The organism is Arthrobacter gengyunqii, from assembly GCF_023022985.1.
In the GTDB taxonomy this organism is placed as follows: Bacteria; Actinomycetota; Actinomycetes; order Actinomycetales; family Micrococcaceae; genus Arthrobacter_B; species Arthrobacter_B gengyunqii.
Window position 1 is genome coordinate 3,355,947 of sequence record NZ_CP095461.1, and the last position, 55,642, is coordinate 3,411,588.

The window sequence follows — 55,642 nt, forward strand, 5'->3', positions numbered from 1 at the left end:
GGACCGCTGGCTGAGGCTGCGGCATCGTTCCCGGAAGGATCCGTTCTCGCCATTGCGGGCAAATCAGACGACGCCGAGCATCGAGCCGAGGTCCTGGACGCAGTGGCAGCAGAGTTCGGCCGCCTGGATATCTTGGTAAACAATGCCGGCATCAATCCCGTTTATGGTCCGCTGATGGATCTGGAACCGGAGGCGGCCCGCAAGATCATCGAGGTCAACCTTTACGGCACACTCGGCTGGGTGCAGGCGGCGTACCACCACGAGAAGCTTGATTTCGCCGGACGGGGCGGCTCCGTGATCAACCTGTCCTCGGTCAGCGCCCAAACACCGTCTCCGGGCATCAGCTTCTACGGAATCAGCAAGGCTGCCATCGAACAGCTCACCCGCTCCCTGGCTGTGGAACTTGGCCCGGCCATCCGCGTCAACGCGCTGGCTCCCGCCGTCGTCAAGACGCAGTTTGCCCGCGCACTCTACGAGGGACGCGAAGAGCAGGTGGCCGCCGCGTATCCCCTCGGCCGGCTGGGCGCTCCTGAAGACGTCGCAGCCGCGGCCGCTTTCCTGGCCTCCGATGACGCTGCCTGGATCACCGGACAGATCCTCAATCTCGACGGCGGCCTGCTGGCTGCCGGCGGCAACGCATAAGTCACCAAAGGACGAACCAGATGAACACCCTTCCCCCCAACATCGAGGACCTGCGGCTGCGCACCCGGGACTTCATCCGTTCCGTTGTCATCCCGGCCGAGCCAGCCCCGGGCGAACGACTGTCGGAGGCTGAACGGAACCGGCTGCAGGCAGCAGCCAAGAGTGCCGGGGTGTTCGCACCGCATGTCGCGCCGGAATACGGCGGGCAGGGTGTTCCACTGCAGTTCTGGTCCCCCATTTTCCAGGAGGCGGGCTACTCACTGATCGGCCCCACGGTGCTCAACTGCCAGGCACCGGATGAGGGCAACATGCACATGCTTGAACTCATCGGCACCCCTGCGCAGAAGGAGCAGTATCTGCGTCCCCTCGTCTCCGGTGCTGCGCGTTCCTGCTTTGGAATGACCGAGCCGCATCCGGGCGCCGGATCGGATCCGGCCGCGCTGCGGACTTCTGCGGAGAAGGTCGACGGCGGCTGGGTCATCAACGGACACAAGCGGTTCACCAGCGGCGCCAACAACGCAGCGTTCTGCATTGCCATGGTGCGCACGCCGGCACTCGAGCCCACGGCCGACGGCACATTCCCAGCCGCTCCCGAGGGGGCCACCATGCTGCTGGTCGACATGGACACCCCGGGCGTGCGGATCGGTGAACAAATCTCCACCATGGACCGGGCCATCGGCGGAGGACACCCGCATCTGCACTTTGAAGATGTTTTTGTTCCGGACAGCGCCGTACTGGGCACCCCGGGACAAGGGTTCCGGTATGCCCAGGTCCGGCTGGGTCCGGCCCGGCTGACGCACTGCATGCGCTGGCTCGGACTGGCCCGGCGGGCCATGGACATTGCCCTGGACAGGACCAACACCCGCGAGATTTTCGGCTCCGCCATGCACGAACTCGGCATTGCCCAGGACATGCTGGCGCTGAACGTGATGGACCTGGAAACGTCCGATGCGATCATCACTAAAACGGCCGCGCTGCTGCAGGCTGACGCGAAAGCCGGCTCGGCGCTCTCATCGGTGGCCAAGGCACACACCTCCGAAGCCGTCTACCGGGTCATCGACCGCTCGCTGCAGCTATGCGGAGGCGACGGCGTTTCCGACCGGCTCCCGCTGGCGTCCTACCTCAACGAGGTGCGGGCCTTCCGCATCTATGACGGATCCAATGAAACACACAAGTGGGCCATCGCCCGCCGCGCCTCCGCTGCCCGACGGCGCGAGGTGGAAGCGGGGGCGCCGTTCCAGGCTTCCGTGGACCCTGCCGCATCCTACAGTTCCGCGGAGGGCTAGGAAATGTCAATCAGCACAGTTTCCATGCATTCCGTTCCGGACGGCAGCGAGGTGGTGTCCACCTCGGCCGAGGCCGCCGTGCTCCCTTCCCCGCCGCTTTTGATCCTGGACGCGGTCACCGAGTTCCTGGACACCCACAACCTCGGGTCCGGCCCGGTGTCATGGGCGCAGATCGGTGACGGGCAGTCCAACATCACCTACCGACTGGAGCGCGGCGGCGAGGTGTTTGTGCTCCGCCGCGGCCCGCGCCCGCCCCTGCCCCGGTCAACGCATGACATGGTCCGCGAAGCACGCATCCAGCAGCTTCTGCAGGACCGCGGCATTCCGGTCCCCGCTGTCCTCGCCGTGTGTGAGGACGAGTCGGTTCTGGGCGTGCCGTTCTACGTGATGACCTTCTTGGACGGGATGGTCATCACCAACGTCATCCCGGCTGCCCTGAGCTCAGCAGAACAGCGGCTGGCAACCAGCAACGCCGTCGTCGATACCCTGGTCAAGCTCCACGCGGTGGATGTGGCAACCGGTGATCTGGCGTCCTTCGGGCGTGCCGACGGCTACCTGCGCCGGCAGGTGGAACGTTTTTCCGCACTGTGGGACATCAACACCACCCGTTCCCTGCCGGACGTCGTCCTGCTGGGGAACTGGCTGGCCGACAATTTGCCCACCAGCCAGCAGGCTTCGGTGCTGCACGGGGATTACCGCCCCGGCAACCTGATGTTCCACCCCGGCGCTCCGGCACGGGTCACCGCCGTCCTGGACTGGGAGATGGCAGCGGTGGGCGATCCGCTCGCCGATCTCGGCTACCTCACCGCAACCTACGCCGAACCGGACAGCCCGCCCAGCCCGCTGGAGCTGACCTCCGTCACGCGCAATCCGGGCTACCTGACGCGGGGGCAGCTGATCTCCCGTTACCAGGACCAAACCAGCCTGTCCCTGGACGCCCTCCCTTGGTACCAAGCGCTGGCGCTATGGAAAGCCTCTATCTTCTGCGAAGCGATCTACACCAGATGGCTCAAGGGAGAGCGGCCCAATGACACCCTGTTTGCGCCGTCGCTCGACGCCGGCGTTCCGCAGCTGCTGGACCAGGCACGCGTGTTTGCGGGCCTGTCCCCCGCCCCGCGGTAGGAAAGTGCCGGCTACGGCACGATGACGGCGCGGCCCAGGATCTGGTTGTTCCTGAGTTTTTCGTAGGCCTTGGGAGCGTCTTCCAGGGAGAACACTTCGGTGTGCACATTGATGCCGCTGGACCGCGCCAGATCGAAGACTTCAATGAGTTCCGGCCGGGTGCCCCAATACGGCGAGCGGATGGACGCCTCCCAGGCCCCTGCCATGAGGCCCACCGGGAGCACCCCTGCGCCCACTCCTACCAGCACCTGGTCCCCCTGCGGCCGGATCATGGCCTGGCCCAAATCCATGGTGGCCTGGTTGGCGACAAAGTCGAACACCACGTTGGCGCCTTCGCCGTGGGTCAGGTCCCGCACCAGCGCCACCGTTCCCTGCTCGGACGGGAAGGTGTAGTGGGCTCCCACCTCCGAGGCGAGGTTCAGCTTGTCCTCACTGATGTCCAGGGCAACCACCGTGGCCGGGGTCATCGCGCGCAGCAACTGGACAGCCACGTGCCCCAAACCGCCCACGCCAATGACCACACAGGTGGCACCGGCATGAAGTTTGTCCAGTGACCCTTTGATCGCGTGATACGGCGTCAGCCCGGCATCCGTCAGCGAAACGTTCTTCACCGGATCAAGGTCGCCGAGCGGAACCAGATGCCGCGGACTGTCCACGATCATGTATTCCGCCATGGCTCCGGGAGCGCCCAGTCCCGGCGGAGCAATGCCGTAGCCAGCGGCGTTGGTGCAGTAATTCTCGCTGCCTTTGGAACACTCGTAGCACTGGCCGCAGCCCCATGGTCCGTAGACGGCCACCGATGTTCCGAGTTCCAGGTGCTCCACGCCGTCGCCCAGCTTGTCCACTATGCCGGCACCTTCATGGCCCAGCGTCTGCGGCCGTCCGTAGACATACTGGTCATCGGGCAGGCTCATGATGAACTCATCTGAATGGCAGACACCCGCAGCGGTCACCTTGATCCGGACCTGGCCCGGACCGGGCTCGGGAGTGTCGATTTCGACGACCTCGGGTGGAGAGCCGATGGTGCGGTATTGAAGGGCTTTCACGTCTTGCTCCTTGTCCCCGCACGACGGCGGATGGCTGCCGGTGCGGAACGGTGAGTGGATGTGTCCCCCATAGTGGCATTCCTCCCCCTGCCAAAACACCCCGCCGCCCCGTGACGGCGGGGACGGGACGGAACTTCCGCCCGGGTCAGCCGAAGAGGGCGGAGGCGCGGGACAGAGTCTGGAAGACTCCGTAGGCCAACGGCACGCCCACGAGCAGCCAGCTCACGGCGATGCGGATACCTGTCTTACTCATTTGTAATCCTCTTCCAGTTCCGTGGCGTCCGATTTGTCTTTGACTCCGGATTTCTGGTGCTTGGCCGGTTCATGGTGCTTGGAGTCGACCGGGCGCACCATGAGGTTGGCAATGAAGCCGATCACCAGCAGGGCCACCATGGTCAGCAGTGCGGGCTGGTAGGCCGCGGCGTTCAGTTCCCCCGGTGTCCCCTGGGCATCCAGGAAGGAGTTCACGATCAGTGGGCCCGCGATGCCTGCGGCGGACCAGGCCGTCAGCAGCCGCCCGTGGATGGCACCCACCTGGAAGGTCCCGAACAGGTCCCGCAGGTAGGCCGGAACCGTGGCAAAGCCACCGCCGTAGAAGGAAAGGATCACAAAGGCCAGGAGGACGTACAGGATGGTTGACGTGTTCCCGAACAAGGCGAGCATCAGGTACAGCACGGCTCCTGCGCCCAGATAGACCATGTAGATGCGTTTCCGCCCAATCACGTCGGATGTGGCGGACCAGACAAAGCGCCCGCCCATGTTGCCGATGGACAGCAGGCCCACAAAGCCACCGGCGACCGCCGCGCTCACCAGGGAAACGCCGTCGGGCTGGCGGAAGAAGTCCTGGATCATCGGCGCAGCCTGTTCCAGGATGCCGATTCCGGCGGTGACGTTGCAGAAAAGGACAATCCAGACCAGCCAGAATTGCCGCGTCTTGATGGCGTTCGCCGCTGACACGTGGGCAGTGGTGACCAGGGCCTTGGACGCCACGGTTTTCGGGTCGAACCCTTCCGGCACCCACCCGTCCGCAGGCACCCGGATGGTGAATGCCCCGTAGAGCATATAGACGAGATAGATCGCGGCCAGGGTCAGGAAAAGCTTGCCGACGGCGTCGCCAGCGTCCGCTCCGGGAGTTCCGAAGTCGGGATCATAGAAAGTCAGCAGTGCAGAGGAGAGCGGGCTGGCGATGAGGGCTCCGCCGCCGAATCCCATGATGGCCATCCCGGTGGCCAGGCCCGGACGGTCGGGGAACCATTTGATCAGGGTGGAGACCGGAGAAATGTAGCCGATGCCCAGGCCGATGCCGCCGATGAAGCCGTAACCGAGGTAAAGCAGCCAGAGCTGGTTGGTGAAGATGCCGAGCGCGCCCACCAGGAAGCCTCCGACCCAGAAGACGGCCGAGACGAACATGGCCTTGCGCGGCCCGTTCCGGTCGACCCAGGTCCCCATGACTGCGGCGGACAGGCCCAGCATCACAATCGCGACCGAGAAGATGATGCCGATCTGGGTCAGGCTGGCGTCGAAATGCTCCACGAGCGCGTTCTTGTAGACACTCGTGGCATACACCTGGCCGATGCACAGATGGACGGCCAGCGCCGCGGGAGGTATGAGCCACCGGTTGAATCCCGGCGGGGCGATGGTGTGTTCACGGTCGAGCCAGCTCATCCATAACTCCCTTGTAATGCTGAAGCACGTGCATAACTGTGTGCCAGCCAGCATTCCCCATGTCGATCCAAGGGAGCAGGCGACACGCCGCGGATACTTATCCGACCGGGCCAAGAACCGCAACCTACTCGTCAGTAAGTTTTTTCCCCAAATCCCTTGCTTTGTTACCGGACAGTAAGTTAGATGTAACAGACATCACACTTGTGTCGGGGGAATTCGTCATCAGAGCAGAGGCGCTTTCGGTCCGGCACGACCGAAAGCGGGAGCCCACAGGCACCCCTCGCTGCCCTCCGGTTATCGGACCGGCTTATGACACGAAGGAATTTCAATGACGAGTTCTCCGTCCGGACGGGTCAGTCCCCGGCCGCACACACTTCTGACAGCTCTTCTGGCCTTGTTCCTCATCCTCCTTCTGGCCTTCTTTGTGCTGTTCTCCAGCAAGGTTGCAGCGGGGGCAACCCAGCTCAGTGAAGGTGCCGTGCGCGCCTCCACCGGTGCCGGAGATTTGAAAGAGGGAGCAGCAAAAGCCCAGACAGGTGCTGACAAGGTTGCCGCCGGCAGCGAGAAGGTCGACGCCGGTGCCAACACCCTGGCGAAGGGCATCGCCAACGCGAAGACCGGGGCTACGTCGTTGAAGGACGGCGCCGTATCCCTCGACGAAGGCGCGGTGAAGCTTCAGACCGGTGCTATTTCCGCTGCTGAAGGCGCGTTGAAGATCGCCACCGGAGCAGGCACGGCCAATGCCGGGGCGGGACAGCTCGCCAACGGCGGCATCCAGCTCCGCGACGGCGCAGTTCGTGCCTCCGACGGCGCGCAGCAGCTTGCCGCCGGCTCGGGGGAACTGAACAAGGGTGCGTTGACCGCTGCTGACGGTGCCGGCTCGATTAACGCCGGTGCGGCAAAGCTCAACGACGGCGGAATCGCGCTTCGCAACGGCGCCGGACAGATTGTGGGCGGAGCCAAGGCGCTGAACGACGGCGGTAACAAGCTCCGCGACGGCGCCGAGGCAGCCAATACGGGAGCGGGACAGCTGGCCACCGGCGCAAAGGATCTCAATGCGGGGGCTCTTGCAGCCAAGGACGGTGCCGACCAGCTGACCGCGGGGGCCGGAAATGCCAAAGACGGAGCCGACAAGGTCTCCGCCGGTGCTGGCGCCATCGCGGACGGCGCATCGGGACTCAACAAAGGCAGCGTCGAGCTGGAAATCGGGGCAGAGGAAGTGAACACCGGAGCCCAGGAACTGGCTGCCGGAACCACGACCTTGAACACCGGGGCAAAGACGGCCAAGGACGGCGCCGCTGGTCTGGCCGAGGGTGCCGTCCAGGTCAATGCAGGTGTTTCCAAGCTGGCCAAGGGTGCAGGTGATCTCCGGGTTGGCGCAGTGACCCTTTATGAAGGAACCGGAGCTGCAGTTCAGGGCACCAAGGATCTCGTGGCTGGCGCCGATCGGGTAAATGCCGGAGCTTCTGCTCTCGGGGACGGGGTCGACAGCGCCGCAGCAGGTTCAACCGAGCTGGCAGCGGGCGCCCGGAACCTCTCCAACGGCATCAATGCCCTGGTCAACGGCGGACCTCTGCTGCGGGATGGCGCTGCGGAACTCGCAGCCGGGATTCCCCTGGTCAATGACGGTGCAGCCCGCCTGACATCCACCGCAGACACAGTGGCAGGCGGCGCGTCCAGCGCGTCCGCTGCGGCAGCAAAGATGGTGGCCCAGCTGCAGCAGCTGCAGCAGGATGCACCGTCGCTGACCGAGGCTCAGCTGGCTGACCGCCTGGCTGCCGTCACGGCACAGGCGCAGGGAACCAAAGCCGGCGTCGACGGCATCGCCGCAGGTGCCACCGACTTCAGCAATGCCTACAACACCCAGCTCAAGGACGGGCTGGAGCAGGTTCGTGCCGGCGCCGTGGATGCGGGTGCAGGCGCAGCGGCCGTGGCTGCCGGAGTCCCCGGCGTACGGGACGGCGGAATGCAGGTTGCCGCCGGAGCTGAGGCGCTCAACAGCGGCATTATCAACATCAAGGCCGGTTTCGACGGCCAGGGCACGGCAGAGGAGCCGGGCCTGCGCAAGGGCGCCAAGGGCGTGGCAGACGGTGCCGCAGCTCTTGCCTCCGGTTCCCTGCAGCTGCAGGGCGGGGCTCAGCAGGTTGTCGACGGAGTCGGTGCCCTTGAAACCGGCATCGCGGAACTGGCCGCAGGAACCGGCGCTTTGGAGGCAGGATCCGCAGATCTGGCTGACGGCAACGCCCAACTGGCCGCCGGTGCCGAACAGCTGGACACCGGCGCCAAGAGCCTCGCCGCCGGAACACCCTCACTGTTCGCCGGTGCAGGAAAACTCGCAGCAGGTGCAGAAGAGCTGAACGCCGGCGCAACTAACCTCAACAAGGGAGCATCAGACCTCTCCACCGGACTTGCCACGCTGCGCAGCGGAGCAGGAAGCCTGGCCGCCGGCAACGGGACCATCGCTGACGGGGCGGGCAAGTTGAACGCCGGCGCAACCGCTCTGGCCACGGGCACAAAGGCTCTGGAGACAGGCGCCGCCCAGCTGGCCACCGGCGCGGGAGTGCTCACCACGGGCGCTGAAACGCTTTACGCCGGAACCGGGGAACTCTCCACCGGTCTGGGTACGCTTCGTGCAGGCGCCGACACTCTGGCAGCAGGCAACGGTGCTATTGCAGAGGGCGCCAACAAGCTCAATGCCGGTGCATCCGAGCTGGCCGCCAAGACACCGGAACTGGTTGCCGGTGCAGACAAGCTCGCCACCGGCGCGCAGACACTCTCCACCGGTCTGGGCACCCTTGAGACCGGCGCAGTCACGCTCTCGGAAGGAAACGACAAACTGGCCACCGGGGCAACCACCCTGGCGGAAGGCACGAGCAAGCTGGTCTCCGGCAGCGGCTCGCTCGCAGACGGCACCGTCAAGCTTGATGAGGGCGGCAAGACGCTCACCGCCGGAACGGGTGACCTGAAGACCGGCGCCGCCGAGCTGGCCGAAGGCAACACCAAGCTGGCGGAGGGCACCACAACCCTCGCCGACGGCAACGGGGAAATCTCCGAAGGTGCTGACACGATGCGGGCCAGCACCACGGCCATGACTCCCGGTCAAATCGTTACTTCCCCGATGGTCCTGGCAGTGCTCATCCCGCTGCTTCTGCTCCTGATTCCGGCGATCATGCTGGTTGCCGGCCGCTCACGCGAGTCACAGCACTAGAAGCACAAGCACTTCCCTCCGAAAGGGCGGAGCCGCATAAGCGGCTCCGCCCTTTCTTTTTGCACAACCCCTGCAGCGGGCGCAGCGGGTCAACCGTGGCTCTGGCCGTTGAACTCCTGGGAAATGGATGCAGCGGCAGACCGCAGCAGGGGAACCGCTCGTTTGGCAAAACCTGCATCCACCCGGGAAATGGGTCCGGAAACGGAAACGGCAGTCGGGGTGGGAGCATCCGGCACCGCAATGGCAAAGCAGCGCACCCCCAGCTCCTGTTCCTGCTCATCGATGGCATATCCGCGCTTACGGATCCGCTGCAGTTCGGCCAGCAACTCGTCAACGGTCCCGATGGTCTTGTCGGTGGGGGTCGGCATCCCGCTGCGGGCAACTATGTCTCGCACTCTGTCATCCGGCAGTTGCGCCAGGATCGCTTTGCCGACGCCGGTGGCATGGGGATGCACCCGGCGCCCCACCTCGGTGAACATCCGCATCGAATGCGGGGACGGGACCTGCGCCAGATAAACCACCATGTCCGAATCCAGCACCGCGATGTTGGCGGTCTCTCCAAGTTCATCGACGAGCGTCTTGAGCTGGGGCAGGGCAAGGGATCCCAGTTGTTTGACGGCCCCCTCCCCCAGCGGGATGAGGCGCGGGCCCAGGGTATAGCGCCGGTTGGGCAGCTGCCGGGCATATCCGAGGGACACCAGGGTGCGGAGCAGCCGGTGGATAGTGGGAAGCGGCAGATCGGTCGAAGCAGCGAGTTCGCTGAGCGTTACGGCACCGCCGGCATCAGTAATGATTTCCAGCAGTTCAAAAACGCGTTCGACTGACTGCACGCCGGAACCGGCGGCCTTTCCGGCCATGAGTTTTCCTTCCAAGAATTTCCTGCAAACTTTATCGCATGGCGGAAATTATCTTTTACGGAGGGGCTAGTGCCCAAGGCGCGGGCCCATGACGGCGGTTCCGAAGGGGATTGGCCGCAGGCGCAGGTGGAACGTGCCGTTGTTCAAGGTTTCCGATTCAAGGACCCGGAAACCCGAAGGAACAGTCCCCTCGTCGAAGAGACGCTTTCCCGCCCCCACCACCACGGGAAAGATGAGCAACCGGAATTCGTCCACCATTCCGGCGTCGTGCAGTGACCTGGCCAGCTGGTGACTGCCGTGAACCTGGATTTCACCCCGCCCCGCCCTCAACGTCTCGATGGCTTCCAACGGATCCCCCGTCAGCACGTGCGTGTTGTGCCAGGTCGGGTCAGCTTCGGTGGAGGAAACGAGATACTTCGGAAGGTGATTGAGGGCGTAGGCGACGGCGTCATCCCGATCAGGTGCCGGCTCCCAAAAGGGCCGCAACATGTCATAGGTGGACCGGCCGAAGAGCAGCGAGTCCGCCCTTGCAAACCAGCTGGTGACAATCTGCCCAATGCCGGCATCGTCCGCAAGAGGCGCCAGCCAGCCACCGCGTTCAAAGTGTCCCGACCGGTCCTCGTCGGCGGACCCAGGTCCCTGCATCACACCGTCCAAGCTGACGAAGACGTTGACAGAGAGTGTCATGCAGGCAAATTTACGCCGATGGAGGGCCCGCCGATATTGTCAGGGGCCTTTTGCCGCTCCCGGAACCCTAGGCCCAGATATGTGGAGCAGGTCGACGGGTGCTGGGCAGCGCCCCGTCGGCCCGCCACTGCCGAACCCATTCAGGCAAGACCAGGTCCGAGGGAGGCAGGACCCCCGCGGCTTTGAAGATGTCTTCATTACTGACCGGGCCCTTCTTGGACACGAAGCGCGCGGCGATGTACGCACGGGCGTAGATTTCGCCGTCGGCCACCATCCGCTGCTCGATGTAGCTGGCGCGGTCATCGAACCCGATGACCTTGGTTTCGATCGTGTACCGCTGGCCCAGCTGCAGGGATTTGCGGAAACTGATTGTTTCATTGCCCACCACCGGGCTCCAGCCGTTGCGCCGCATGCTGTCCCAGAAACCGCTGCGGACCATGAGGTCGAAGCGGCCAAGGTCCATCAGCGAAAGGTACATCCCGTTGTTCAGGTGCATGGCGATGTCGATGTCGGTCGGGAGCACCCGCATCGGAAGCGAGGACGAGTCAAAAAAGCCCAGTTTCGGGCGCCTGCGGGAACGGAACAGGACGAGGAGGGTGCGAAGGAGAAGGTGCATGAACGCTATATTACTGGTCAGTAACTTAGTGGGCTACCCGTTACAGCAAGTGGAGCCGCTGCTAGAACTGGGCTCATGACTGATTCACCGGCTGCAGGGCCGCGCTACGCCGTTGGCGACCATGTTCGATGGAACTTCCAGGGATCAGATGTCTTGGGTATGGTCACTGAAATCCACACCGCTGACTTTGAGTTTATGGGCAGGGTGCGCGTCTGCTCCGAGGATGAACCGCAGTACAAGGTCCGCAGCGACTCCTCGCAGCGCCACGCGGTGCACAAGGGCGCAGCCCTCCGTCCGGCGAAGGACTAAACCCTGCGCCCGGCGGGTCCGGGTCTTCGTTACGGCCTGCAGGCTCAACACTCGCTTTTCAGTTGTCGCCCGGCAATACCCCGCCCGAACCAGGCTGTCCGTCAGCAAACAGGTACATCCCCCTTCCGTCAATGCCGCCACAGCCAAGCCCACAGGAACCCGCCGCTTGCGCAGCAGGGTCAGAGCCGCACCAAAACCGAGCTCGGCAATGCACGAAAGCAGCACAACGTCGTCGTCCACCGGAACCGCCTCCGGCACCTGGACCCGGAACCCCTCCGGGCCCACGCGGTATCCGCTGCGCTCCTCCCACTTCGGTGACACACATGCTTGCGCAGCCCTCGGCGGTTCAGTCCGGACGAAGAATGTGCAAGACTGCACTGGTACGTACAGTATAGTTCTTTTATTACGTCACCCACGAGAGGTATACCGATGTCGACGACGACAACGACCGCCCCCACAGCAAGCGAGCTCATAGCCCGCGCGGAAAAGCTGGTCCCGCTGTTGCGGGAGCGCGCATCCGCGGCCGAGAACGTCCGACGGCAGCCCGATGAGACCATCGAGGATTTCAGTTCAGCCGGATTCTTCACGGCGATGGTCCCCGCCGAACACGGTGGCTCTGCACTGGGCCTCAGCGAGTTCGCCGACCTCGTCCGTGTCCTCTCGCGGGGCGATGCCTCCGCCGGCTGGATCGCCGCATTCCTCATCTCGCACTCGACCCTCCTCTACCGCTACGGCGTGGAGGCACAGGATGAGTTCTTCGCGGACAAGCCGTACGGACTCACCGTCGCAGCTGCGGGCCCACCCGGAGCCGCAACCCCGGTGGAGGGCGGGTATACCGTCTCCGGCACCTGGCGCTTCGGCTCCGGTGTTCTCCACGCCGAGTGGGCCGCGCTCAATGCAATGTCCCCCGATGGCCCTCTCAGCGTTGTGGTGCCCGTCAGTGAGACCGAGATCGTCGACACCTGGCACGTCCCCGGAATGAAGGCCACGGGCTCCAACGACATCAAGGTGGAGGGACTCTTTGTTCCGCGCCATCGCGCGGTTTCCTTCCCCGTGTACTCGTCCGAGCACAACGAGGGTGCGGCCCTGACTGAATACCCGCTCATCGGCTACCCCATGAACCGCACGCTCAACCTCATCCATTCCGCCGTCGCCATCGGCACCGCCGACGCCGCCCTTGAGCTCTTCGCGGACGGGATCGGCAAGCGGGTCCGGATGCAGACCCGGCAGAAGCAGATCGACGAGCCGATCACCCGCCAGACCTACGGCAAGGCATGGGACCTCGTCCAGGTCGCGGGTCTCCAGCTGCACGACGCGCTTGCGCACACCGACCGGGTTTACGGCAGGGAATCGGCCGGTCCCGCAACGCTCGCAGATCGTGCCCGCATCAATCTGGGGCTGACTGGATCCGGTCAGAAAGCTTTCCAGGCCGTCGACCTCGTGGTGCGGGCAGCCGGTGCCTCCATCTTCCGCACCGGGGACCCCCTGGAACGGATCGTCCGGGACACGCAGGTTATGCGCAATCACGCCGCCGTCGACTTCGAGACCATGGCATCGGTCGCAGGCGGCGCGCTGCTCGGCGTTGGTATCGGCGACTACGCCGAGCCCATGTTCTAAGTCGCTCCGACTGCCCACCACCTACTGAAAAGGAAGACCGCATGACCGACATTGCTGCACTTGAACGCCGGATTTCCCGCACCGAGGCCTACATCGAGATCTCGAACATCATGGGAAGGATTGAGTTCCTCCACTCCGCCTATGCAAACGAACCGATTGTGCCGTACTTCAGCACCCGGCCCGACACCGTAATCGAACTCCCGTTCGGCCGCTACACCGGTTCCGACGCCGCGCAGCGCTGCTTCGTCGGCGCTCTCGACGAAGGCCTGCCGCCGCGCGATCTCAGCGGTGAGTACGTTGAGCACCTCCTGTCCACGCCCGTCATCGAGGTTGCCGATGACCTCGAAACGGCGAAGGCCGCCTGGATCACGCCGGGCGCCGAGGCGCACCACCTCGGATGGGTCGAGGGCAATCCCCTGCACGGGTTCTGGTACTGGGGCCGTTACCACCTGGTCTTCCGCAAGGAGGAGGGCGCCTGGAAGATCTGGAAGTACCGGAACTCCCTCACGTTTGTTGCCGACTACTACAAGAGCTTCACGGACGGCAGCCTCCCCCGTCCCCCCGCCCCGATCGGCAACGGTGGACCGGACAGCGCTCCGCGATTCCAGGTCGAGTACACCCCGTCGTGGGATCCCAAGGAACTCGTGCACGCGCCCGAGCCCTATGCCACGTTCGTCGATGAGGACGAGTTCTAAGCACTCAGGAACAAAGCACGCAGGGACAACGGAAAGCGGCCGGGTGATCGAATCACCCGGCCGCTTTCCGTTCTGCCGATCAGCTAAGGCGTTCCAGCACGATCGCCATTCCCTGCCCGCCGCCCACGCACAGCGTGGCCATGCCAAGCGTCTTGTCCTCGGTCGACAGCCCGTTGATCAGTGTGCCGATGAGGCGGGTGCCTGTCGCACCGAACGGATGCCCGATGGCAATTGCCCCGCCGTGCGTGTTGAGCTGACGGTCCACATCAATCCCGAGCTCCCGTGCGGAAGCCACAACCTGGACGGCGAATGCCTCGTTTATTTCGATGAGGTCGAGGTCAGGGATAGTCAGGCCGGCCCGACGCAGCGCCCGCCGCGACGATTCCACGGGCCCGAGCCCCATGATCTCCGGCGACAGACCCGAGACAGCGGTCGAGACGATGCGCGCCAGTGGCTGCAGACCGTGCACCTTCGCGTACCGTCCGGAGACGACCACTGCGGCGGATGCACCGTCGTTCAGCGGACAGGCGTTGCCTGCCGTGACCGTTCCGACGGGCGAGAACACGGGCTTGAGTTCGGCCAGTGCCTCCGCCGTGGTCCCCGGGCGGAGCGAATCGTCCTGGTCGAAGACCGATCCGTCCGGCCGTACCACGGGCACGATTTCACGCGCCAGGTAGCCGCTGGCCTGCGCTTCGGCCGCCAGACGCTGCGAGCGCGCGGCAAAGGCGTCCTGTTCCGCGCGGCTGACTCCGGTCAGCCGCGCCACGTACTCCGCCGTGTGGCCCATTTGGATATAGGCGTCGGGCATTGCACCCTCGGCACGTGGGTCATGCCACGGCTCCCCCGACAGCATCGCCTGCGCGGTGCGTTCGGCGGCGGCGTCGAACGCGGCGTTGCCGGCCCCGGCCGGCGGGGCGGCGTGTGATGTCGACTCGGTGCCTCCGACGAGGAACGCGTCTCCCTCACCGGCCTTGATGGCGTGGAAGGCCATCCGGGTGGTTTGGATCGAGGAGGCACAGAAGCGGTTCACAGTGGTGCCCGGCAGCGTGTCGTAGTTGAGCAGCGTCGCCACGACGCGGGCCATGTTGAAACCCTGCTCACCGTCAGGGGCCGCCGTGCCGAGCATCAGGTCGTCGACGTCGTCGATGGACAATCCTGGTACACGGTCGATGACGCCGGCGAAGACCTGGCGGGCCAGTTCATCGCCGCGCACATCTGCGAGGCCGCCCTTACGGGCGCGTCCGATGGCTGTACGGGCAACGGAGACAATGACGGCGTCATTGTCGGTGAGCATGGTCATGCGGATTCCCCCAGCTGGGTTGTTTCAAGGGCGGCCATGAGGTTAATGGCGTCGTCGACGGTCTTTGCGGAGGCGAACCCGTGGAAATCCGGACGGTAGATGACGGCCACCGCCGAGTCGAAGACCTCCCCGTACCGACCGTCGACGTCGCTGCCGCTGTGGCGGTTGCGGGCCGCGGTATCGGCGGGCATGACCTCGATGACCTTGCAGGGGAATCCGGCGGGCCTGGCCGCGCGGATACGCTCCGCATCGTCCTCGCTCACCACGCGCCCGTCGACGAAGGCCACGAACTCACCCCAGGTAATCCGGTCTGCGGCCGTCTCGCTGCCGTCGAGGCCGCGCAGCCGTCCCTGCACGCCGATTCGGCCGGCGACCGGATCGGACCCGGGCGCACCTCCGGGGAAGAAGCCCGGACCGAGGATCTCCGGGGGCATGGGAGGAAGGGCATTCCACGGGAACGGCCCGGCGCTGAGGAAGTGGGTGTCGCGCTCGGCGACCTTGGCGGGGTCGGTCTCGCAGATCATCCGCCCAAGTTCCAGCGACATCATCAGCGCATGCTGGACGTGTGCACCCCGCTCGCTCCCGTAAGTGTCGAGCAGGCCAAGCGGCGTGACTCCGCTCAGCACGTGGTCAATCTTCCACACGAGGTTCGCAGCATCCCGGACACCCGACACCATGCCGCGGCCGAAGAAGGGCGGCATCTGGTGCGCGGCATCGCCGGCGACGAAGACGCGCCCGCGGCTCCATTCGGTGACGCACCGCGCGTGGAACGTGTACATCGCCAGGCGCTCAAGATCCGCGTTCCCGGGGTTTACCCCCCAAGGCTCGACGAGTTCCCAGGCGTTGCCGGTGCTTGTGAATGCCGCAGCGTCCTCCCCCGGCATCAGCATGAATTCGAAGCGGCGGCGGCCCGGACCGCCTGAGACAACAGACGTGGGACGCAGCGGGTCGCAGATCTGGCCGTTCTCGGGTGTCCAAGCACGCTCGGCCATCTGGAGATCCATCACCAGCCAGTCCGAGCTGAAGTCCAGATCAGTCATTGTCAGCCCGGCGAGTTCCCGCACGGCTGAGTTGGCGCCGTCGCATCCCACCACGAATGTTGCCCGGACCGTGGTCTTGCCGTCAGGTCCGTCAATGAACGCCGACACCCCCTCAGCGTCCTGGTCAAACCCGGTCAGAGCGGTCCCCCAGCGAATCTCGAGCCCTTCGGCCGCCTCCTGGTGCCTGCGCAGCGCGGCTTCGAGGTCCGGCTGGGCGAACATCGTGGATTCCGGCCAGCCCTGAGGCCCGTCAAGGGGTGCGGGGAAGGTCAGCAGCAGCTTCCGATCGGCAGTCAGCCAGTCATAGCTCAGGGCAGGCTCACTGAAGGTGGCCTGCTCCTCGGCGTCCAGGCCCACTCCGGCCAGGAAGCGGTTTACATCCGGATCGTAGTGGACGGCCCGGGGCAGAGAATACGGCTCGCGGTGCTGCTCAACGGCCAGCACCCGGTACCCGCGCTGTGCAAGGTAGAGCGAGGTCAGTTGCCCAACCACACCCTGCCCCACCACAAGCACATCGACATCGTTGTCGCTCATTTGGCTTTGATTCCATTCTCTTCGTTGAACACCCGGGCCCGCTGGACGAACCAGTCGACCGTCTCCGGGTTCTGCAGCGATCCGCGGTTGACCGCCTTGGCCTGGTCATGCCCCAGGAACACCTTTTTCAGGGGCACCTCGATCCGCTTACCGGAGTACGTGACGGGGATGCCCGGCGCAGCTTCGATTGCGTCGGGAACGTGCCGCGCCGTCGCCCGGGAACGGATGGCGGTACGGATCCGCGCCACCAGGTCGTCGCTGAGTTCGACGCCGTCGGCCAGTTCGACGAACAGCGGCATCCAGTACCGCCCGCCCGGCATTTCGATCCCCAGAACGACGCCGTTGTGCACCTCGTCCAGGGTCTGCAGCGCGGCATAGATCTCCGCGCTGCCCAGCCGCACGCCGTCGCGGTTGAGCGTCGCGTCGGATCTTCCATGCACCACCACGCCCCCGCGCGGGGTGCGGCTGATCCAGTCGCCGTGCGTCCAGACGGCGGGATCGGCCTCGAAGTACGCTGCGCGGTACTTGGCGCCATCCTCATCACCCCAGAAGCGGACGGGCATCGACGGCATCGGCCCGGTCAGCACGAGCTCGCCCACTTCGTCGTCGGCCGCCTCCCGGCCGTCCTCGGCGCGGACCTGGACGGGAGTTCCTAGCGTCGGACCCTGCAGTTCGCCGAGGTGCACGCGCTGCCAGGGGTTGCCTCCGATGAAACCGCTGCAGATATCGGTGCCGCCGGAATCACTCGAGAGATGAACATCGGCCTTGACCGCCGCGTGGACCCAGCGCCAGGTCGAGGGGGCGAGAACCGATCCCGTTGACATGATCGTGTCCAGGCCGGAGAGGTCGTATCGGTCCCCCGGACGCAGACCGGACTTCTCCACCAGGGCAAGATATGCAGCGCCGGTCGCGAGCATCGTCGCCTGCGTCTCCGCGACGAGGGCGAACTGTCGGTCAGCATCCGGCCACATGGACGCACCGGGGAAGGTAACCACTGACGCCCCGACGCTGAGCGTGTTCGGAAGGGTGTTCCACACCATCCAGGAGGTGTTCGCTGCGGTGAAGTAGCGATCGCCCGGACCGAGGTCGAACTGCAGCCCGATTCCCTTGGCGGATTCGAGCAGCATTCCGCCGTGTCCGTGCACGATTCCCTTCGGGACGCCGGTGGTTCCGGAGGAGAAGAGAACCCACAAGGGGTGGTCGAACGGGAGACGCCGGTAGTCCGCAGGTGCAGACGGCAAGGCATCGAGGTCGTCGAGGTACACGACGTCGGTCACCGTGGGCAGCGCGGAACCGACCGAGTCCACCAGAGGCCGGGAGTCGACCGCACGGCCCTTGAACGTGTAACCGGAGAAACCCAGCAGCACGCGGGGCTCCAGGGGCGCCAGCCTGTCGACGATGGCAGGTTTGGCGAAGTCGGGGGAGCACACCGACCAGATGGCGCCGAGGGATGCGGCCGCGAGCATCGCAGCGATCGCCTCGGGGATGTTCGGAAAGACACCCGCGACGACGTCGCCCTGCCCGACGCCGAGGCCGCGCAGGCGGGCGGCGAGGGCGGCGACACGATCACGCAGGCCGGCCCAGGTCCACTCGCTGCGCCCGTCCTCGGACAATCCGACGATCGCTACCTCGTCCGGCCGTGCATCCGCATGCCGCAGGACGTTCTCGGCATAGTTCAGCCGGGCCTCCGGGTACCAGACCGCACCGGGCATGCGGCGCTCCGAAAGGGCAGGTCCCACCAGCCCGTCACCAACCAGGCCCGCATGCTCACGTACGAGATCCCAGAAGGCCCCGGGCTCCTCGACCGACCACCGCCAGAAGGCAGGGTAGTCATCGAGGAGCACGCCGTGGCGTTCGAGGGCCAGCTCACGGAGGGCCCACAGTTGCGTGTTCCGGATGCTTTCCTCGGTGGGCGCCCAGGTGACTTCGGGCGCCTCAGACGTCTGAGTCACGACGCCGCGGTGAACTCGTTCGTGAACGAGCCGAAGCCGTCGAGGGTGCTGGTGAGGCGATAGCCCGGCCGCATCAGGATCCCCCGCGAGAGTCCCACGCCCGCAGGCGTGCCCGTGAAGATGATGTCCCCGGGCAGCAGCGTCACGATCTGCGAGAGCCGGTGGATGCTCTCGTCAATCGGAAAGAACAGCTGATCCGTGTCGCCGTCCTGAAGGGTGATCGTCTCTTCGCCCGGGCGCTCGAGCACCGCGTGGAACGAGATGGAGTCACGGTTCGGGAATTCGTCCGGTGTGACCACGTACGGTCCAAACGGTCCGAAATTCGGGAACGATTTGCCCATCGAGAACTGCGGCACGGGGGGACGGCGCTGTACCGTGCGCTCCGAGTAATCCTGGCCGACGGCGATGCCGGCCACGTGCTGCCACGCATCGGCCTTCCCGATCCGGTGACCTTCCTTACCGATAACCACGACAATCTCGGTTTCGTAATCGACGTCGTCGCTCGGTAGTTCGACCTGCACGTTGGGCGCTGCGAGGCTGGAGCGGAACTTCGTGAAAACAATCAGCTCCTCGGGTGCCGGGATGTTGGCCTCGGCGGCGTGGTCCTTGTAGTTCACGCCGATGGCAAGCACCTGCGGTGGCCTCGGGACCGGGATGCCGAGATCAGCCGACTCGAAGGGCGCACCAGCAGGCAGGGTGGCCTCGGCCGCCCAGGCGGAGAAGTCGCTCCAGCGCTCGTAGACATCCATCGGGTCAGGGCCGAAAGCACCGTCGGAGGCTTTGGCTATGTCGACTGCTCCCCCCTCGGTCACGAGGGAGGCACGGCCGTTCAGGTTGGCAATACGCATGTGTCAGGCCTCCGCAGCGATCGGGAAGGGAACTCCGCGCAGCAGCTCGGGATTCGCCGCGATCTTCTCAGCCCAGCGGTCAGGGAAGGACGGGTTGGGAACCTCGACGGCGGGACGGAACTCGCCGGCATACGCGCGGCGGTGGATTTCGTCGTGGTCCATCCCCGCCTCGCGTGCGGCAACCAGCTTGTCCGGGTCGAACTGCGGCCCGAGCTGGTCCTCTGCGAACTCGCGTGAGGCCCACATCCACTCGCTCGACTTGCCCCAGTCGTGGAAGTTGTCCACCTGGATTTCGATTCCGTTCCCGTCCGGGTCGGCGTAGTACATGGACATCGTCATGCCGTGATCCATGTTGAAGGCGGGAAGAATTCCCTGGTCCCGCAGGCGGACGTAGTTGTCCAGCCACGAGTCGAAGTCGGGGTACTCGAACGCCGTGTGGTGAATTCCGGCTGAGTGGGGTTTATCCACCGGCGGGACCGTGCCGGGGATCCGGAGAAGCGCGATGCGGTGGTTCGCCTCATCGTTGACCAGCCATGCGGCGTTTTCCGAGTAGAAGATCGGCTGCAAACCGCAGACCGCCTCGTAGAATTTCACCATGGGGTCGATCTCCATGGTCATGAAGGTCGCGTGGTGGAGCTTCGGGGCGCGGATGGGCCGCGGTTTCGGCGTGGTGGCGTAGACGGACTGGGACATCATTGTTCCTTTACTCGGCGGCTGCGCCGCAGCCGATTCTTCAATTGTTCTAAACCGGTCAGTTTTTGTTCTGGACCGGCAGGTTTTCTGTGGGGACGGCCTCAGGCCGCCGGCTCCACAGGGGTGAAATGACCGAACCGGCGGTGCTGATAGACGAGGCCGGCAACGTCGAAGCTGTCTGCAGCCTCGACGAGGCCCGTCACGATCGTGTGATCGCCCGCCCGCACCTGGTCTACGACCCGGCAGGCAGCCCATGAGGCGATGCCGGCGATGCGCGGCAATCCCTGATCCATCACCCAATCCACGCCGGCGAACCGATCGAGCCCACGCTTGGCGAAGGTCGAGGCGGTCCCCGCCTGGTCGAAGGCGAGGACGTTGAGACCGAACCGCCCGGATTGCGCGATCAACTCGAGCAGGTCTGAGTCGTGTTGAAGCGACACCAGGACCATGGGCGGATCGAGCGACAACGATGCGAACGCACTGACTGTTGTCCCGTGCGGGACATCAAGAGTGGTCGTCACGATGGAGACGGGCGTGGCGACGGCCCCCATAGCTGCGCGGAACGCCTGCGGATCAACTACAACTTCTGCGTGCGTATCCACCGGTACCTCCTCAAAGAGATTCATATTCATACTGTACGGTGTAGTTCATTTTCCTGCAATGGTTTTATTCGGGCGTGCCGGGGAACGTGTCATACGGCTCCGGGGCGAGCGAGAGTTCCCGGGGGTCCCAGACAGGCGAGTACGGCACCTGCCCGCGGGGCGGGGCATCCGGTCCGTTCTCGCCGGCAGGCGGCAGCGGCGGAGGGCTCAGCTGCGCCGTTGTATCGGTGAAACTGGCACTGTAGTCCGTGATGAAGGTGGCCGAGAGCCTGAAATGCCAGAGTTTCCAGGCATCGCCTTCACGAATGAAGTCCGCCGAGTAACGCCCCCAGTACCAGAGCCCGCGCAGCGGGTTGCCTTCAACCCACCCGAGGTGATGTGCCTCGGCGCCGGGTGAGATCCACGCCGCCCGGGCAGTGCGCCCGTCGCGGGCGACTTCCACCACCGGCGTCGTGAGTAGGTGCTCGGCGTACTCGCCGGCCAGATCGCGGGCAGGAGCCTTCGCGGGTGGTGGTGCCCACGCCCTGCGGGCGGCGTCCGGCCCGGTGAACGTACCGAACGGCATCTCCACGACCAGATCCTCCCGGTCCGCGAACAACGGCGGAATCAGGTCGTCCCGATAAGCCGAGTGGTAGAACGCATAACGCCCCATGAGGTTTTCGATTTCGTGAACGGCTTCGAGGCGTTCCAGACGGTGAGCGATCTCTGCAAGTTCGGACATCATGCCCTTTCGTGACGGAGGGATGGAGTGGCGATATGGATCAGAACAGGGGTTCCACGAAATCGCCGAGCCCCTGTCCGAGGAGGACACCCCCGGCAACGGCACTCATGGTCATGAAGTCGGCCGATGCGTGATTGCGAATGACCTGCACATCCCTGCAGATGCGCTCCAGCGGGTCCCCCGTGCGGAAAATGGAAGCCCCCGACGAGCGCACCACAAGGTCCACGGCAGCGAAGGCCTTGGTCCCTGCGCCGGTGAGGCCCAGATTGATCACGGCGCGGTTCTCCAGGCTGGCCTCCTTCGAGTGTTCAGGTCCGTAGATGGCGGCCGTCATTTCGAGTGCGTCCCTCATCTGCAGCTCTGCGACGTGCAGCAGGTCCCAGGCGTGGGCGTAGGCCGATCGCACCAGCGGGTCATCCACGATTCGCTGCCCCGTCTGCATGCGGACACGCTTGCCCGCGTTCGTGCGGAACAGCTCCAGGGCCGCGTCCGCGGTGCCGAGCGCAACGGCGGCCTGGATGACGGGCAGGATGCGGTTGACGGGGTACGCCGCGAGCGGGTAGCCGGGGTGCAGGGCAGCAGCCCGCTCCGAGTCGGCGGAGAACAGGCCGAACTCGATCGTCCTGTACTCGGGAACGAAGAGGTCCTGCGCCATGACATCGTTGCTGCCGGTGCCCTTCATGCCGGGGACCTGCCATGTGTCGATGATCGTCACGTCCTCCATGGGTACTGCCACCGAGAGCGGTCCCGCAGGAGTGACCACGCTGACCATCACCCATTGCGCGTGCATCACGGCGGAGGCGAAGCGCCACCGACCGCTGATCAGGTAACCGCCCTCGGTTTCCACCGCTGTTCCGGGAGGGGTGGCTGCCGCCGCTGCCAGCGCGTACTTACCGCCCTGGAAGAAGTCGGCCTGCGCCTGTGCCCCGTAACGGGCGAGCAGGAGATTGTGGGACATGAGGAACGCGCCGACCCACCCGGCCGAGGCGTCGCCCCGGGACAGGGTCCGGACGATGTCAACGAACTCGATGAGATCGATCTGGGAGCCGCCCAAAGTGGCCGGGAGCATCGCGCTGAACAGGCCAGCCTTCTCGAAGTCGGAGATTGTTTCGTCCGGGAGGCGGCGAAGCTCCTCGGTCTCGGCAGCGCGTTCCCTCAGCAGGGGCACAAGTGCTTCGGCATTCGACAGGAGTTCAGAGGGAAGGGGGGCGGTGAGCAACTGGGGCATGACGGGAACCTTTTCTTGGTGACGGGACATGGACGACGGCGCGGTGAAGGGTACTGCTCGAGAATGGGTCTACGGCCGCGGCGGGGCACCGGGCGGGGGCGGCGCCGGGGAGCTGAGGGCTGCCATCATCGGGAACGGCGCGAGCCCGAACAGGTCCCGGCCGTTGATCTCGGCCATCGGATCGATCCGGAAGGCCCCATGCGTCGCCAGGACGTGAATCTCCCGCACCGCGCGCTGGAGCGGGTTCGAGAGCGCAACCGCCGACGATCCCAGAGCGAGGAGGAGTCCGTCCACCGTTTGAAGGCACTGGTGGATCAGGTGGACGAGATCCATCGTGATCTCGGGTTCTTCCGACGGCAGATAGTCCTCCCCCGCGAGCGCCCGCCGATCGGCCTCGTCCATGTGCCTGGCGAGGACCGCGTCCGCCGCATTGATGACCGCACGCGCTTTGCCGGCGACCATCTGGATCGAAGCCATTTCCGACATGGTCGCGTAGGGCAGATTGAACGGGGCACGCTTCGCGGCCTGCGCCAGGAACGAGTCAAGCGCCCCCTGCGCGATCCCGACGGCCAACGCGGCGAACGCGCCGCTGCTGCCGATCATCATCCCGAACGCGCCGTGCTTGAAACCCAACCCCGAATAGGCGCCGCGAAGGGCATCACTCATACGCGGAAGGTCAGCGGTGTGGACGACGCGGTAGTCGGGAACAAAGATCTCCTCATCGGCCCGGACACTGTTCGAGTTCGTCGCTTGAAGCCCCATGACGTGCCAGTCGTCCACGATCGCGTACTGATCTCGGGACAGGACCCCCATTGCACGTCGCCGCTCGCCGCTTGCCGGGTCGTCGTACTCGAACCCTACCGAGCCCCAGGCAGCGTGCTTGCTGCCGCTGCCGAACGACCACTTTCCCTTCACCTGATAGCCGCCGGCGACCTTGCGGCCGTCGCCGACTTTCGGAGCGAAGACGGTTGCACCGAACACAAGCGGACCGACCCATTCGTCGATTCCCGCAAATACTTCGTCGCGGACCCTCGCATCGAATCCCAGGATGTTCCGGGCAGCGCTCGAAACAATCACCAACCAGCCGGCTGCCGCATCGCCCTGACCGAGTGTTCGCACCACCTCCGCCGTATCGCGGGCACCGAATGCGTAGCCGCCCAGCTCCGTGGGGATGGTGACCCTGAAGGCACCGACGCGGTTCACGGCCTCAAGCGTGGCAGGAGTGAGTTCACCGAGCGCTTCCCCCTCGGCTGCCTGTTCGCGCAGCAGCGGCAGGAGCTGGACAATCTCGTCCCGCATTCGGCGGCCCTCATCACTCAGGTACGGCGATTCGGGAAACTTCGCCCTGATGGCTGGAAGCCCGTCCGGCAGGATCGGCTCTTTGGCGGGGACGCCGGCAGGCGGCATTGTGTGTGATGTTGTCATGGAGGGATCAGTTCTCTTCCTTGAGGTTTCCGTGATCAGACGTGCCGGCGTCCACCGCAGCAGTTCCGTCAGCATCGGTGTGACGTTTCGCCAACGGTCAGTCGCCCAGCGGGTTCTGGCCGGGGACCGCCTTGCGGAAGGTGCTCCAGTGCTCGGCGAGTTTGCCGTTGTGCACGCGGAACACAGTGAGGATGTTCCACTCGTACGTCCCTCCCGGGACAACGGGATCCGGCACGACCTCGCGCATCATGAGGCAGGCGACCTCACCGTCGAGAATGACACCCACCACGGGCGGCGGAACAACGCCGGTGGCCGGGACGTGGCGGAAGTGCTCGATGAGGTTTTCGAGCCCGTTGCCGGGCGCGTTCGGATCGTGCTGGACATAGTCTTCGGCGGCGTACCTGGTCATCACCTCGACAACCTGCTCCTGCACCTTGCCGTCACGGACCATGCGGGCCATGTCGGCTTCGAACTCGATGAGCAGCCGCTTGACCGCGGTGCGCTCAGGCGAAGAATCGGCGGCGACCGCAGACTTGAACTCCTCGTTATCGAGCCAGTTCTGATAGATCGCGGGATCGCTGATCTCAGCGATCCCATTGATGATGGCGAATCCAGGCATGATGCGGGTCCTCTCTGCGGCTGTCGACGTCGCGCCGCGAGTGGGCGACATTATCGAAACGTCAGCGTTTCGATCAGCTCGAGCGTCACACTACTGCCGCTCCACACGGAGCGCAACCCCCATCACCTTTCGCAGCCCGTTCCTGACGCAGGATGTGGGCGTGGAGACCCGCACAACTCGGGGGGGGTGGGAGTGGTGGGATCCGGACGGTGAAGGCATCGCCGAGTTCGGGGGCGCTGTGGGTTCGAAGATGCCCACGGATATGTGGAAGCACGGTTGAAAAACGCACACCTCCGGCAGGCGTGGGCGACGCCGGGGCGGGAGTGTGAAGTATCAGCGGTGCGAGAGCACCGGGACCAGAATCGTGTCGACGAAGCCGACCAGGTACTCGCGGTCCGGAAACGTTCCTTCAGCCAGGTGTTTGGCGAGCGGGATGGACAGGAACACATGATGGCAATAGCGCCGGACGGACGCGTCGACGGAGATTTCCCGCCGTGCGACGGCGCGGTCGATGGCCCGGTCGAGCGGGGAACCTGCAGGAGCCGAGAGCTGCTCACGCATCGTTTCCGCGAGCGCCTCGTCGCGCATCGATGCGTGGGCGAGGGCCGCGAGGAGAGTCATCTCCGACTCGGCCACCTGGGCGATCTGCTCCATGACGGCGACCAGGTCGCCGCGCAGCGTGCCGGTGTCGAGATCGGACGGCTCCGCCAGCTGGGCGTGCGAACGCAGGGCGGCCATGACCAGCCCCGGCTTGCCGTGCCACTGACGATAAATCGTCGCCGTGCTGCATCTGGCGCGTTTCGCCACGGCGGGCATGGCCAGGCCCTCATAACCGACCTCCTCGAGGAGGCCCAGGGTCTCGGCGAGGATCTCTGCCTCGCGGTGCGGCGAGAGCCGGCTGTGCCGCGGCCGTTCAGCGGGACTATTCACCGTGGCAGCCTTTCTCCGGGCATCCTCAGCCCAGCGCCGGGCCCCAGGGGTAGTCGTAGTCGGGTTTCAGCACCAAGTCCTGCTCCCCCGCAATTGGACGCAGCCCGCGCAGGAAGACGCGCACAATGTAGCCCACATGAGCTTCGAGCAGCTCGCCGGAGACGGCGAAGTCCGAGATCAGTGCGTCGAACTCGATGCCGGAAACCGTCATCCGCAGGAGCATTGAGGCGTGTGCCTCCGGCCGATCCACTTCGAAGCCGTGCTCGGAGCCATAGGCAACGAGCAGCTGGGCGATGATGCTGATGATGTCCGAGACATCAGGCATCGCAAGGGTAGTGATAACCGACTGAATCTCGCGCCGACGGTTGTGCTCAGCGATCAGCACACGGAAGTAGGCGATCGCCTGCGCGCCCGTGCCAGCCTTGCTCGCCGCAACCAGCGCGTCGACCAGCCGATCCTCAGCGGACCCCTCCGCTGATCCTTCGCGCTGCCGAAGCCCACGCAACCGCTCCCCGAGCTCCATGCTGCCGTGCTGCAGAACAGCCTTGAAGAGCTCGAGCTTGTCCTCGTAATACGCGTAGACCGTCGTCTTGGACACTCCGGCCCGAGCAGCCACCGCATCCATGGACGTGCCGTCATACCCGTTGACCAGCAACAGTTCGACAGCGGCATCGAGCACCGCGTCGCGCTTGCTGCGCCCGCCGCTTCGTTTTGCCCGTGGCATCCGGCTCTCCTCATGTTTCCGCTCCGGCTGAAATGTTTCCGCTCCGGCTGGATTCACGCCCGCCAGGTGCCGATAATCCCCATCCTATGCGCTGGACCGACCAGTACGGAAAGTTTCGATGGACAAACTCTCAAACTGGTCCGTACAGTACAATCCAGCCGACAGACGGAGATGACATGACTGACACGATCCCCCAGCCGCCCAACGAACTGAGCCAGGGCCTCCCCCCAGGACCTCCGCCGGAGCGCTCGAGCCCCCTGGATGCGCCGGCCTCAAGATATCTCACCGCTGAGGGGAAGCGGCTCGCAGCCGGGGTACGCGCCCTCCAGCACCGCATTCGGGAGCTCGCCCCTGAGTCTGAACGCCGTGGCCGGCTCAGCACAGAGATTGTCGAGGCCTTCACCGAACTTGGCCTCTACCGCGCCTGCGCCCCCATTGAGTACGGCGGCTACGCTCTGGGCGCTCGTGACATTGCGGAGATCGCGAGGGCGCTTGGACGAGGTGACGCCGCGGCAAGTTGGACCTTTTTTGTCGGCACCAGCCTTCGGATGGTCAGCACCTTCCCCAAACCCTTGGTGGACGAGCTCTACAGCCGCCAGCAGGGCCACGTAGGCCCGCTGGCCGCCGGGGGGTCCACATTCGCTGCCGTGACAGGCAAGGCGACCAGGACGGAAGGAGGGTGGAACGTCGAGGGTAAGTGGACCTATGTATCGGGAAACCATGACGCCGCCTGGCTCTTCGGCGGCGCCGCATGGGTCGACGGAAACCGCAGCGGCCATGCGCTCTTCATGATGGATCCGGCCGATATCCAGCCGCTCGATGACTGGCACGTGGCCGGAATGATGGCGTCCGACTCCAACTCCATCATCACCACCGCGCCGATGTTCGTCCCCGATCATCGCTTCATCGACATGGCAGAGCTCCCGGTGCACATGGACAGCGCGGCTGGACGGTTCGCGGGCCTTGCCTATGAGGCGAAGACGCGGGCATCCATGATGACCGCCACTGTATTGAACATGGCCACCCTGGTCGGAATGGCAGAGGGCGCCCTCGAGGTATTCCAGCAGCTCGCACCCAAGCGAAAGCCGTTCAGCCCGCCGTATGACACGATCGCCGAGATGGCATCGAGCCAGGTGGCAGCCGGCAAGGCAAAGGCGCTCATCGGTGTTGCGAGCGCGACCGTGCTCCAGTATGCGGACGAGATCGACCATCTGGCGGTTCGCGGCGAAGACTACACCGGGGACGAGGAAGCACAGGGCTGTACTGACCTCGCCTTCGCCGGACAGCTTGCAAAGGACGCGATCGACCTCCTGCTGCGTATCCTGGGCTCGTCGGGCATGTCGCTGTCCAGCCCGCTCCAGCGTTACTCGCGCGACGCCGGCGTCATACTCTCCCACGGCGCAATGCGCCTGGAATCGCTTGCGGAGATCAGTGGCCGACGCCTCCTCGGACAGCCCCCGTTCAAGATGTTCGCCGGCGGCCTGCAGGACAAGAGTGCACAGAAGTAACCGGCACAACAAATGATGATCTCGGGTGGAGCTTTCGCTCCACCCGAGATCGCCCGGCCTCCCGCTGTGTACCGCTCAGGACTCCAGGACGCCCTCTTGGACGGAGGCTCCCGTGATCCACCCGATGACGCTTTCCTTGTCGACTGCGCGTGTCGCGATATCTGCCACCTTGCGCCCGCGGTTGAGGACCAGGGTGCGATCGGACACGGCGAAGGCGAGGGGAAGGTTATGCGTGACTACGACGATCGAGGTGCCGCGCGCAGCGAGGGCCGTAATGAGTTCCTCGACGAGTTCGGTCTGCTCGTGTCCAAGCGCGGCCGTCGGCTCATCCATGAGGAGGATGCCCTGCTCGGGCAAGCGGGCGCTTGCCCGAGCAATCGCGATTACCTGGCGCTGTCCACCGGAAAGCATCTCCACGGGGCGGGTCACCGGCGCCGTCCGGATGCCCAACTCGTCGAGTTCGCGCTCCGATTCACGCCGCATCGCCTTGTGGTCGAGAAAACCGAACCACCCGAGAGGCCCGCGCATGAGCTGCTCCCGCCCCAGGGTAAGGTTCCCGGCGATGTCCATCGCCTCCACCAGGGCGAGATCCTGGTACACCATCTGGACACCGGCGCCGGAAGCATCCCTCGGCGACTTGAAATCCACCGGACGCCCGTGCACGAGGATCTGCCCCGAACTGGGGCTATGGGCGCCCGACATGACCTTTAGCAGCGTCGACTTGCCGGCACCGTTATCGCCCAGCAGCGCAACCACCTCGCCTGGACGGACGGTCAGGGACACCCGCTCCAGAGCGCGGGCATATCCGTAGTGGACAGAGATGTCCTTCAGTTCCAGTGCGGCGTCGCTCATCGTGTCCCTCTTTTCGCGCCGTCGTCGCCGCTGGCGAGAAGGAGCTTTGACGTTGTGTTTGTCGTCCACATGTTGAGGCCGAGACCGCCGACCAGCAGCACACCCGTCACCACCGAAGACCAGTCCGCCGGCACCTTCGCCAGCAGCAGTCCGGCAGAGATCGTCGCCACCACGATCACACCGAGCCCGACTCGGGGGAGACTCCCCCGCCCGCCGACGAACGGCACCCCGGCAAGCGCAACAGCTGTCATCGCGGTGAAGACGGTGCCCACGCTGGCGCTAGGGACAGCGGTCGTGATGTAAGCCGCGGTCACGATTCCCCCGAGGGCTGCGCACAGACCCGAGATCGCGAAGCCAAGGATGCGGTACCAGTTAACCGCGATGCCGACGCGTCGGGCCGCCTCGGCGCTGCCGCCGACGGCCAGCAGCCGCGTCCCCCCGCGGGTGAACTTGAGGAACACCGTGAGGATGACGAAGAGGACCACCGCTATGTAAACCGGTGCGGGAATGCCGAAGTACGTCCGCGTCCCCATGAACACCAGCTGGGTGAGCCCCGAGATGTTGTAGCTGCCGGCGATCAGGAGCGACGCTCCGCTGAGCACGCTGAGCATGGCGATGGTGACGATGAGGGGGTTGAACCCCCGAAGTACGACGACGGCGTTGACGACACCCACCAGGAGCCCCATCAGCAAGCCGCACATGATCGCCAGCCCCACCGGCAACCCCTCCTGAAGGAGGCGTCCGGTGACGACACCGGCCAGCGCGGCCGTGCCAGGCACCGAGAGGTCCAGCACGCCCGTCATGATCCCGACGGCGACACCCGCGGCGAAGATGCTCGCGATTGCTGCCGCGTTCAAGATCGAGATACCGGTGGGGAGGGTGAGGAAGTACGGTGCCCCCCAGAACGCGAAGACGATGACGATCGCGATGAAGAGCGCAAGGAGGCCCTGGTCACGGATCAGGAGCAGCCCGCGGATCTTCCACGGCAGGGCGTTGTTCGGTGAGATCTGACTCACCGTTTCAGCCCGGGTAACCAGCGCCATATTAGTTACCGCCCGTAGCCTTCACCGGAGTCTCGATGATCCCACCCAGGGAGGTGGGGTCGGAGATCATACGGATAAGGTCTGCTCCGGCCTCGCCAACGGCACTGGAGTAGTCCCAGCTGACGACAGAGGTAATGTCCCCGGCCTCCAGTGCGGCCACGGCCGCGTCTCCGCCGCCGCCGGCCACGATGCAGGCCGGAGTCTTGTTGGCTGCCTTGAAGGCACCCGCCGCGCCCAGCGCGGTCTCGTCGCTCGCGGCAATGATGACGTTCGCATCAGGGTTGGCGATGAGCAGCTGCGAGACGGTGGTCTGTGCACTCGCAATGTCCGCGGCCTCGCCGGTCGCGGCGATGGGGACGTCCGGGGCTCCGGCTGCAAAGGAGTCCTCGATGGCACCGATGACCTGCTCCGTGCCGCCCGCGGCATCAGGCGGCATCAGGAACAGCGCCTCGCGTCCTTCACCGTCAACGGCGCATTTCGCTGCAGTGTCACCGATCATGGTCCCGTACTTCAAGAAGTCCGGCTCGTCGAATGCGATCCCCGGCTGAGGACCCTCCAATCCGACCGACATGGGTGGACCCTCCACGACTGCGGGGATCTTCGCCGCCTGCAGCGTCGCGAGGCTTTGAGCGGCGGTTTCAGGCGCCACGGGCATGATCCACGCGCCCACGATGCTGTGCGTGTCGATGGCCTGCTGGATCTGCTGGGCCTGCTTCACCGCGTCGAAGTTCGCGTCCTGGATGGTGACGGTGTACCCCTCACCCTCGAAGTACTCGACCACGCCGTCGGCCAGCGCCGCGACGACGTCGATCTGGGAGGACGGCGTGAAGAAGGCGATTTCTCCCTTCGACTCCGCGCCGGCGGAACCGGCGGGCTTGGAAACTGCCTCCCCGGATGCGGCACATCCGGGGAGGGTCAACAGGCTCGCCGCGAGTGCGGCGCCTGCGACTGTGAGGGCGCGAGTATTCTTCATTGAAACTCCTTGAGCAGGGGGGCAGCATTGCCAGCGAAAGACACCAGACGTTGGCGGTTTCTGCACTGTACCGACCAGTAGACAAATGCGCAACACCCCCCTGCACGGACCTGGCCCGGCACGGGGCGGGCAGCCGCCGGATGACGCGGGCGGACTCAGTCGACGCCGCTGGCAATCCGTCGCACGAGAGCGGAAAGCGCCGCAAGGTCGGCGGTTGAAAGCGCCGCGAACGCGGACCCCTCCGCGATTCGGGCAGCCTCCCTTGCTCGCCCGTACAGCGCACGGCCAGCTTCAGTGGCGACGACGACGTTCACCCGCCGGTCGCCCGGATCCACCTCGCGGCGCACCCATTTGCGAGACTCCAGCCGGTCAATGATCGAGACGACCTGGCTGGGGTCCAGTTTGAAGAAGGTGGAAAGCTCTCGCTGCGTGGGGCGGGCATCCTCCGCCGCGAGTGCGAGCACCGAGTAGGACCGCACCTTCAGCCCGAACTCGGCGAGAGCAGCGTTGGCATTCAGGAGCGAGGTGGCATGTGCCCGCGCCATCAAGAATGCGAGGTCACCGGCGATCACGGTGCCCCAGAGGCGGCTGAGCTCTCTTGATGAACCCATGACCTCCGTCGGGGAAGGTGGTTTCGACATGGCACCATGCTAAACGGTTCCGTGACAATACAAATGATTGACATATTCAACTATTTGGGTTTTTATGAGAACCACTTCACGATAGGGAGAAAACCATGAGCCTCGAAGGCAAAGTCGCCATCGTTACCGGATCGGGTCGCGGCCTCGGCCTCGCCTATGCGCAGGAACTCGCCCGCCAGGGCGCATCAGTTGTCATAAACGACGTGGACAGTGCCATCGCAGCGGACGCCGTCGCCTCGATTGAGGCGACAGGCGGCAAGGCCATCGCGGTTGTTGCCCCGGTCGGATCCACCGAGACCGCCAAACTTCTCGTCGCCGCCGCGGTGGAGAGGTTCGGCCGGCTCGACATCCTGGTCACCAACGCCGGCGTCCTGCGCGACACCGTGCTCTGGAAGATGACTGATGAGGACTTCGACCTCGTTATCAACGTACATCTCCGCGGCACCTTCACCTGTGTGCGGGAAGCAGCCGCCTACATGCGTGAGAACAGCATCGCCGGCCGCATAATCTGCATCGGCTCCCCCACCGGACAGCGCGGCAACTTTGGCCAGACCAATTACGCGGCGGCCAAGGCCGGCATCGTGGGCATGGTGCGGACGTGGGCGCTTGAGCTCAGGAAGGCCGGCATCACTGCCAACACGGTCGTTCCCGTAGCGGCCACCGCGATGACGGCGACGGTGCCCTACTTCGCCGCTGCCGTTGCGGCGGACGAGAAGGACGAAGCCATGCCTCCGTTCTTCCGCCACGACCTCGGTTTCGGCACCGCCGCTGACGTCGCCGGCACCATCGCCTTCCTCGCCTCGGATGAGGCCGCGAACATCACCGGTCAGGTCATCGGCGTGGGCGGTGACCGCCTGCAGGTGTGGTCGCACCCGGAGCCCGTCGTCACCGAGTATCAGGACGGCGGCTGGACCTACGATGCTCTTGCCGCGCGGGGACCCGGCCTCATCGCTGACAATCTGCAGAGCATTGGCGAAAAGTTCCCGCCGCTGCCCGAAGAACTCCGGCCAGCTGCAGCTCCGACCGCCTAACCGCGGTTCCACACTTCCCGCGCAAGAGAGCCGACATGACCCGATACGAACCTGCCATCGATGTTGACGCGATCACCGCTATCGACATGCACGTCCACATAGAAGTGGGCGCGCACGGGCACCCTTCCCTGCCCGCCGACCTCTCCGAAGCTGCATCGAAATACTTCGCCACGGACGGCCCGAGGCCCGACCTCGATTCGGTTGCGGACTACTACCGCGAGCGCCGGATGGCTGCTGTCGTCTTCACTGTCGACGTGACAACCTCGCTGGGCCACCAGCCCATTCGAAGTGAGGACATCGCCGAGGGCGCAGCACGCAACAACGACGTGCTCATCCCTTTCGGTTCCGTAGACCCGTTGCGCGGTGCAGCCGCAGTGGAACACGCACGCCGGCTCATCGAGGATCAGGGCGTGCGCGGCTTTAAGTTCCACCCGACCCTGCAGAACTTTGACCCGAGCGACACGGCATACTTCCCCTTATACGAAATGCTCCAGGAGGCCGGCGTCATTGCCTTGTTCCACACGGGGCAGACCGGCATAGGCGCCGGATTGCCGGGCGGACGCGGCCTGCGCCTGGGACTTTCGAACCCAATGCTGCTTGATGTGGTGGCAGCCGAGCACCCCGAGCTCCAGATCATCATGGCCCACCCCTCTGTGCCCTGGCAGGACGAAGCGATCTCGGTTGCAACACACAAGCACAACACGTGGATCGATCTCTCGGGCTGGAGCCCGAAGTACTTTCCGCCAGAGCTCGTGCGAGCGGCGAACTCGACATTGAAGCGGCGTGTGCTGTTCGGCTCCGACTTTCCCATGATCACCCCCGACCGCTGGCTCCGCGACGTGGAACAGGCCCCCTTCAAGCCGGAGGTACTCCCCGGGATCATGAAAGACAACGCGGTGCGCCTGCTGGGCCTCGGAGGAACAGCATGACCCTCACGGCATCCGCGATCGGAATAGACCCCTACGGCTTCGCCGAGACACATCTGAGTGGGGCGGCGCGGGCCGCCCTCGCCGAACTCGCGGGCATCCTTGATCGTGAGGTGCGTCCCCTGATGGCAGACGCATGGGAGACCGCGACGATGCCCGACGGCGTGCTCGATGCCCTGACACCCCTGAATCTGATGGAGCCGAAGGACGTCCCGGATCACGAGGCACGCTCGTCGATGTTCGCCGGCTTTCGCAACTACGTACTCGCGCGCACAGACGTCTCCGTCGCCACCTTGTACAACGCACAGTCCGGACTGTTCCGCACCGCCTGCGCCCTCGGCGGGGCGCCCGAGCAGGCGGCGAATCTCGATCCGGAGATCCGCTCGTTCACGCTGAAGGGCGTGTTCGCCCTCACCGAGCCGGATCACGGTTCCGATATCGCTGGCGGCATGGCAACGACCGCACGGCGTGACGGCGCGCATTGGGTTTTGGACGGCGCTAAGCGCTGGATCGGTGGCGCGTCGTCGGCCGATGTGTTTGCTGTCTTCGCCCGGGATACCGCCGACGGGCAGGTCAAGGCCTTCATCGTGCCTCGGGATGCGCCCGGCGTTGCGCTGAGCCCCATCTCGGGCAAGATCGCCCTGCGGCCAATGCAGAACGCGGTTATTACTCTGACCGGTGTGCGTGTTTCCGAGTCCAACCGGTTGCAAGGCGTCAATTCGTGGCGCGATGTTTCCCGGATTCTCCGCGCCATGCGCTCGGATGTCGCTTGGATCGCCGCTGGCCTGCAGGCCGGTGCGCTTGAAGCCACGCTCGACTACGTGCGCAAGCGCGAGCAATTCGGAAAGCCGATTGGAGGCTTCCAACTCATTCAGGAAAAGCTTGCCCGCATGCTTGGCAACACAGTTGCCTCGCTCGCAATGGTCGTACAGCTCTCCGCCCGCCAGGATGCCGGCGACTTCAGCGACGAGAACTCCGCGCTGGCCAAGATGTGGACCTCGCTGCACGCGCGCGAGACCGTCGCCCTGGCGCGCGAAATCCTCGGCGGCAACGGGATCCTCCTTGAACACGACGTCGCACGGTTCTTCGCTGACGCGGAAGCCGTCTACTCGTACGAAGGAACGCACGAGATCAACTCCCTCATCGTCGGACGAGCCCTCACCGGCCAGTCCGCTTTCGCCTGACCCCCTAGCAAAAGGACCAACACCATGACAACAACCACCGCCTATTCCGACCTGCCCGACCTCGTGGGCTCCGACCTCGGCTTCACTGACTGGCGGACGATAACGCAGGAGCAGGTCAACACCTTTGCGGACGCCACCGACGACCACCAGTGGATCCACACCGACCCCGAGCGTGCCAAGGACGGCCCCTTCGGCGCGCCCATCGCGCACGGGTTCCTCACCCTCTCCCTGCTCATTCCGATGTGGGAGTCGCTGCTTACTGTCGACGGCGTCTCCACGAAGGTCAATTACGGACTCGACAAAGTGCGCTTCGTCTCCCCCGTTAAGGTGGGCGCACGCATCCGGATGACCGCGGCCATCGCCGGGGTGACCGAAGTCGCCGGCGGCTACCAGCTCACCGTCGATGTCACGATTGAGATCGAGGGAGGCGCTAAGCCCGCGGTCGTCGCGCGTAGCCTGCAGCGCTTCTACGCCTGAGCCAGCCCCATATTCGACCGGTGGTGCGTTGCCGGAGCACGCGAAGGCTTCGGCTCCGGCTGGATCATCGAGGAATCCAGCCGGGGGCTTCTTTGGCTTGGTTGCACGCTTCGCACAGTCCCTGCAGGTTGTCTGCGGCGCTGGGTCCGCCCTGGTGGAAGGGCCGAATGTGGTCGATGTTCCGGATCGGTGCTCCGCACCACGGTATCCGGCAGACCTACGGATGCTCAGTGCCCAAGCGCCTTCCGTCAGCCTTCATGCACGTCCCGCGTCCGGTTCGCCTTCCGGTAGCCGTGCACCCCGCCGATGATGGCCCCGGCTCCGCCGATCATGCCGCCGACCACAGCTCCCTGCGCCATCCCGCCAAAGAATCCTTCACCGGGGGTCACGTCAAACTGCGGCGGGCTGATCAGCGGCTGGCCCGCGAACACGGTGTAGGCCATGGCCGCAAATGTAACCACCATGCCCACGCCAAAGACCGCGATGCCCAACATCGTGGACAGGGCCCCGGCATTTTCCGCGAGCTTCTGCGGATTCACGCCGCGCCGCTTCGCGTACCAAAGCGCGGCGAGAGACGGAAGCATCGTCGTTAGCACCAACAGCGTCACGGGCAGCAGGAACAGCCCAAATACTGCGGCGATGAAGGCACCCACGAGGCCCGCATAAAGTCCGATCGTCAACCCGAAAGCATTCGACTCCATGAAGACGGACCGTTCCCGTTCGTCGCCGTAGGCGGGACTGTCCAGGTCCATGATTCGTTCGGCGGCTCGGTCGAGCCTGTTCGGCTTGCGTGTCATTTCCGGTCTCCCGCCTCGTCGGTGAACAGTTCCTCGACGGTCCCGCCCAAGGCACGGGCAATCTTCAGGGCCAGATACACCGACGGGGCGTAGTCGCCCTGCTCGACGGCGATAATCGTCTGCCGGCTCACCCCCACCAGCTCGGACAGCTCTGCCTGGGTCATGCGCTGCTGCTTCCGGCGCTCCCGCACCGGACTCGCAAAGTCAGCCTTTCGAGGAACCATACGGCAATGTTAGGGATCCTTGACATTTAAAGTCAAGGATCCGAGACATTTTCTCGCCGCGCGGAAGTCGTCCCACGTGAGCCCGCACTGATTTCCCTCCGCTTTGGGAAACGGCGACCGTTTTGGGAAATCGCTGCCGGTTTAAAGCGGCAGCGATTTCCCAAAGTGGCCGGAAATTCCCAAACCGGAGGGAAATGGATGGGGGCCGGGACCCTGCCCCCATGCCCCCGCAGCTACTTCTTCGCCGCAGCCCGCAACGCCTTCCACGCACCCGTGGACCACAGCGCCCAGATCACCAGCAGGGGCTGGAAGAACAGCCGGCCCAGACGCTTGCCGTCCGTATCCAGGCCAAAAGCATCAGTGTGCGTGACGTACTGGGAAATGTTGCCGGGGAAAATCGCCACAAAGAACGCCGCCGCGGCCCATCCCGCCGGCACCCGTCGCTTGCGGAGCAGGATCAGAGCGGCACCGAGGCTGATCTCCGCCACCCCGGAAAGCAGCACGACGGCGTCGTTATCCAGCGGAACCCAGTCCGGAACCTGCGCCTGAAACTCTGAACGGGCAAAGGTCAGGTGCGACGTTCCGGCGAACGCCAGGAACGCGCCCAGGGCGATCGCGCCCAGTCGGCGGGGCTTCGACGTCGGCGGGGCAGGTTGGGCCGCAGCCGCGGCAAGGCGTGAAACGAGAGACATGCGGGCAAGCCTACGTCAGGCGGTTGTACGCCAGCTGGGCAAGTGCTGCGGCCTGGTCGCCCAGCACGGAGTCGTCAAAGAGCACCCGCGGTGAATGGTTCCAGGCGACGGTTGCTGGATCCACCGACGGCGGTGTGGCGCCAAGGAACAGGAAGGTCCCGGGGATTTCGTCCAGCACCAGGGAGAAATCCTCGGACCCCATCAGCGGATCACGGGATTCCAGCACCCGGTCTTCACCAAACAGTGCCCGCAGATCGGTCAGTGCCTCGCGGGTCCGGCCGGCATCGTTGCGGGTGACCGGATAGCGGACGGTGAAATCGACGTCGACACTGCAGCCGTGCGCAGCCGCAATCCCTTCGGCGAGCGCCTTCGACTCAACGATCACCCGGTCCAGCGACTCCTCGGACAGGGTGCGCACGGATGCCCCGAGCTTAGCCGTATCAGGAATGACGTTGATGGCTTCCCCGGCCTCCAGCTGGGTGACGGTCAGGACAATCGGGTCAAACACCGAGAACCGGCGGGTGGACATGGTCTGCAGCGCAGAAGCGATTTCGGTGAGGGCGGGAACAGGGTCGACGGCGGTCTGCGGCTGGGAGCTGTGGCCGCCGGAGCCCTTCACAGTAATCCGCAGCTCGTTGGCTCCGGCCATCAGGGTGCCGGCCTTGGTGCGGAAAACCCCCAGCGGACCGGGACGCACATGGATTCCGTAGGCGGCAACGGGACGTTCCCCGGCGGCGTCGAGCACGCCCTCGTCGATCATCAGGCTGGCTCCGTTGTGGCCTTCTTCGCCGGGCTGGAACATAAAGATGACGCTCCCGGCGAGATCCTGTTGCTGAGCGCACAGCAGCTTTGCAGCACCCACCAGCCCGGCCACATGGAGATCGTGCCCGCAGGCGTGCATGTTTCCGTTGGTCGAGGCGTAGTCCAGATCTGTCAGTTCGGTCACCGGCAGGGCATCCATGTCCCCACGCAGCAGGACGGCCGGCCCCGGGTCGGCGCCGCGGAGCACAGCGACAACAGATGACGCCTTCAGCCCGACCGTGATTTCCAGGTCAAGGCCCTCCAGCGCCGCAAGGATCCGCTCCTGGGTCCGCGGGAGATCGAGACCGGTTTCGGGATCCTGGTGGAGTTCGCGCCGCAGCGCCACAAGTTCCGGGAGGATTGCCTGTACTTCAGAAACAAACATGCATTGAGTCCTGTCATCCGCGCTGATGCCCGGCCGCAGCAGCGGCAGGTGTTACTAAGGAGTAAACCATTCCTGTTGCCCCCGGCACAGCCGCGGCGGCGCTTTGGGACAGTCCCTGAAGCAACCGAACGGGACATGACCCCGCGGAAGTTTTCCACAGCGGCAGCATGACAAAAGGCCGGCCCCGCCCAGCTCCGGCAGCCATGACGTCCCACCCCTAGACTGGGGTCCATGATCGACAGCGCAACCAGAGCCGAGACCGCCCCGGCCCACAGCACAGGGTGGATCCGGGACCGGCTGCGGAAGAAGAACGACGACGACTGGGAACGTCCGGCACCCACGCGTGACCAGGTGCGGCGGGACATCATCGGAACCGCCGCGGTCATCCTGGTCGCCGCCATTGCACTCGAAACCAGCCGCGGCTTCGGCGCCGCGGGCGGCGAAGACCGACCGATCTGGCTGCAGCACCTGGTGCTCGCGCTGATGGTGGCGCCGCTGGCCCTGCGCCGGCGCTTCCCGATCACCGTGCTCCTGGTGTCCTCGGTGCTGTTCTTCCTCCTGAGCACGTACATGCCGGCCATCAGCACCCAGCTCGCTTTCCAGGCCGCGTATTTTGCCTCCATCTACTCCGGCGTGGCCTGGGCGCGGGACCGGCGGCTGCTTCGGCTTGCGCTGGTGGCGGTGGTCGCGGCAATGGCGCTGTGGCTGATCCTCGGCTTCACCGTGTCCAATTTCTACGACTCCTTTGTGGAAAGCCTTAACGAGAGCGCCACGGAAGACGATGACACCTACCGCGGCATCCTGCCTCCGCTGGCCTCCTACGCCTTTTACTCATTCCTGATCAATGCAGCCTTCTTCGGCGGAGCCATCCTCTTCGGCCTCACCTCCTGGCGCAGCGCGCACCAGCGCGAACGGCTCGCCGAACAGGCAGACCAGCTGCGCACCCAGTCGGCGGAACTCGCGCACCAGGCGGTGGTGAACGAACGGCTGCGGATCGCCCGCGAACTGCACGACGTCGTCGCGCACCACATCGCGGTCATCGGCGTCCATGCCGGAGCGGCACGGCGCGTGATGGAGAAGAAGCCGGAAACCGCGGCGGGAGCCCTGCAGACCATCGAAGACTCGAGCCGTGAGGCGGTGGAGGAAATGCGCTCCCTGCTGGGCGTGCTGCGGGCCAGCGACGAGGCGGATCCCGCCGGCGACGGCGCCCGGCGCAGCCCCGAACCGGGCCTTGCGGACCTTGAAACGCTGGTGGCCGAGCACCGGGCCAACGGACTGCGGGTGACCTTTACCCGCGTCGAAGACATCCCGGGTGCGCTGGACACCGTCGCGGCTCCGCTGGCGCTGTCCGTCTACCGCACCGTCCAGGAGTCCCTGGCCAACGTGTGCCGGCACTCCACCGCCGGTTCCGCCGTCGTGGCGCTGCGCACCGGTTCCTCCGACGGCGTGCGCTGGCTTGAAGTGGAGACGGTCGACGACGGCGGCCCCCGGCCGGGCAGCCGGGCCGGGTCCGGGTTCGGGCTGCGGGGAATCCGCGAGCGGGCGGCCCTGCACGGCGGTACGGCCGACATCGGGCCGCGCGCCGGCGGCGGCTGGCGGGTCCGCGTCCGCTTCACGCAGCGCTGATGCCTCCCGGCATGACAGATCCCGCTAAGACTATTGCTGAGATGAAGGACGACATGAACCCCATTCGCGTACTGCTGGCCGATGACCAGGCCCTGGTTCGGGCGGGCTTTGCCATGATGCTCTCCGTCGAGGACGAGATGGAGGTGGTGGGGCAGGTGGCCAACGGCGCCGAAGCAGTGGATTTCGCCGCGGCTAACCCGGTGGACGTCATTCTGATGGACGTGCAGATGCCGGTGCTGGACGGAATCCGCGCCACAGAGCAGGTGGTGCAGGCCGGCACCGCCAAGGTCATCATCCTGACCACCTTCGAACGCGACGACTACCTCTTTGACGCCATCCGTGCCGGTGCGAGTGGTTTCCTGCTGAAGAACGCGGACCCGGATGACCTCGTGGCGGCAGTGCACGCCGTCGCCTGCGGCCACGCCCTGCTGGCGCCGGAAGTCACCATCCGCGTTATCGAACGTTTCGCCCGCTCGCTCGACGCCGAGTCAGCAGCCACTGCCGCCGGAACGCCGGCTCCTGCCCCGGCAACCGCCGCCCAGAAGCTCCTCGCCTCCCTGACCGCCCGCGAGCGCGAAGTCCTGGTCCAGGTTGCCGCCGGCCGAAGCAACGCCGAAATTGCCCGCGAAATGTTCCTGGCCGAAGCCACGGTCAAAACCCACATCTCCAACCTGCTCGCCAAGATCCAGGTCCGCGACCGGGTGCAGGCGGTGGTGTTCGCCTATGAAAGCGGACTCATCCTTCCGGGGGAGAACCCCTCGGATTCCGCTGCCCGCCACTGCCCCTAACCCAGCAACGGTTCACCCGCACGGCCGATCCGCCGCCTTCCCGCGGCACCTAGGGTTGAAGGAGAAGATTTCCTCACAATGCCCGGCACGGCCGGGAAAGGAGCAGCCACCATGCTGCAGGTTTCCAACCTGTCCCGAAAATTTGGGGACAAATTGGCGGTGGATGACGTCAGCTTTGATGTTCCGTCCGGCCAGATGACCGGTTTTGTGGGCGCCAACGGTGCCGGCAAAACCACCACCATGCGGATGATCATGGGGGTGCTGAGCGCAACCTCCGGTGAGGTGCTGCTCGACGGCGCTCCCCTGACTGCCGAGGCCCGGTCAACTTTCGGGTACATGCCCGAGGAACGCGGCCTCTACCCCAAGCAGCCAATCCTGGACCAGCTGATCTACCTTGGCCAGCTGCACCGGATGACCCAGGCCGACGCCCGAAAGGGCGCCCTGGACCTGCTGGATCGGTTCGGACTCGGCGGACGCACCAAGGACAAGCTGGAGTCCCTGTCCCTGGGCAACCAGCAGCGGGTGCAGATCGCGGCGTCCCTGCTGCACAAGCCAAATGTGCTGATCCTGGACGAGCCGTTCTCCGGCTTGGATCCGGTGGCCGTGGACTCCATGGTGGATCTGCTGCGCGAACGCACCTCCGCCGGAGTTCCGGTTCTTTTCTCCAGCCATCAGCTGGACCTGGTGGACCGGCTCTGCGACAGCATGGTGGTCCTGCAGCAGGGCAAGGTGATTGCCTCAGGCACGGGCGATGACCTGCGTGCCCGGGCCGTCAACCGGCACCGCATTACAGTTTCTCCGGATGCCGGCTGGGTGCGGGACGAGCCGGGGGTGCGCGTCCTGGACGTTGCCGGCCCCACCGCCGTCCTGGAGTTCGACGACGACGGGGCCCGGCAGCGCCTGCTCGCCACTGCACTCACCCGCGGCTCCGTGGAGGAGTTCGCCCCCATCCGTCCGTCCCTAAGCGAAATCTACCGTGAGGTGACCGCAGTATGAGCACCACAACCCGTCCAACGCCGCCGTGGGCGATCGTCACCCTCCGCGAGGTCATGGTCAAGGCCCGCGACCGCAGCTACCTGATCTCCACTCTGGTCACGCTGGTGCTGATTGTGGGCACCGTGGTCTTCAACGCCTACATGAGCACCCGTGCGGATGAATACACCGTGGCCGTGACCAACTCGAATTCCGACATCACCGTGACCGTCCCGGAGGGGCAAACCATCGTTGAAGCCGCCGATGAAGCCAGCCGGGCCGACGGCGGCACCACGCGCTTCAAGGCTGTGGAAGCCTCCAGCCCGGACGATGCCAAGGAACTGGTCCGTTCCGGGGAGGCCGACGCCGCACTCCTGGTGGGCTACGACGGCTGGACACTGACCGGCAACGAAGAACTCGACAGCGGACTGCAGCAGGGCATCGCCGATGGCCTGACGGCCCATGCCCTGGAAATCAACGCGAGTCAGGCCGGGACCACGCCCGAAGCCCTGCTGGCCGGCAGCGAGTTCCAGACCGCCCTGCTGAACGGCAGCGCCGAGAACCAGTTTGTCGCCCAGTTCACGGGATTCGTGTTCGGGTTCCTCTTCTACATGGCCGCGATCATCTTCGGCATGGCCATTGCCACCTCGGTCTTGGAAGAGAAGCAGAACCGGGTGGTGGAAATCCTGGCCACGGCCATTCCGATCCGTCAGCTGCTCTACGGCAAGGTGGCCGGCAACACCGTCCTGGCCATGATCCAACTGGCCCTGTACGCCGGGGCCGCCCTGCTGGCCCTGAACTTCACCGACACCGCGGACCTGGCCGGGACCATCATTCCTGCCTCGGGCTGGTTCCTGGTCTTCTTCCTGGTCGGCTTCCTGATCCTTGCCTCCCTCTGGGCCATGATCGGTTCCATGGCTTCGCGGTCCGAGGATCTGAACAACAGCTCCGGGCCGGTGCTCACGGTGATCATCGTGGCCCTCTTTGCCGGTCTGTTCGCCAAGGGCCAGCTGCTGGTCGCGGCATCCTACATCCCCGTGATCTCCACCGTGGCGATGCCGGTGCGGATGCTCAGCTCCGATGTGCCGCTGTGGGAGACCTTCCTGTCACTGGCCATCGCCCTGGCCGCGGCCTACGCCCTGCTGCGCTTCGGCGAGAAGATCTACCGCCGGGCCGTGATGCAGAGCGGCGGCGCGCTGACCCTGCGTAAGGCGATGAAGCTGGAGTCCTAGTCCGAATACCGCCGCCGCAGTTCCGCCTTGCGGATCTTTCCGCTGGCGGTGCGCGGCAGATCCGAAACCATCAGCACGGTGCGCGGCACTTTGTACCGGGCCAGACGGCCGAAGAGGTGTTCCTGCACCTCTTCGGCCGTCAGTGCGTAACCCTCCCGAACGGTGATGACGGCCCGCGGCACTTCTCCCCATCGAGAATCCGGAACACCGATGACGGCGACGGCACCGACAGCCTCAAGCTCCGCGATGGCCTGCTCCACCTCCGCGGGGTAGATGTTCTCGCCGCCGGAAATGATCATGTCCTTCAGCCGGTCGGAGATGAAGAGGAAACCGTCGTCGTCGAAATGGCCCATGTCTCCGGAGCGGAACCAGGCCCCGTCCGCATAAGCGTCCGCAGTGGCGTCCGGCCGGTTCCAGTAGGAGCGGATGACGTTCGGTCCGGCAATCTGGATCTCCCCCACTTCACCGGCGCCGAGCACCTGCCCGTCCGGCCCGCTGACCCGGACATCGGTGAAGAAGTGCGGTAATCCGGCGGAACCGGCTTTCTCCCGCGATCGGGCGGCCGGAAGCGCGGTGGCACCCGGAGCCGTTTCGGTCATCCCGTAGCCGTTGGAAAAGGACAGGCCGCGCGCCTCATAGGCCTCCAGCACACGCATGGGAACTGCCGAGCCGCCGCAGGTGATGGTGGTCAGCGAGGTGAGGTCCCGCTTGTCCCAGTCCGGATGTTCACACAGCATCTGGAAGGTGGTGGGGACACCGCTGATGTACGTGGCCGCGTACTGTTCGATCGCAGCCAGCGTACGGCCCGGTTCGAACCGGGATTCAAGCACCACTGTTCCGCCCTTCAGGAGCACCGGCAGCACGCCCATGTCCAGGGAGGCCACATGGAACATCGGGGAGATCATCAGCGCCACTTCCGTCATGGACACGTCATAGTCCACCAGCACGTTGTAGCAGTTCCACGCGAGATTGGAGTGAGTCAGCAGGGCACCCTTCGGCTGGCCGGTGGTCCCGGAGGTGTACAGGATCATCGCCCCGTCCTCCAGCCCCACCGGCACGTCCAGCCGCTCCGGCGGCGCCGCGGCGATCACGGAGTCAAAATCCAGCACGGTGTCGAAGTCCAGCGCGGGGACCGTGCCCGGCCCCGCAGCGGTTCCCTCCTCCGGCTCTGATCCGTCCGCAACTTCCAGCCGCAGCTCGACCGCCGTTCCGCCCGAACCTCTGCGGGCCAGCGGGGCCAGCGCACCCGTGTGCACCAGCACCGCGGCACCTGAGTCCTCCAGCGCAAACCGGATTTCCGGCGGAGCAAGCCGGGTGTTCAGCGGCACGAATACCGCCCCCAGCGTTCCGGCGGCGAAAAACGTTTCCAGGAAGGCCGGGTGGTTGTCTCCGAGAAACGCCACTCGGCTGCCGTGCCGTACCCCGCGGCTGCGCAGGGCGTTCGCCAGCCGGTTGATCCGCTCATTGAGCTCCGTGTAACCGATGCTCCGGTCCTGGAACACCAGGGCGGTCCGGCCGGCGGACTTCAGGTGCCGGCGGTAGATCCATGAGCCCACCCCGTGGTTTTCCATGGCGCTTACTGCACCGTCATGGCGGCGATGTCCGGTTCCTTCGCCACGAATTCGTACTTCAGCATCAGCTCACCCATGGAAGAGAGCTCATCGGACCGGAGTTTGCCGTCGAATTCCTCCATGTTCATCTTTTCCGCCACCGCGATGTCCATGCCCATGAAGGCTGGCAGGGTAGCCCGGACGTCGTCGATGTTGGCCTCTGCCTGCTCCAGTGTTTCCGTGACGGCGTCCTGGAACGCAGTGACGATCTCCGGATTCTCCTGCGCGTAGTTGCCGGAGGTGAAGGTGACCATGGTCGGCATCCCGGGAACGGCCTCCTGGTTGGGATAGCCCACCAGGACGTTTTCGGGGTTGGCCAGGGCGCGACTCAGGAAAGGCTCGGGCAGCCACACTGCGTCAGTGTTGCCCAGCTCCAGCTGTGCTTCCATGTCCGGAAAGGGCATCTCATTGAATTTGATGCCTTTCGGATCAGCGCCGGCCAGCGAGGCGCTTTCCATGATGGTGAGGTCGCCCTGGGTATTGACCGCGTTCACGGAAGTGGTTTTGCCTTCCAGGTCCGCAAAGGAAGCAATACCCGAGTCCTTGCGGACCACCACGCCGTTGATGTCATTGCCCTCGGCCTTCGAATTCGAATAGCCGGAAACAATCTTCATGTCCAGGCCCTTGTCCTTGGCCACCATGACCGAGAGCGGGTTGCCCACGGCAAAATTCATGCTTCCAGTGGACACGGCCGGCAGCATGGCGGCGCCGCCGGTGCCGGTCTGCAGTTCAATGTCCAGGCCGTGCTCCTCGAAGATGCCTTCATCAATGCCGTACTGCATGGCGGAGGACGGCGCGATGGACAGCACCCCCACCACCACCTTCTGCAGTTCGGCGCCGCCGGAGTTCTCGGCGGCCGAGGGCGATGACTCCGCTTCGTCTCCGGATAGCGAGCCGGAGCCGCAGCCGGCCAGGGCAAGTGTCAGCAGCACCCCGCCTGCCGCCGCTGTGGAGAGCTTCCTGATGATGTTGTTCCTCATAGCCTGCCTCTTCCTTGAGGGAGAAAACGGTGCCCGAACCATGGCCGGCCGGGCGGGGGTTGCTTATGCGTAAAAGCGGTAGAGGGAATGCGCGACGACGGCGGGCTTGGTTTCGCCGTCGGCCTCAATCACCTGGTCCACACCGATCTGAAAGCCGCCGGAGATCTCGGTGACCTCGGTGACCTGCGCCTTCATCCGGATTTTGGCGCCTACCCGGACCGGAGAGACGAAACGGACTTTGTCCAGGCCGTAGTTGACCTTCGTTTCCGCGCCGGTGACCTCCAGAAGGTCGCTCCAGAAAGGAATGGCCAGGGACACGGTCAGGAAACCGTGGGCGATGGGGGCGCGGAAAGGCCCGTTCGCTGCCCTTTCCGGATCAACATGGATCCACTGGTGATCATCGGTGGCGTCCGCAAAGGTGTTGATCTGTTCCTGGGTGACTTCCCGGTATCCGGTCCAGCCCAGGTCCCGGCCGGCGAGTCCGGGCAGTTCTCCGAGGGAAACGGTGGTGGTCATGGGTTCTCCTTAGGCTGGGGTGCAGGTGGGTCAAACGAAAGCGGCGGTGCCCGTCAGCGCCCGTCCAACCATCAGGGCGTTGATGTCATGGGTGCCCTCGTAGGAATAGATGGCTTCGGCATCGGCATGGAAACGCGCGACGTCATTTTCCAGCACGATGCCGTTGCCGCCCGCCGTTTCCCGGGCCAGCGCCGCTGGGCCAGCCGGACCACCATGCCCAGGGACGCCGTGACATTGGCCGGCATACTGGCGAGTTTCTGCTGGGTCAACTGGCCACCGCTTCATCCGCGACCGATTGGTCGACGTCGACCACAACGGATGCTCCTTACCGGGCCAGCTCAAGGGCGTAGGCCAGTCCCAAACCGCGTCCGCTTCCGGTGACAATGGCAGATTTTCCCGCGAGTGACATCCAAGCTCCTTTGCTCCGACCGCACGTCCCGCAGCAGCACTGCGGCGGGAAATCCCCGCGGTTCGTCAATGACAACTTAGATAGTTGAAGATGTCAACAGTATGTTTTTTGGCGTAGTCTGTCCGCATGAGAGCAGCGCAGCAAGAGTCCCCGCCGGAATCAACCGAAGGCATTCGACGGCTGTACTCCACCGATCTGGCCAATGAGACGGAATTCCTGGCTGCCCGGGCCCGGTCCTTGGGGTCGGCGCGGGCCAACGCCGCCCTGGCGGCGCTGGACCTGAAGGTCCGTTCCTATTCCGTGCTGTCTCTTGCCTGCAGCGGCATGCAGCCGTCGCAGCGCGAACTCGCGGAGTTCCTCGCGCTGGATCCCAGTCAGATTGTGGCCCTCGTGGACCAGCTGGAGCGCCGCGGCGCGGTGGTCCGGATGGCCGATCCCCGGGACCGCCGCTCCAACATCATTGCCGCCACCGACGCCGGGCACCGCCTCTTCACGGAGGCCGCCCGGTTGGTCGACAGCGCCAGCAACGAGTCCCTCAAGACGCTGACACCCGGGGAACGGGACCAATTGCGCAACCTGCTGCGCCGCATCGCCCTTCCGCCGGAGGACTAGCTTCCTGCGGAAGGGCGCAGCGGCGCAGCTATCCGGCGGGCAGCGGGCGTCAGATGGCGTCCTTCATCAGGTCCGCGAGCGAGGTGAAGCGAGAGTTGGCGGGCAGGTCATCGAGCAGGATGGCGGTGCCGTCCGGGCCGCAGAGCGGAATGCGCCAGTTCGGATACTCGTTCCCGGTGCCGGGCTGGTTTTGCGTGCGCCGCTCCCCCACTGCGTCAGCCAGCGCGACGCCGATGAGCACCGACGGCGTCTGCAGAATGAAGGAGTGCAGCGCCTCCACCGTCTGCTGGACGTTGTCCGTGCCGCCTGCCCCTTCCGGCAACAGGTCACGGCTGCGGACCAGCGCCAGGACGGACTCCTGGGCTGCGGCATCGGCCGCCCGCTCCTCCTCCACCGGACGGTTCAAAAGCCCCAGCGAGTCCCTCAGGTCCACATGCTCTCCGGCCAGATAGCCGGCGGTGGGCGGCAGATCATGGGTGTTGACCGAGGTCAGGGCTCCCTGCCGGTATTCCTCCGGCGGGCGGGGGCCGGAAGGGGTGTGCTCAAACCACAGGATGGAGGTGCCCAGCACGCCGCGTTCGGCGAGGTATTCCTGCACCCAGGGCTCAAACACCCCAAGATCCTCGCCGATTACCACAGCGCCGGCCCGCTGCGCTTCCAGCACCAGGATTCCGATCAGCGCCTCGTGGTCGAAGTGCACGTAAGCGCCGTCGCCCGGGCCCGAGCCCTGCGGAATCCACCAGAGCCGGAACAGGCCCAGGATGTGATCGACACGTATGCCGCCCGCATGGCGCAGGATGGTGCGCAGCATGTCCCGGTAGGGAAGGTAGCCGGCATCCGCGAGCCGCTGCGGATGCCAGGGCGGCTGGCTCCAGTCCTGGCCCTGCTGGTTGAACATGTCCGGCGGGGCACCCACTGATACGCCGGGGGCCAGCACCGGGCGAAGCATCCACGCATCAGCTCCGGCCGGGTGCACGCCCACCGCCAAGTCATGCACAATGCCGATCTCCATGCCGGCGCTGCGGGCGGCTGCCTGCGCGTTTTCGAGCTGCTGGTCGCAGATCCACTGCAGCCAGGTGTGGAACTGTTCCCGCCCGGCGTACTCCTGCCGGTGTTCCTGAACCCAGGCGCTGTCCGGACCGGTGATCTGCTGCCACCGGGGATCATCCGCCGGCAGCTTCTCAGACAGGGCGCACCAGAGGGCGAAATCCGAAAGTCCCGCGCCTTCCGCCGCGCAGAACCGGTCGAACTGCTGTTGCCGCGCGAAGCTCCGGGGCACCGAAAAGACGAGTTCCAGCGCGGCGAGCTTGGCGGCATACGTGGCGTCGCGGTCCAGCTTCTGATCAGAGCGGTTGGCCGCAGCGAGGGAATGCGCTGCAGCCTCAACCTTGGCGCGGTCTTCGCCGTGCAGATAGCCGTACTCCGGAATGTCCTCCACCCGGATGTAGAGCGGATTGAAGAATCGCCGCGTGGTGGGCAGATACGGCGAGGGTTCCACCGGCGGAGCCGGTTCCGCCGCATGCAGCGGATTGGTCAGGAGGAAGCCGGCACCGTGGCTGCCCCCGGAGAGCGCCGCAAGATCCGCCAGATCACCCAGATCTCCGATACCCCAGGACCGGGAGGACCGTACCGAGTAGAGCTGCGCCATGAGTCCCCAGGCCCGACGGCGGTCCAAGCCCTCCGTCGTTGTCAGGCGTTCCGGGGTGACCACAAGAACGGTCTCGCCCTGCCGCTCACCCGCACGCACTTCGATCCGGTGCCATCCCAGCGGCAGGCCGGCCGGCAGCGGTACCAGCGTGCGGCCGGTGAGGACCCCGTCGACGTCCAGTTCTTCACCGGGCAACGCCGGCCAATCCAACTCCCGCCGGCCGCCGTCCTCCAGCACAATCCACGCATCTGCCCTCATCCCCGCGGGCAGGTGTACGGCCACGGCTGTGCTGCGGTGTTCGCGCACGACGACGGAGCCCGGCAGCATTCGGCGCCATGGCTGCAGGCGTGCCTCCGCCAGTGACTCCGCCTGGGCTTGAGGTGTAGCCGTCGCCACGCCCAGAGCTTCCAGCACCCTGCTTAGGGTCTCGTTGGAAACCTCACGGCGGGTTCCGTCCCAGCCGTTGAAGGTGGTGGCCACGTGGTGATGTTCGGCGAGCCCCCGCAGGAGCTCGGTGTTTCCATCCGGTTCGCCTGTGAAATTCGCTTCAGTCATGTCAGCCAATCTAGGTGCACCGGGCTGCCTTCGCCCAGTTGGGCGGGATCAGTTATCCTCAGCTGCGTTTTTCGGTGAGCCGCCAGCCGTCCTGATAATCGGGATGGTCCTGGTAAGCAGCTGCCATGGATGCCAGCGCCAGTGTTGTCCACTCCAGCTCATCGGCGAAGAGCTTGCCCTGGCCGTCCGGGTCCAGGAGCATGCGCGCCAGGGCATTGCGCCGGGCACCGCCGATGATGTCGATCAGCATGAGCTTGGCTTCGCACTCGCGCAGCAGCCGCTCCTCATACCAGCGGTCAGAAGGGGTAACGCCCCTCGCGGTCAGGAGTTTCCGGGACTCCGCGGCGTCGTCCTGGAAGCGTGTCAGCAGGAAATCCACGATGTCCATATCCATGTCCATGATCGTACGCGGGGCAAAACTAGCCGTCAGGGGCGGGCGCCCAAAACTCCATGCCAGAGCGGGAATATTTCCAAAAGCCGCTGGGTTGACATAACTAGTATCGAGAAAGAGAGCCCGTGCCAGCCGTCAGCACACCGCAGCATTCCTCAACCACACGCGCCAAGCGCGTACGAAACATTCGCTCCATCCACCGCGGAGACCACGTGGAAGTCCGCAGCGGAGAACAGGTTTACTACCGCGGAGAAGTCCGCGAAACCGCGCCCGGCTTGGGTACCGTCTGGATCCGCACCGACGATGAAGGAATCCGTACCGCCATCAGCGTTGAGGACTTCACCATCTGGAAGGTCCCCGCGTAACCGGAGATATCTGCCCGGCTAGCGGTCCATAATCGCTCCGGCGCTGATATTCAACGTAGCTGCAGTCATGCTTCGGGCCTTGTCCGAAGCGGCGAAAGCGGCGGCGTTGCCCACCTCCTCCAAGGTTGCTGCGCGCTGCAGCAGAGTGGCCCCGACGATGCTGTTCGCAACGTCCTCCCTCCCTTCCATTTCCGGAGGAAGGGACTCGGGGATGCCGCCGCTGCGCAGCGTGACAACCCTGATTCCGTGTGGCCCCAGTTCCACTGCGAGCTGGCGCCGCATGGCTTCCATGGCCTCGAAGGCAGTGATTAGCCCGCCGAGCCAGAGGCCCGGCGAGGGGTTTCCGGAACCCCCGAAAACCAGGATCACACCCGAGCGCTGCTGCATCATGTGCCGGGCAGCGGCGCGCGAGGTCAGAAACATGGTCTGCACGGCGGTGGACACCGGCCGCAGGTAGTCCTCCACATGCATTTCCACCATCGGTTTGCCCTGCACGTCGCCGTGCTCGATCACGTTCATGGAGATGTCCAAGCTTCCGGCTGTTGACGCAACATCATTGGCGTGCTCATCCACCGCGTGCCCATTGGTCGCGTCAAGCACCGCCGTTTCCACCAATCCTCCGTTTGCCCGGATGTCCCGGGCCACCCGCTCCAAGGGCTCAGGGTGCACGCCTGCCAGGAAAACACGCGCCCCTTCCCGTGCGAAGGCCCGGGCCACCGCTCCCCCGATTGATCCGCCTCCTCCGTAGATCACGGCATTCTTCTCATTGAGCAGCATGGGAACCTCTTGCGTTAGCGGGGCATCTTCGGTAGCTGTGGCTGTCCATCATGGCACTGGAGTCCGGGCATGCACAGGGGCCCGGAGTGTTGCCGGGCCCCTGCGCGCATTAGCGGGTTACTCTTTCGCCGCTGCTACCAGCGGACTTTTTTCTCCCTCCGGCCCTGTTTCCCGAAGCTGTGCGTGGGCTTGTGATCCTTGCCCAGGCTTTGCCATCCGGGAAGGGCAGCCTCGGCTTCCGCGCCGGGAGCCGTCATTGCCCCGGCTTCGGCGCCGAGCTTGGCTGCCGCAGCCGGAGCAATGTTCACTGAAGACGTCAGCGGCGGCTCGGACGCGGCTGGAGGAAAGGGGGCCACAAGCCCCGACAATGGAAGGGACGGGTTCTTTTTGGATGATGCCATGGTTGATCTCCGGACTTTTTGAGTACCGGCCGGGAACTGCGCTGATGATGGCCGTCCTGCGCTGAGGAGCATGGACCGCCTACCCGGGCGATACGGGCGAATAGGGGTCAGCGATAAGAGCGGGCGCTCGGGGCCGGTAATCCGGCCCGGAAGGGCGCTACTCGTAAATCAGTTCCATGGGCATAAGTTAACAAGAAAAGACGGCACCGGGATAGACCCGGTGCCGTCTTTTTCGTTGCTGTTGGTTCGAACTAGATCAAGGCATCCGACAGGTGGTTCGGCGTTCCAAAGCGGTGCGCGGTGATGCTCACGGCCTGCTCATGCAGGAACGGCAGGAGTTCAACGCGTCCGGCCTCGGTTACCGGATTCGCGTAGACGGCCACATCCGGCCGGCCGCCCAGGGCGGTGGCCAGCGCCGAGGCGCCGGAACCGATCAACCGGATGCGGGTCCCGTGTGCTGCAGGGTCAAAGGCCGCAGCGGAAGCCAGCCATTCGGCGTCGTTCTCTTCCGCTACGGGGATTCCCTGTTCCGTCAGGACGGTCCGCAGCACCAGCGGCAGTTCGACGCCGGTGGAGACCCGAAGCGCAGATCCGGCCAGCAGACCGGCAGCGGCTACGCGCACCAAGGCGTCGAGGGGCTCGTTTTCGGACAGCCGAATGGTGACCGGCAGGGGCCGGTAGCGGAACACGTTGCGTTCCGCGCTCAGTGCTGACACGTCCTTGGCAGTGCCGAATTCCTCGGCCCACGCCGCGGCGTCGCTGCTCAGCGCACGCTGCAGGAAGTCGGTGTCAGCAGCGAAGCTGGAAGAAGAAGCCGCGGCCAGAAGCTTTGCGGCGCCCTGGTGCCGGACCGGGGCTCCGGTGCCGGAGGCCTGCGCGGGCTCCCACTGCCCCAGACCCATGAGGTAGTTGGGGCCGCCGGCCTTGGTTCCGGCGCCCACTGCGGACTTCTTCCAGCCGCCGAAGGGCTGGCGCTGGACGATGGCGCCGGTGATGCCGCGGTTGATGTAGAGGTTGCCCGCGGAGATGTTCTCCAGCCAGAGATCCATTTCCGCCGGATCCAGTGAATGCAGGCCGGAGGTCAGCCCGTAGTCGATCTGGTTCTGCAGGGCGATGGCCTCTTCGAGGGTGTCTGCGGTCATGACACCGAGGATGGGACCGAAGTACTCGGTGAGGTGGTATTCGGAACCGGGACGGACACCGGTGCGCACGCCGGGGCTCCAGAGCCGGCCTGAGTCATCGAGCTGCTTCGGTTCAATCAGCCAGGACTCGCCTTCGCCGAGCACGGTCAGTCCGCGCAGCAGCTTGCCTTCGGCAGGTTCAATAATCGGGCCCATCTGCGTCACGGCGTCCACGGGGTAGCCCACCTTGAGTGACTGGACGGCGTCCACCAATTGGTTGCGGAAGCGCGGGGACTTGGCCACCGAGCCCACCAGGATCACCAGGGAAGCCGCCGAGCACTTCTGACCGGCGTGGCCGAAGGCCGAGGAGACCACGTCGCGGGCGGCCAGGTCAAAGTCGGCGCTGGGCGTGACGATGATGGCGTTCTTGCCCGAGGTTTCCGCCAGCAGGGGCAGATCCTCGCGGAAGGAGCGGAACAGTTCGGCGGTTTCGTAGCCGCCGGTGAGGATAACCCGGTCAACGAACGGATCCGAGATGAGCTGGCGCCCGAGTTCACGCTCGCCCAGCTGCACCATCTGCAGGACGTCGCGGGGAACGCCGGCTTCCCAGAGCGCCTCCACCATGACGGCGCCGCTGCGCGCGGACTGGCGGGCGGGCTTGATGATCACGGAGGAACCGGCGGCCAGGGCAGCCAGGGTGGATCCGGCCGGAATGGCCACCGGGAAGTTCCACGGCGGGGTGACAACGGTGAGCCGCGCCGGGATGAAGCGGGCGCCGTCGACATTCTCCAGATCCTTGGCACGCTCGGCGTAGTAGTGCGCAAAGTCGATGGCTTCCGAAACTTCGGGATCCGACTGGTCCAGGGTCTTGCCGGTTTCACTGGCCATGACTTCCATCAGGTCCGCGCGGTGGTCCTCGAGGACGGCACCGGCGCGGTGCAGGATCTCGGCACGGTCGGCGCCGCTGAGGGCAGCCCAGCTTTCGCTGGCCGAGACCGCGGTTTCGATGACGGCGGAAAGCGCCTCTTCGTTGGCCACCTGTGCATCGGCCACGGCCGCCTTGCCGAGGGGGGAATCCTCGACGCGGGTCAGGATGGAGCGGCCCCAGGCCTGATTGGCGGGCAGCGACGGATCGGTGTCCGGGGTGTTGATGAAGTCCTGGTTCGCCGCATCTGCGCCGCCGGACACTGCCGGACGGGGCTTGCTGCGGTCCTGCGTGCGGTTCGGCACGGGAACCCGGTCATCCAAATCCGCCAGGGACGTCAGGAACCGCAGCTTTTCGCGTTCAAAGAGGGCCTCGTTCTCGCTGAGCTCGAAGACGGCCGACATGAAGTTCTCGGAGCTGGCGCCCTCTTCGAGACGGCGGATCAGGTAAGCGATGGCGACGTCGAACTCCGCCGGGTGCACCACCGGCGTGTACAAGAGAAGCGATCCGACGTCGCGCTTGACCACCTCGGCCTGGCCGGTGGCCATGCCCAGCAGCATCTCGAAGTCGATGCCTTCGGTCACGCCGCGCTGCTTGGCCAGCAGCCAGGCGAACGCGACGTCGAACAGGTTGTGGCCGGCAACGCCGATGCGCACGTTGGCGACGCGCTCGGGCTGCAGGGCGTAGTTGATGACGCGCTTGTAGTTGGTGTCCGTTTCCGCCTTGGTGCCGCAGGTGGCCAGCGGCCAGTCGTGGAGGGAGGATTCCACCTGTTCCATGGGCAGGTTGGCGCCCTTGACGACGCGGACCTTGATGGGAGCGCCGCCGTTGGCCCGGCGGGCTGCTGCGAACTCCTGCAGCCGCATCATGGCGGAGAGGGCGTCGGGGAGGTAGGCCTGCAGCACAATGCCGGCTTCCAGATCCAGGAACTCCGGCATGGACAGGAGCTTGGTGAAGACCGCCATGGTCATCTCCAGGTCCTTGTATTCCTCCATGTCCAGGTTGATGAACTTCTTCTGGGCTGAGGAAGCGGCCCGGCGGTAGAGCGGGGTGAGGCTTTCCACCACGTGGTCCACGGCCTCATCGAAGGCCCAGTGCGAGTGCGGGGAAACGGTGGAGGACACCTTGATGGAGACGTAGTCGACGTCGTCGCGCGACAGGAGCTCGTGGGTGCCTTCGAGGCGGCGGGCGGCTTCGCGTTCGCCGAGCACGGCTTCGCCCAGGAGGTTCATGTTGAGCCGGACGCTGTCCTTGCGGATGCCGGCAATCGCCTTGCCGAGGCGTGCGTCGGTGGCGTCCACGATCAGGTGGCCGACCATGCGGCGCAGCACCCTGCGGGCCACGGGGATGACAACCTGCGGCAGCACTGGCGCCATCACTCCGCCAAGGCGTACGGCTGAGCGCATGTACCAGGGCAGGAAGCCGGGCACCCCGGGGGCCAGGGCGGCAAGGTTGCGGCCGGCCACGCGCAGGTCTTCGGGACGGATGACACCGTCGACAAATCCCACGGTGAAGTCCAGTCCGGCCGGGTCCTTCAGCACACCGGCAAGCTGTGCGGCCGAGACGTCCACCGGGACGGTTGCAGCTTCGGCGAGCCAGCGGCGGACCAGGGCCACGGCTTCTTCCGCCAGGGCCTGGGGGGTGTCCGATCCCGCGGTGGTTTCGGTGACGGTGTTGCTCATGCGGGCAGCTCATTTCAACGTGCAACTGATAGGTATTCCTCTAAGTATCCGCACTATTTCCCGTTAGGCAAAGGTGGGTTTTCTTACCGATATAGGTTAGATTTACTAACGAATCCAGAAGGAGGAAGTCACCGTGCTCGACGTTCGCCGAATGATCCTTCTTCGGGAGGTGAAAGTCCGCGGAACCCTGGCCGCAGTGGCCGAAGCACTGGGCCTCAGCCCGTCCGCTGTGTCGCAGCAGCTGGGCCAGCTGGAGAAGTCCGTGGGGGTGGAACTGCTGCGGAAAACCGGGCGCGGCGTACAGCTGACCCCGCAGGCGGAGATCCTGGTGACGCACGCCTCCGACATCCTTGAGTCGCTGGAACGGGCCGAAGCGGACCTGGCTTCGTCGCTCACCTCAGTGACCGGGTCAATCCGGATAGCGGTGTTCCAATCGGCCGCCTTGGCGCTCCTGCCCGATGCCCTGCGCATCCTGCGCCGCGAGCACCCCGAACTGCGGGTGGAAATGGTCCAGCGGGAGCCCGAAACGGCCCTCTATGAAACGTGGGCACGGGACTTCGACCTGGTGATTGCCGAGCAGTATCCCGGCCATGCCGCCGTCCGGCATGCCGAACTGGACCGGGTGCACCTCACCTCCGATGCCATCCGCCTCGCCGTGCCGCACGAGGGCCTTCCTCCGGTTGCGTCGCTGGCGGACACCGCTGACCTGCCGTGGGTGATGGAGCCGCGGGGCGCCGCCTCCCGACACTGGGCGGAACAGATTTGCCGGCGTGCCGGATTCGAACCGGATGTCCGTTTTGAAACAGCTGATCTGCAGGCGCAAATCCGGCTGATCGCGTCCGGAAACGCCGTGGCCCTGATGCCCGATCTGGTGTGGACCGGCCGCGTTCCCAGCGTTCAGCTGCTGGAGCTGGAAGGCAAGCCTCGCCGAAGCATCTTCACGTCGGTGCGGCGTGCCGGTGCCAACCGGCCGGCTGTCCTGGCCTGCCGGGAGGTGCTTGAGCGGACCGCCATGCAGGTGGCGGCAGCCTAAGGGAGCCCTTCAACGCCGTGCGGGGTCCCGGCAACTGCCGGGACCCCGCCTTCAAACGCTTCGAGCTACCTTCCGCTGCCGCTTCCCGAGCTGCCGCTG

General features: G+C 65.4%; 55 protein-coding genes and 1 pseudogene (2 of these 56 only partly in view). 19 read left to right on the forward strand and 37 right to left on the reverse strand.

What is annotated here, in order from left to right:
• The 3 genes in view from MUG94_RS15495 to MUG94_RS15505 are tightly spaced (at most 20 nt apart) and all read left to right on the forward strand, a layout consistent with a single transcriptional unit that may run on beyond the window.
• On the forward strand, nt 1-642 hold the 3' portion of the coding sequence (locus tag MUG94_RS15495) for an SDR family oxidoreductase (RefSeq protein ID WP_227907053.1). 141 nt of this gene lie to the left of the window's left edge; the window shows 642 of its 783 coding nt (coding positions 142-783); its start codon lies off the left edge, out of view; it ends in the stop codon at nt 640-642.
• 20 nt (nt 643-662) lie between these two features.
• A complete protein-coding gene (locus tag MUG94_RS15500) occupies nt 663-1,928 on the forward strand; it encodes an acyl-CoA dehydrogenase family protein (protein WP_227907054.1) in 1,266 nt (421 codons plus the stop codon).
• Between the two features lie 3 nt (nt 1,929-1,931).
• Nucleotides 1,932-3,050 carry a phosphotransferase family protein gene (locus MUG94_RS15505; protein WP_227907055.1) on the forward strand — a complete coding sequence of 373 codons (1,119 nt, stop codon included), beginning with the start codon at nt 1,932-1,934 and terminating at the stop codon, nt 3,048-3,050.
• 11 nt (nt 3,051-3,061) lie between these two features.
• On the opposite strand, the gene MUG94_RS15510 is transcribed toward MUG94_RS15505, so the two are convergent.
• From MUG94_RS15510 to MUG94_RS15515, 3 genes are all read right to left on the reverse strand, one after another.
• Complete coding sequence (locus MUG94_RS15510; RefSeq protein WP_227907056.1) at nt 3,062-4,096, reverse strand: NAD(P)-dependent alcohol dehydrogenase; 1,035 nt, start codon at nt 4,094-4,096, stop codon at nt 3,062-3,064.
• 145 nt (nt 4,097-4,241) lie between these two features.
• Nucleotides 4,242-4,349 (reverse strand): MFS transporter small subunit, encoded by a 108-nt coding sequence (locus MUG94_RS17360; RefSeq protein WP_423724167.1) that lies wholly within the window; start codon nt 4,347-4,349, stop codon nt 4,242-4,244.
• On the reverse strand, nt 4,346-5,761 hold the full coding sequence (locus tag MUG94_RS15515) for an OFA family MFS transporter (RefSeq protein ID WP_227907057.1): 1,416 nt from the start codon (nt 5,759-5,761) through the stop codon (nt 4,346-4,348). The genes MUG94_RS17360 and MUG94_RS15515 overlap by 4 nt, the downstream gene beginning before the upstream one ends.
• A gap of 328 nt (nt 5,762-6,089) precedes the next feature.
• Between MUG94_RS15515 and MUG94_RS15520 the strand changes: the two genes are divergently transcribed.
• On the forward strand, nt 6,090-8,969 hold the full coding sequence (locus tag MUG94_RS15520; protein WP_227907058.1) for a beta strand repeat-containing protein: 2,880 nt from the start codon (nt 6,090-6,092) through the stop codon (nt 8,967-8,969).
• An 89-nt stretch (nt 8,970-9,058) separates the two neighbouring features.
• Here the strand turns inward: MUG94_RS15520 and MUG94_RS15525 are convergent, their stop codons facing one another.
• From MUG94_RS15525 to MUG94_RS15535, 3 genes are all read right to left on the reverse strand, one after another.
• Complete coding sequence (locus tag MUG94_RS15525) at nt 9,059-9,826, reverse strand: IclR family transcriptional regulator (protein WP_227907059.1); 768 nt, start codon at nt 9,824-9,826, stop codon at nt 9,059-9,061.
• 66 nt (nt 9,827-9,892) lie between these two features.
• Complete coding sequence (locus MUG94_RS15530) at nt 9,893-10,513, reverse strand: dihydrofolate reductase family protein (RefSeq protein ID WP_227907060.1); 621 nt, start codon at nt 10,511-10,513, stop codon at nt 9,893-9,895.
• 67 nt (nt 10,514-10,580) lie between these two features.
• The gene (locus MUG94_RS15535; RefSeq protein ID WP_227907061.1) at nt 10,581-11,129 is read right to left on the reverse strand and encodes an acyl-CoA thioesterase; all 549 of its coding nucleotides are present in this window, start codon (nt 11,127-11,129) and stop codon (nt 10,581-10,583) included.
• A gap of 75 nt (nt 11,130-11,204) precedes the next feature.
• Between MUG94_RS15535 and MUG94_RS15540 the strand changes: the two genes are divergently transcribed.
• The 3 genes from MUG94_RS15540 (at nt 11,205) to MUG94_RS15550 (ending at nt 13,750) form a co-directional block, all read left to right on the forward strand.
• A complete protein-coding gene (locus MUG94_RS15540; RefSeq protein WP_227907062.1) occupies nt 11,205-11,438 on the forward strand; it encodes a hypervirulence associated TUDOR domain-containing protein in 234 nt (77 codons plus the stop codon).
• Nucleotides 11,439-11,867: 429 nt separating this feature from the next.
• Complete coding sequence (locus MUG94_RS15545; RefSeq protein ID WP_227907063.1) at nt 11,868-13,055, forward strand: acyl-CoA dehydrogenase family protein; 1,188 nt, start codon at nt 11,868-11,870, stop codon at nt 13,053-13,055.
• A gap of 41 nt (nt 13,056-13,096) precedes the next feature.
• Nucleotides 13,097-13,750, forward strand: a complete 654-nt coding sequence (locus MUG94_RS15550) for a nuclear transport factor 2 family protein (protein WP_152271280.1) — start codon at nt 13,097-13,099, stop codon at nt 13,748-13,750.
• A 79-nt stretch (nt 13,751-13,829) separates the two neighbouring features.
• Here the strand turns inward: MUG94_RS15550 and MUG94_RS15555 are convergent, their stop codons facing one another.
• The 12 genes from MUG94_RS15555 to MUG94_RS15610 form a co-directional block, all read right to left on the reverse strand.
• Entirely contained in the window at nt 13,830-15,050 is a 1,221-nt protein-coding gene (locus MUG94_RS15555; protein WP_247098820.1) for an acetyl-CoA C-acetyltransferase, read from the reverse strand.
• Nucleotides 15,047-16,624 (reverse strand): bifunctional 3-(3-hydroxy-phenyl)propionate/3-hydroxycinnamic acid hydroxylase, encoded by a 1,578-nt coding sequence (locus tag MUG94_RS15560; protein WP_227907064.1) that lies wholly within the window; start codon nt 16,622-16,624, stop codon nt 15,047-15,049. Before MUG94_RS15560 ends, MUG94_RS15555 begins: the two co-directional genes overlap by 4 nt.
• Nucleotides 16,621-18,576, reverse strand: coding sequence for an acetoacetate--CoA ligase (locus MUG94_RS15565; RefSeq protein WP_227907065.1), 1,956 nt, complete (start codon nt 18,574-18,576; stop codon nt 16,621-16,623). Before MUG94_RS15565 ends, MUG94_RS15560 begins: the two co-directional genes overlap by 4 nt.
• Nucleotides 18,573-19,424 carry a fumarylacetoacetate hydrolase family protein gene (locus MUG94_RS15570; RefSeq protein ID WP_227907066.1) on the reverse strand — a complete coding sequence of 284 codons (852 nt, stop codon included), beginning with the start codon at nt 19,422-19,424 and terminating at the stop codon, nt 18,573-18,575. The genes MUG94_RS15565 and MUG94_RS15570 overlap by 4 nt, the downstream gene beginning before the upstream one ends.
• 3 nt (nt 19,425-19,427) lie before the next feature.
• Nucleotides 19,428-20,117, reverse strand: coding sequence for a VOC family protein (locus MUG94_RS15575; protein ID WP_227907067.1), 690 nt, complete (start codon nt 20,115-20,117; stop codon nt 19,428-19,430).
• Nucleotides 20,118-20,218: 101 nt separating this feature from the next.
• Nucleotides 20,219-20,743, reverse strand: a complete 525-nt coding sequence (locus tag MUG94_RS15580) for a flavin reductase family protein (protein ID WP_227907068.1) — start codon at nt 20,741-20,743, stop codon at nt 20,219-20,221.
• 40 nt (nt 20,744-20,783) lie between these two features.
• On the reverse strand, nt 20,784-21,440 hold the full coding sequence (locus MUG94_RS15585; RefSeq protein WP_227907069.1) for a nuclear transport factor 2 family protein: 657 nt from the start codon (nt 21,438-21,440) through the stop codon (nt 20,784-20,786).
• 40 nt (nt 21,441-21,480) lie between these two features.
• Nucleotides 21,481-22,668 (reverse strand): acyl-CoA dehydrogenase family protein, encoded by a 1,188-nt coding sequence (locus MUG94_RS15590; protein ID WP_227907070.1) that lies wholly within the window; start codon nt 22,666-22,668, stop codon nt 21,481-21,483.
• A gap of 69 nt (nt 22,669-22,737) precedes the next feature.
• The gene (locus MUG94_RS15595) at nt 22,738-24,168 is read right to left on the reverse strand and encodes an acyl-CoA dehydrogenase family protein (RefSeq protein WP_247098821.1); all 1,431 of its coding nucleotides are present in this window, start codon (nt 24,166-24,168) and stop codon (nt 22,738-22,740) included.
• A gap of 22 nt (nt 24,169-24,190) precedes the next feature.
• Nucleotides 24,191-24,712: a nuclear transport factor 2 family protein gene (locus MUG94_RS15600; protein WP_227907072.1), complete on the reverse strand. Its 522-nt coding sequence runs from the start codon at nt 24,710-24,712 to the stop codon at nt 24,191-24,193.
• A gap of 333 nt (nt 24,713-25,045) precedes the next feature.
• On the reverse strand, nt 25,046-25,642 hold the full coding sequence (locus MUG94_RS15605) for a TetR/AcrR family transcriptional regulator (protein WP_227907073.1): 597 nt from the start codon (nt 25,640-25,642) through the stop codon (nt 25,046-25,048).
• A 25-nt stretch (nt 25,643-25,667) separates the two neighbouring features.
• Complete coding sequence (locus MUG94_RS15610) at nt 25,668-26,366, reverse strand: TetR/AcrR family transcriptional regulator (RefSeq protein ID WP_227907074.1); 699 nt, start codon at nt 26,364-26,366, stop codon at nt 25,668-25,670.
• Between the two features lie 176 nt (nt 26,367-26,542).
• Between MUG94_RS15610 and MUG94_RS15615 the strand changes: the two genes are divergently transcribed.
• Nucleotides 26,543-27,874, forward strand: coding sequence for an acyl-CoA dehydrogenase family protein (locus MUG94_RS15615; RefSeq protein WP_227907075.1), 1,332 nt, complete (start codon nt 26,543-26,545; stop codon nt 27,872-27,874).
• 75 nt (nt 27,875-27,949) lie between these two features.
• Here MUG94_RS15615 and MUG94_RS15620 read toward each other — a convergent pair whose 3' ends face one another.
• The 4 genes from MUG94_RS15620 to MUG94_RS15635 all read right to left on the reverse strand — a co-directional run bounded on the left by MUG94_RS15620 (nt 27,950) and on the right by MUG94_RS15635 (nt 31,383).
• Entirely contained in the window at nt 27,950-28,726 is a 777-nt protein-coding gene (locus MUG94_RS15620; protein ID WP_227907076.1) for an ATP-binding cassette domain-containing protein, read from the reverse strand.
• Nucleotides 28,723-29,742: an ABC transporter permease gene (locus tag MUG94_RS15625; RefSeq protein ID WP_227907077.1), complete on the reverse strand. Its 1,020-nt coding sequence runs from the start codon at nt 29,740-29,742 to the stop codon at nt 28,723-28,725. Before MUG94_RS15625 ends, MUG94_RS15620 begins: the two co-directional genes overlap by 4 nt.
• Nucleotides 29,743-29,770: 28 nt before the next feature.
• Nucleotides 29,771-30,742 carry a sugar ABC transporter substrate-binding protein gene (locus MUG94_RS15630; protein ID WP_227907078.1) on the reverse strand — a complete coding sequence of 324 codons (972 nt, stop codon included), beginning with the start codon at nt 30,740-30,742 and terminating at the stop codon, nt 29,771-29,773.
• Between the two features lie 155 nt (nt 30,743-30,897).
• Nucleotides 30,898-31,383, reverse strand: coding sequence for a MarR family winged helix-turn-helix transcriptional regulator (locus MUG94_RS15635; protein WP_227907079.1), 486 nt, complete (start codon nt 31,381-31,383; stop codon nt 30,898-30,900).
• Nucleotides 31,384-31,478: 95 nt separating this feature from the next.
• Here MUG94_RS15635 and MUG94_RS15640 point away from each other — a divergent pair, with 95 nt between their 5' ends.
• Genes MUG94_RS15640 through MUG94_RS15655 form a run of 4 tightly spaced genes read left to right on the forward strand, consistent with a single transcriptional unit; the run spans nt 31,479 to nt 35,001 of the window.
• Nucleotides 31,479-32,414 (forward strand): 3-oxoacyl-ACP reductase family protein, encoded by a 936-nt coding sequence (locus MUG94_RS15640; protein ID WP_227907080.1) that lies wholly within the window; start codon nt 31,479-31,481, stop codon nt 32,412-32,414.
• Between the two features lie 35 nt (nt 32,415-32,449).
• Complete coding sequence (locus tag MUG94_RS15645; RefSeq protein ID WP_227907081.1) at nt 32,450-33,343, forward strand: amidohydrolase family protein; 894 nt, start codon at nt 32,450-32,452, stop codon at nt 33,341-33,343.
• Nucleotides 33,340-34,524, forward strand: coding sequence for an acyl-CoA dehydrogenase family protein (locus MUG94_RS15650; RefSeq protein WP_227907082.1), 1,185 nt, complete (start codon nt 33,340-33,342; stop codon nt 34,522-34,524). Before MUG94_RS15645 ends, MUG94_RS15650 begins: the two co-directional genes overlap by 4 nt.
• A 24-nt stretch (nt 34,525-34,548) precedes the next feature.
• Nucleotides 34,549-35,001, forward strand: a complete 453-nt coding sequence (locus MUG94_RS15655) for a MaoC family dehydratase (RefSeq protein WP_210232469.1) — start codon at nt 34,549-34,551, stop codon at nt 34,999-35,001.
• Nucleotides 35,002-35,065: 64 nt separating this feature from the next.
• Here MUG94_RS15655 and MUG94_RS15660 read toward each other — a convergent pair whose 3' ends face one another.
• The 5 genes from MUG94_RS15660 to MUG94_RS15680 all read right to left on the reverse strand — a co-directional run bounded on the left by MUG94_RS15660 (nt 35,066) and on the right by MUG94_RS15680 (nt 37,900).
• Nucleotides 35,066-35,209, reverse strand: coding sequence for an HNH endonuclease (locus tag MUG94_RS15660; RefSeq protein WP_341482153.1), 144 nt, complete (start codon nt 35,207-35,209; stop codon nt 35,066-35,068).
• 40 nt (nt 35,210-35,249) lie between these two features.
• Nucleotides 35,250-35,798: a hypothetical protein gene (locus MUG94_RS15665; RefSeq protein ID WP_227907083.1), complete on the reverse strand. Its 549-nt coding sequence runs from the start codon at nt 35,796-35,798 to the stop codon at nt 35,250-35,252.
• Nucleotides 35,795-36,022 carry a helix-turn-helix transcriptional regulator gene (locus MUG94_RS15670; protein WP_104053205.1) on the reverse strand — a complete coding sequence of 76 codons (228 nt, stop codon included), beginning with the start codon at nt 36,020-36,022 and terminating at the stop codon, nt 35,795-35,797. The genes MUG94_RS15665 and MUG94_RS15670 overlap by 4 nt, the downstream gene beginning before the upstream one ends.
• A gap of 233 nt (nt 36,023-36,255) precedes the next feature.
• Entirely contained in the window at nt 36,256-36,714 is a 459-nt protein-coding gene (locus tag MUG94_RS15675) for a DoxX family protein (RefSeq protein WP_227907084.1), read from the reverse strand.
• 10 nt (nt 36,715-36,724) lie between these two features.
• Nucleotides 36,725-37,900 (reverse strand): M20 metallopeptidase family protein, encoded by a 1,176-nt coding sequence (locus MUG94_RS15680; protein ID WP_227907085.1) that lies wholly within the window; start codon nt 37,898-37,900, stop codon nt 36,725-36,727.
• 231 nt (nt 37,901-38,131) lie between these two features.
• On the opposite strand from MUG94_RS15680, the gene MUG94_RS15685 reads away from it, so the two are divergent.
• The 4 genes from MUG94_RS15685 (at nt 38,132) to MUG94_RS15700 (ending at nt 42,518) form a co-directional block, all read left to right on the forward strand.
• Nucleotides 38,132-39,526 (forward strand): sensor histidine kinase, encoded by a 1,395-nt coding sequence (locus MUG94_RS15685; protein ID WP_227907086.1) that lies wholly within the window; start codon nt 38,132-38,134, stop codon nt 39,524-39,526.
• Between the two features lie 11 nt (nt 39,527-39,537).
• Nucleotides 39,538-40,314, forward strand: coding sequence for a response regulator (locus MUG94_RS15690; RefSeq protein WP_227890618.1), 777 nt, complete (start codon nt 39,538-39,540; stop codon nt 40,312-40,314).
• Nucleotides 40,315-40,425: 111 nt separating this feature from the next.
• Nucleotides 40,426-41,310 (forward strand): ABC transporter ATP-binding protein, encoded by an 885-nt coding sequence (locus tag MUG94_RS15695; RefSeq protein ID WP_227907087.1) that lies wholly within the window; start codon nt 40,426-40,428, stop codon nt 41,308-41,310.
• The gene (locus MUG94_RS15700) at nt 41,307-42,518 is read left to right on the forward strand and encodes an ABC transporter permease (protein ID WP_227907088.1); all 1,212 of its coding nucleotides are present in this window, start codon (nt 41,307-41,309) and stop codon (nt 42,516-42,518) included. Before MUG94_RS15695 ends, MUG94_RS15700 begins: the two co-directional genes overlap by 4 nt.
• On the opposite strand, the gene MUG94_RS15705 is transcribed toward MUG94_RS15700, so the two are convergent.
• The 4 genes and pseudogenes from MUG94_RS15705 to MUG94_RS15720 all read right to left on the reverse strand — a co-directional run.
• Entirely contained in the window at nt 42,515-44,089 is a 1,575-nt protein-coding gene (locus MUG94_RS15705; RefSeq protein WP_227907089.1) for an acyl-CoA synthetase, read from the reverse strand. The two genes, MUG94_RS15700 and MUG94_RS15705, sit on opposite strands and share 4 nt — an antisense overlap.
• A 5-nt stretch (nt 44,090-44,094) precedes the next feature.
• Complete coding sequence (locus tag MUG94_RS15710) at nt 44,095-45,108, reverse strand: ABC transporter substrate-binding protein (RefSeq protein WP_227907090.1); 1,014 nt, start codon at nt 45,106-45,108, stop codon at nt 44,095-44,097.
• Nucleotides 45,109-45,171: 63 nt separating this feature from the next.
• A complete protein-coding gene (locus MUG94_RS15715) occupies nt 45,172-45,624 on the reverse strand; it encodes a MaoC family dehydratase (RefSeq protein ID WP_227907091.1) in 453 nt (150 codons plus the stop codon).
• A gap of 30 nt (nt 45,625-45,654) precedes the next feature.
• Nucleotides 45,655-45,896, reverse strand: a pseudogene (locus MUG94_RS15720) (acyl-CoA dehydrogenase family protein); the annotation flags it as partial.
• A 263-nt stretch (nt 45,897-46,159) separates the two neighbouring features.
• Here MUG94_RS15720 and MUG94_RS15725 point away from each other — a divergent pair.
• Nucleotides 46,160-46,645, forward strand: coding sequence for a MarR family winged helix-turn-helix transcriptional regulator (locus MUG94_RS15725; protein ID WP_227907092.1), 486 nt, complete (start codon nt 46,160-46,162; stop codon nt 46,643-46,645).
• A gap of 49 nt (nt 46,646-46,694) precedes the next feature.
• On the opposite strand, the gene malQ is transcribed toward MUG94_RS15725, so the two are convergent.
• Nucleotides 46,695-48,848 carry a 4-alpha-glucanotransferase gene (gene malQ / locus MUG94_RS15730; RefSeq protein WP_227907093.1) on the reverse strand — a complete coding sequence of 718 codons (2,154 nt, stop codon included), beginning with the start codon at nt 48,846-48,848 and terminating at the stop codon, nt 46,695-46,697.
• A gap of 58 nt (nt 48,849-48,906) precedes the next feature.
• Nucleotides 48,907-49,242, reverse strand: coding sequence for a DUF6221 family protein (locus MUG94_RS15735; protein WP_227890629.1), 336 nt, complete (start codon nt 49,240-49,242; stop codon nt 48,907-48,909).
• Nucleotides 49,243-49,364: 122 nt separating this feature from the next.
• Here MUG94_RS15735 and MUG94_RS15740 point away from each other — a divergent pair, with 122 nt between their 5' ends.
• Nucleotides 49,365-49,604, forward strand: a complete 240-nt coding sequence (locus tag MUG94_RS15740) for an SH3 domain-containing protein (RefSeq protein ID WP_227890630.1) — start codon at nt 49,365-49,367, stop codon at nt 49,602-49,604.
• Nucleotides 49,605-49,622: 18 nt separating this feature from the next.
• On the opposite strand, the gene MUG94_RS15745 is transcribed toward MUG94_RS15740, so the two are convergent.
• From MUG94_RS15745 to MUG94_RS15755, 3 genes are all read right to left on the reverse strand, one after another.
• Nucleotides 49,623-50,381, reverse strand: a complete 759-nt coding sequence (locus MUG94_RS15745) for an SDR family NAD(P)-dependent oxidoreductase (protein ID WP_227907094.1) — start codon at nt 50,379-50,381, stop codon at nt 49,623-49,625.
• Between the two features lie 134 nt (nt 50,382-50,515).
• Nucleotides 50,516-50,782, reverse strand: coding sequence for a hypothetical protein (locus MUG94_RS15750; protein WP_227890632.1), 267 nt, complete (start codon nt 50,780-50,782; stop codon nt 50,516-50,518).
• 251 nt (nt 50,783-51,033) lie between these two features.
• Nucleotides 51,034-54,510: a proline dehydrogenase family protein gene (locus MUG94_RS15755; RefSeq protein WP_227890633.1), complete on the reverse strand. Its 3,477-nt coding sequence runs from the start codon at nt 54,508-54,510 to the stop codon at nt 51,034-51,036.
• 133 nt (nt 54,511-54,643) lie between these two features.
• On the opposite strand from MUG94_RS15755, the gene MUG94_RS15760 reads away from it, so the two are divergent.
• Complete coding sequence (locus MUG94_RS15760) at nt 54,644-55,543, forward strand: LysR family transcriptional regulator (protein WP_227890634.1); 900 nt, start codon at nt 54,644-54,646, stop codon at nt 55,541-55,543.
• 65 nt (nt 55,544-55,608) lie between these two features.
• Here the strand turns inward: MUG94_RS15760 and MUG94_RS15765 are convergent, their stop codons facing one another.
• On the reverse strand, nt 55,609-55,642 hold the 3' end of the coding sequence (locus MUG94_RS15765) for a YsnF/AvaK domain-containing protein (RefSeq protein ID WP_227890635.1). 926 nt of this gene lie beyond the right edge of the window; 34 of the gene's 960 nt are visible here — the last part of the coding sequence; its start codon lies beyond the right edge, outside the window; it ends in the stop codon at nt 55,609-55,611.

Coding starts and splice junctions, on each gene's coding strand:
- MUG94_RS15575 (WP_227907067.1), bottom strand. CDS start 20,117: ATGTCCCAGTCCGTCTACGCCACCACGCCGAAACCGCGGCCCATCCGC.
- MUG94_RS15695 (WP_227907087.1), top strand. CDS start 40,426: ATGCTGCAGGTTTCCAACCTGTCCCGAAAATTTGGGGACAAATTGGCG.
- MUG94_RS15635 (WP_227907079.1), bottom strand. CDS start 31,383: ATGTCGAAACCACCTTCCCCGACGGAGGTCATGGGTTCATCAAGAGAG.
- MUG94_RS15560 (WP_227907064.1), bottom strand. CDS start 16,624: ATGAGCGACAACGATGTCGATGTGCTTGTGGTGGGGCAGGGTGTGGTT.
- MUG94_RS15750 (WP_227890632.1), bottom strand. CDS start 50,782: ATGGCATCATCCAAAAAGAACCCGTCCCTTCCATTGTCGGGGCTTGTG.
- MUG94_RS15645 (WP_227907081.1), top strand. CDS start 32,450: ATGACCCGATACGAACCTGCCATCGATGTTGACGCGATCACCGCTATC.
- MUG94_RS15745 (WP_227907094.1), bottom strand. CDS start 50,381: ATGCTGCTCAATGAGAAGAATGCCGTGATCTACGGAGGAGGCGGATCA.
- MUG94_RS15755 (WP_227890633.1), bottom strand. CDS start 54,510: ATGAGCAACACCGTCACCGAAACCACCGCGGGATCGGACACCCCCCAG.
- MUG94_RS15615 (WP_227907075.1), top strand. CDS start 26,543: ATGACTGACACGATCCCCCAGCCGCCCAACGAACTGAGCCAGGGCCTC.
- MUG94_RS17360 (WP_423724167.1), bottom strand. CDS start 4,349: ATGAGTAAGACAGGTATCCGCATCGCCGTGAGCTGGCTGCTCGTGGGC.
- MUG94_RS15535 (WP_227907061.1), bottom strand. CDS start 11,129: ATGCACCTTCTCCTTCGCACCCTCCTCGTCCTGTTCCGTTCCCGCAGG.
- MUG94_RS15505 (WP_227907055.1), top strand. CDS start 1,932: ATGTCAATCAGCACAGTTTCCATGCATTCCGTTCCGGACGGCAGCGAG.
- MUG94_RS15580 (WP_227907068.1), bottom strand. CDS start 20,743: ATGAATCTCTTTGAGGAGGTACCGGTGGATACGCACGCAGAAGTTGTA.
- MUG94_RS15525 (WP_227907059.1), bottom strand. CDS start 9,826: ATGGCCGGAAAGGCCGCCGGTTCCGGCGTGCAGTCAGTCGAACGCGTT.
- MUG94_RS15700 (WP_227907088.1), top strand. CDS start 41,307: ATGAGCACCACAACCCGTCCAACGCCGCCGTGGGCGATCGTCACCCTC.
- MUG94_RS15570 (WP_227907066.1), bottom strand. CDS start 19,424: ATGCGTATTGCCAACCTGAACGGCCGTGCCTCCCTCGTGACCGAGGGG.
- MUG94_RS15725 (WP_227907092.1), top strand. CDS start 46,160: ATGAGAGCAGCGCAGCAAGAGTCCCCGCCGGAATCAACCGAAGGCATT.
- MUG94_RS15670 (WP_104053205.1), bottom strand. CDS start 36,022: ATGGTTCCTCGAAAGGCTGACTTTGCGAGTCCGGTGCGGGAGCGCCGG.
- MUG94_RS15715 (WP_227907091.1), bottom strand. CDS start 45,624: ATGACCACCACCGTTTCCCTCGGAGAACTGCCCGGACTCGCCGGCCGG.
- MUG94_RS15735 (WP_227890629.1), bottom strand. CDS start 49,242: ATGGATATGGACATCGTGGATTTCCTGCTGACACGCTTCCAGGACGAC.
- MUG94_RS15600 (WP_227907072.1), bottom strand. CDS start 24,712: ATGCCTGGATTCGCCATCATCAATGGGATCGCTGAGATCAGCGATCCC.
- MUG94_RS15650 (WP_227907082.1), top strand. CDS start 33,340: ATGACCCTCACGGCATCCGCGATCGGAATAGACCCCTACGGCTTCGCC.
- MUG94_RS15690 (WP_227890618.1), top strand. CDS start 39,538: ATGACAGATCCCGCTAAGACTATTGCTGAGATGAAGGACGACATGAAC.
- MUG94_RS15665 (WP_227907083.1), bottom strand. CDS start 35,798: ATGACACGCAAGCCGAACAGGCTCGACCGAGCCGCCGAACGAATCATG.
- MUG94_RS15610 (WP_227907074.1), bottom strand. CDS start 26,366: ATGCCACGGGCAAAACGAAGCGGCGGGCGCAGCAAGCGCGACGCGGTG.
- MUG94_RS15640 (WP_227907080.1), top strand. CDS start 31,479: ATGAGCCTCGAAGGCAAAGTCGCCATCGTTACCGGATCGGGTCGCGGC.
- MUG94_RS15500 (WP_227907054.1), top strand. CDS start 663: ATGAACACCCTTCCCCCCAACATCGAGGACCTGCGGCTGCGCACCCGG.
- MUG94_RS15685 (WP_227907086.1), top strand. CDS start 38,132: ATGATCGACAGCGCAACCAGAGCCGAGACCGCCCCGGCCCACAGCACA.
- MUG94_RS15550 (WP_152271280.1), top strand. CDS start 13,097: ATGACCGACATTGCTGCACTTGAACGCCGGATTTCCCGCACCGAGGCC.
- MUG94_RS15585 (WP_227907069.1), bottom strand. CDS start 21,440: ATGTCCGAACTTGCAGAGATCGCTCACCGTCTGGAACGCCTCGAAGCC.
- MUG94_RS15630 (WP_227907078.1), bottom strand. CDS start 30,742: ATGAAGAATACTCGCGCCCTCACAGTCGCAGGCGCCGCACTCGCGGCG.
- MUG94_RS15515 (WP_227907057.1), bottom strand. CDS start 5,761: ATGAGCTGGCTCGACCGTGAACACACCATCGCCCCGCCGGGATTCAAC.
- MUG94_RS15555 (WP_247098820.1), bottom strand. CDS start 15,050: ATGACCATGCTCACCGACAATGACGCCGTCATTGTCTCCGTTGCCCGT.
- malQ (WP_227907093.1), bottom strand. CDS start 48,848: ATGACTGAAGCGAATTTCACAGGCGAACCGGATGGAAACACCGAGCTC.
- MUG94_RS15680 (WP_227907085.1), bottom strand. CDS start 37,900: ATGTTTGTTTCTGAAGTACAGGCAATCCTCCCGGAACTTGTGGCGCTG.
- MUG94_RS15675 (WP_227907084.1), bottom strand. CDS start 36,714: ATGTCTCTCGTTTCACGCCTTGCCGCGGCTGCGGCCCAACCTGCCCCG.
- MUG94_RS15620 (WP_227907076.1), bottom strand. CDS start 28,726: ATGAGCGACGCCGCACTGGAACTGAAGGACATCTCTGTCCACTACGGA.
- MUG94_RS15545 (WP_227907063.1), top strand. CDS start 11,868: ATGTCGACGACGACAACGACCGCCCCCACAGCAAGCGAGCTCATAGCC.
- MUG94_RS15705 (WP_227907089.1), bottom strand. CDS start 44,089: ATGGAAAACCACGGGGTGGGCTCATGGATCTACCGCCGGCACCTGAAG.
- MUG94_RS15590 (WP_227907070.1), bottom strand. CDS start 22,668: ATGCCCCAGTTGCTCACCGCCCCCCTTCCCTCTGAACTCCTGTCGAAT.
- MUG94_RS15710 (WP_227907090.1), bottom strand. CDS start 45,108: ATGAGGAACAACATCATCAGGAAGCTCTCCACAGCGGCGGCAGGCGGG.
- MUG94_RS15520 (WP_227907058.1), top strand. CDS start 6,090: ATGACGAGTTCTCCGTCCGGACGGGTCAGTCCCCGGCCGCACACACTT.
- MUG94_RS15530 (WP_227907060.1), bottom strand. CDS start 10,513: ATGACACTCTCTGTCAACGTCTTCGTCAGCTTGGACGGTGTGATGCAG.
- MUG94_RS15540 (WP_227907062.1), top strand. CDS start 11,205: ATGACTGATTCACCGGCTGCAGGGCCGCGCTACGCCGTTGGCGACCAT.
- MUG94_RS15655 (WP_210232469.1), top strand. CDS start 34,549: ATGACAACAACCACCGCCTATTCCGACCTGCCCGACCTCGTGGGCTCC.
- MUG94_RS15595 (WP_247098821.1), bottom strand. CDS start 24,168: ATGCTGACGGAACTGCTGCGGTGGACGCCGGCACGTCTGATCACGGAA.